The organism is Paenibacillus sp. FSL K6-1558 (assembly GCF_038002565.1).
In the GTDB taxonomy this organism is placed as follows: domain Bacteria; phylum Bacillota; class Bacilli; order Paenibacillales; family Paenibacillaceae; genus Paenibacillus; species Paenibacillus polysaccharolyticus.
Genome location: NZ_JBBOCV010000001.1, coordinates 5,997,834 through 6,055,504, shown reverse-complemented (window position 1 = coordinate 6,055,504; position 57,671 = coordinate 5,997,834). Strand labels below are relative to the sequence as shown.

The 57,671-nt window shown below is 45.7% G+C and carries 57 protein-coding genes and 1 other RNA gene (2 of these 58 cut by a window edge); 25 read left to right on the top strand and 33 right to left on the bottom strand.

Features of this window, described 5'->3' with window-relative positions:
* On the bottom strand, positions 1 to 180 hold the 5' portion of the coding sequence (locus MHI38_RS26350) for a ferredoxin (RefSeq protein WP_090924741.1). The gene continues 63 nt to the left of window position 1, outside the view; 180 of the gene's 243 nt are visible here — the first part of the coding sequence; its start codon is at positions 178 to 180; its stop codon lies off the left edge, out of view.
* Positions 181 to 300: 120 nt separating this feature from the next.
* The gene (locus MHI38_RS26345) at positions 301 to 1,578 is read right to left on the bottom strand and encodes a DNA polymerase IV (RefSeq protein ID WP_341181957.1); all 1,278 of its coding nucleotides are present in this window, start codon (positions 1,576 to 1,578) and stop codon (positions 301 to 303) included.
* Between the two features lie 476 nt (positions 1,579 to 2,054).
* Between MHI38_RS26345 and cimA the strand changes: the two genes are divergently transcribed.
* Complete coding sequence (cimA, locus tag MHI38_RS26340; protein WP_341181860.1) at positions 2,055 to 3,674, top strand: citramalate synthase; 1,620 nt, start codon at positions 2,055 to 2,057, stop codon at positions 3,672 to 3,674.
* 129 nt (positions 3,675 to 3,803) lie between these two features.
* On the opposite strand, the gene MHI38_RS26335 is transcribed toward cimA, so the two are convergent.
* On the bottom strand, positions 3,804 to 4,355 hold the full coding sequence (locus MHI38_RS26335; RefSeq protein WP_090924739.1) for a TlpA disulfide reductase family protein: 552 nt from the start codon (positions 4,353 to 4,355) through the stop codon (positions 3,804 to 3,806).
* A 167-nt stretch (positions 4,356 to 4,522) separates the two neighbouring features.
* Between MHI38_RS26335 and MHI38_RS26330 the strand changes: the two genes are divergently transcribed.
* Positions 4,523 to 5,029, top strand: a complete 507-nt coding sequence (locus MHI38_RS26330; protein WP_090924738.1) for a Mov34/MPN/PAD-1 family protein — start codon at positions 4,523 to 4,525, stop codon at positions 5,027 to 5,029.
* Here the strand turns inward: MHI38_RS26330 and MHI38_RS26325 are convergent.
* The 3 genes from MHI38_RS26325 to MHI38_RS26315 are packed head-to-tail and all read right to left on the bottom strand — an operon-like array spanning position 5,015 to position 8,273.
* Positions 5,015 to 5,752 carry an exonuclease domain-containing protein gene (locus MHI38_RS26325; RefSeq protein WP_308722074.1) on the bottom strand — a complete coding sequence of 246 codons (738 nt, stop codon included), beginning with the start codon at positions 5,750 to 5,752 and terminating at the stop codon, positions 5,015 to 5,017. The genes MHI38_RS26330 and MHI38_RS26325 overlap by 15 nt on opposite strands.
* Positions 5,749 to 6,834, bottom strand: a complete 1,086-nt coding sequence (locus MHI38_RS26320) for a DUF294 nucleotidyltransferase-like domain-containing protein (RefSeq protein ID WP_373323209.1) — start codon at positions 6,832 to 6,834, stop codon at positions 5,749 to 5,751. The genes MHI38_RS26325 and MHI38_RS26320 overlap by 4 nt, the downstream gene beginning before the upstream one ends.
* Before the next feature lie 41 nt (positions 6,835 to 6,875).
* Complete coding sequence (locus MHI38_RS26315) at positions 6,876 to 8,273, bottom strand: ammonium transporter (RefSeq protein ID WP_154886570.1); 1,398 nt, start codon at positions 8,271 to 8,273, stop codon at positions 6,876 to 6,878.
* Positions 8,274 to 8,623: 350 nt separating this feature from the next.
* Between MHI38_RS26315 and MHI38_RS26310 the strand changes: the two genes are divergently transcribed.
* Together MHI38_RS26310 and MHI38_RS26305 are read left to right on the top strand one after the other, a co-directional pair.
* Positions 8,624 to 9,052 carry a MerR family transcriptional regulator gene (locus MHI38_RS26310; RefSeq protein WP_090924759.1) on the top strand — a complete coding sequence of 143 codons (429 nt, stop codon included), beginning with the start codon at positions 8,624 to 8,626 and terminating at the stop codon, positions 9,050 to 9,052.
* Positions 9,053 to 9,078: 26 nt separating this feature from the next.
* Positions 9,079 to 9,759: a zinc metallopeptidase gene (locus tag MHI38_RS26305; protein WP_090924734.1), complete on the top strand. Its 681-nt coding sequence runs from the start codon at positions 9,079 to 9,081 to the stop codon at positions 9,757 to 9,759.
* A 53-nt stretch (positions 9,760 to 9,812) separates the two neighbouring features.
* On the opposite strand, the gene MHI38_RS26300 is transcribed toward MHI38_RS26305, so the two are convergent.
* Together MHI38_RS26300 and MHI38_RS26295 are read right to left on the bottom strand one after the other, a co-directional pair.
* Positions 9,813 to 10,724 (bottom strand): LysR family transcriptional regulator, encoded by a 912-nt coding sequence (locus tag MHI38_RS26300; RefSeq protein ID WP_090924733.1) that lies wholly within the window; start codon positions 10,722 to 10,724, stop codon positions 9,813 to 9,815.
* 72 nt (positions 10,725 to 10,796) lie between these two features.
* Positions 10,797 to 11,423 (bottom strand): rhomboid family intramembrane serine protease, encoded by a 627-nt coding sequence (locus tag MHI38_RS26295; protein ID WP_090924732.1) that lies wholly within the window; start codon positions 11,421 to 11,423, stop codon positions 10,797 to 10,799.
* Positions 11,424 to 11,570: 147 nt separating this feature from the next.
* Between MHI38_RS26295 and tpx the strand changes: the two genes are divergently transcribed.
* The gene (gene tpx / locus MHI38_RS26290; RefSeq protein ID WP_341181859.1) at positions 11,571 to 12,089 is read left to right on the top strand and encodes a thiol peroxidase; all 519 of its coding nucleotides are present in this window, start codon (positions 11,571 to 11,573) and stop codon (positions 12,087 to 12,089) included.
* A gap of 74 nt (positions 12,090 to 12,163) precedes the next feature.
* Here tpx and MHI38_RS26285 read toward each other — a convergent pair whose 3' ends face one another.
* From MHI38_RS26285 to MHI38_RS26270, 4 genes are all read right to left on the bottom strand, one after another.
* Positions 12,164 to 12,556, bottom strand: coding sequence for a DUF1499 domain-containing protein (locus tag MHI38_RS26285; protein ID WP_090924730.1), 393 nt, complete (start codon positions 12,554 to 12,556; stop codon positions 12,164 to 12,166).
* A gap of 214 nt (positions 12,557 to 12,770) precedes the next feature.
* Positions 12,771 to 12,961: non-coding RNA, 6S RNA (gene ssrS, locus MHI38_RS26280), on the bottom strand.
* A 51-nt stretch (positions 12,962 to 13,012) separates the two neighbouring features.
* Positions 13,013 to 13,831 (bottom strand): YesL family protein, encoded by an 819-nt coding sequence (locus MHI38_RS26275; RefSeq protein ID WP_154886574.1) that lies wholly within the window; start codon positions 13,829 to 13,831, stop codon positions 13,013 to 13,015.
* Positions 13,832 to 14,033: 202 nt separating this feature from the next.
* Entirely contained in the window at positions 14,034 to 15,614 is a 1,581-nt protein-coding gene (locus tag MHI38_RS26270; RefSeq protein WP_154886576.1) for a DEAD/DEAH box helicase, read from the bottom strand.
* A 304-nt stretch (positions 15,615 to 15,918) separates the two neighbouring features.
* Here MHI38_RS26270 and MHI38_RS26265 point away from each other — a divergent pair, with 304 nt between their 5' ends.
* From MHI38_RS26265 to MHI38_RS26250, 4 genes are all read left to right on the top strand, one after another.
* Entirely contained in the window at positions 15,919 to 16,740 is an 822-nt protein-coding gene (locus tag MHI38_RS26265; protein ID WP_090924727.1) for a YitT family protein, read from the top strand.
* A gap of 167 nt (positions 16,741 to 16,907) precedes the next feature.
* Positions 16,908 to 17,102: a hypothetical protein gene (locus tag MHI38_RS26260; protein ID WP_090924726.1), complete on the top strand. Its 195-nt coding sequence runs from the start codon at positions 16,908 to 16,910 to the stop codon at positions 17,100 to 17,102.
* Positions 17,103 to 17,264: 162 nt separating this feature from the next.
* On the top strand, positions 17,265 to 18,455 hold the full coding sequence (locus MHI38_RS26255) for a putative glycoside hydrolase (protein ID WP_221786524.1): 1,191 nt from the start codon (positions 17,265 to 17,267) through the stop codon (positions 18,453 to 18,455).
* A gap of 264 nt (positions 18,456 to 18,719) precedes the next feature.
* Positions 18,720 to 20,069: an MATE family efflux transporter gene (locus MHI38_RS26250; protein ID WP_154887419.1), complete on the top strand. Its 1,350-nt coding sequence runs from the start codon at positions 18,720 to 18,722 to the stop codon at positions 20,067 to 20,069.
* Positions 20,070 to 20,195: 126 nt separating this feature from the next.
* On the opposite strand, the gene pfkA is transcribed toward MHI38_RS26250, so the two are convergent.
* Together pfkA and MHI38_RS26240 are read right to left on the bottom strand one after the other, a co-directional pair.
* The gene (pfkA, locus tag MHI38_RS26245) at positions 20,196 to 21,167 is read right to left on the bottom strand and encodes a 6-phosphofructokinase (protein WP_123064288.1); all 972 of its coding nucleotides are present in this window, start codon (positions 21,165 to 21,167) and stop codon (positions 20,196 to 20,198) included.
* A gap of 53 nt (positions 21,168 to 21,220) precedes the next feature.
* The gene (locus MHI38_RS26240; RefSeq protein WP_186809557.1) at positions 21,221 to 22,300 is read right to left on the bottom strand and encodes a tetraprenyl-beta-curcumene synthase family protein; all 1,080 of its coding nucleotides are present in this window, start codon (positions 22,298 to 22,300) and stop codon (positions 21,221 to 21,223) included.
* Between the two features lie 180 nt (positions 22,301 to 22,480).
* On the opposite strand from MHI38_RS26240, the gene MHI38_RS26235 reads away from it, so the two are divergent.
* Both MHI38_RS26235 and MHI38_RS26230 read left to right on the top strand, forming a co-directional pair.
* Positions 22,481 to 23,821, top strand: a complete 1,341-nt coding sequence (locus MHI38_RS26235) for a multi antimicrobial extrusion protein MatE (RefSeq protein WP_154886581.1) — start codon at positions 22,481 to 22,483, stop codon at positions 23,819 to 23,821.
* A gap of 104 nt (positions 23,822 to 23,925) precedes the next feature.
* Entirely contained in the window at positions 23,926 to 25,098 is a 1,173-nt protein-coding gene (locus MHI38_RS26230; protein WP_154886583.1) for an MFS transporter, read from the top strand.
* Positions 25,099 to 25,207: 109 nt separating this feature from the next.
* Here the strand turns inward: MHI38_RS26230 and MHI38_RS26225 are convergent, their stop codons facing one another.
* Positions 25,208 to 25,405: a cold shock domain-containing protein gene (locus MHI38_RS26225; protein ID WP_056700251.1), complete on the bottom strand. Its 198-nt coding sequence runs from the start codon at positions 25,403 to 25,405 to the stop codon at positions 25,208 to 25,210.
* A 163-nt stretch (positions 25,406 to 25,568) separates the two neighbouring features.
* Between MHI38_RS26225 and MHI38_RS26220 the strand changes: the two genes are divergently transcribed.
* The 5 genes from MHI38_RS26220 (at position 25,569) to MHI38_RS26200 (ending at position 29,699) form a co-directional block, all read left to right on the top strand.
* Entirely contained in the window at positions 25,569 to 25,802 is a 234-nt protein-coding gene (locus MHI38_RS26220) for a hypothetical protein (protein WP_090924721.1), read from the top strand.
* Positions 25,803 to 25,805: 3 nt separating this feature from the next.
* Positions 25,806 to 25,991, top strand: coding sequence for a hypothetical protein (locus MHI38_RS26215; protein ID WP_090924720.1), 186 nt, complete (start codon positions 25,806 to 25,808; stop codon positions 25,989 to 25,991).
* Between the two features lie 248 nt (positions 25,992 to 26,239).
* Complete coding sequence (pepF, locus tag MHI38_RS26210; protein ID WP_308722265.1) at positions 26,240 to 28,030, top strand: oligoendopeptidase F; 1,791 nt, start codon at positions 26,240 to 26,242, stop codon at positions 28,028 to 28,030.
* Positions 28,031 to 28,164: 134 nt separating this feature from the next.
* A complete protein-coding gene (locus MHI38_RS26205) occupies positions 28,165 to 28,551 on the top strand; it encodes a LapA family protein (RefSeq protein ID WP_154886587.1) in 387 nt (128 codons plus the stop codon).
* 107 nt (positions 28,552 to 28,658) lie between these two features.
* Positions 28,659 to 29,699 (top strand): M42 family metallopeptidase, encoded by a 1,041-nt coding sequence (locus MHI38_RS26200; protein WP_090924718.1) that lies wholly within the window; start codon positions 28,659 to 28,661, stop codon positions 29,697 to 29,699.
* 186 nt (positions 29,700 to 29,885) lie between these two features.
* On the opposite strand, the gene MHI38_RS26195 is transcribed toward MHI38_RS26200, so the two are convergent.
* The 4 genes from MHI38_RS26195 to MHI38_RS26180 form a co-directional block, all read right to left on the bottom strand.
* Complete coding sequence (locus tag MHI38_RS26195; protein ID WP_308722077.1) at positions 29,886 to 30,830, bottom strand: hypothetical protein; 945 nt, start codon at positions 30,828 to 30,830, stop codon at positions 29,886 to 29,888.
* A gap of 195 nt (positions 30,831 to 31,025) precedes the next feature.
* A complete protein-coding gene (locus MHI38_RS26190) occupies positions 31,026 to 32,963 on the bottom strand; it encodes an ABC-F family ATP-binding cassette domain-containing protein (protein WP_253495675.1) in 1,938 nt (645 codons plus the stop codon).
* Between the two features lie 82 nt (positions 32,964 to 33,045).
* Entirely contained in the window at positions 33,046 to 33,624 is a 579-nt protein-coding gene (locus MHI38_RS26185) for a TetR/AcrR family transcriptional regulator (RefSeq protein ID WP_090924715.1), read from the bottom strand.
* Between the two features lie 14 nt (positions 33,625 to 33,638).
* Positions 33,639 to 34,448 carry a DUF92 domain-containing protein gene (locus tag MHI38_RS26180; RefSeq protein WP_154886593.1) on the bottom strand — a complete coding sequence of 270 codons (810 nt, stop codon included), beginning with the start codon at positions 34,446 to 34,448 and terminating at the stop codon, positions 33,639 to 33,641.
* A 241-nt stretch (positions 34,449 to 34,689) separates the two neighbouring features.
* Here MHI38_RS26180 and MHI38_RS26175 point away from each other — a divergent pair, with 241 nt between their 5' ends.
* A complete protein-coding gene (locus MHI38_RS26175; protein WP_154886595.1) occupies positions 34,690 to 35,094 on the top strand; it encodes a hypothetical protein in 405 nt (134 codons plus the stop codon).
* A gap of 149 nt (positions 35,095 to 35,243) precedes the next feature.
* Here MHI38_RS26175 and MHI38_RS26170 read toward each other — a convergent pair whose 3' ends face one another.
* From MHI38_RS26170 to hemE, 6 genes are all read right to left on the bottom strand, one after another.
* A complete protein-coding gene (locus tag MHI38_RS26170; RefSeq protein ID WP_154886597.1) occupies positions 35,244 to 35,876 on the bottom strand; it encodes a fumarylacetoacetate hydrolase family protein in 633 nt (210 codons plus the stop codon).
* Between the two features lie 75 nt (positions 35,877 to 35,951).
* Positions 35,952 to 36,704 carry a glycerophosphodiester phosphodiesterase gene (locus tag MHI38_RS26165; protein WP_154887422.1) on the bottom strand — a complete coding sequence of 251 codons (753 nt, stop codon included), beginning with the start codon at positions 36,702 to 36,704 and terminating at the stop codon, positions 35,952 to 35,954.
* Between the two features lie 27 nt (positions 36,705 to 36,731).
* Entirely contained in the window at positions 36,732 to 38,135 is a 1,404-nt protein-coding gene (locus MHI38_RS26160) for a CapA family protein (RefSeq protein ID WP_341181858.1), read from the bottom strand.
* A 140-nt stretch (positions 38,136 to 38,275) separates the two neighbouring features.
* Positions 38,276 to 39,703 (bottom strand): protoporphyrinogen oxidase, encoded by a 1,428-nt coding sequence (gene hemY / locus MHI38_RS26155; RefSeq protein WP_221786515.1) that lies wholly within the window; start codon positions 39,701 to 39,703, stop codon positions 38,276 to 38,278.
* Positions 39,703 to 40,653: a ferrochelatase gene (gene hemH, locus MHI38_RS26150; RefSeq protein ID WP_154886603.1), complete on the bottom strand. Its 951-nt coding sequence runs from the start codon at positions 40,651 to 40,653 to the stop codon at positions 39,703 to 39,705. Before hemH ends, hemY begins: the two co-directional genes overlap by 1 nt.
* A complete protein-coding gene (gene hemE / locus MHI38_RS26145) occupies positions 40,646 to 41,710 on the bottom strand; it encodes a uroporphyrinogen decarboxylase (RefSeq protein WP_090924707.1) in 1,065 nt (354 codons plus the stop codon). The genes hemH and hemE overlap by 8 nt, the downstream gene beginning before the upstream one ends.
* Positions 41,711 to 41,913: 203 nt before the next feature.
* Here hemE and MHI38_RS26140 point away from each other — a divergent pair, with 203 nt between their 5' ends.
* Positions 41,914 to 43,134 carry an MFS transporter gene (locus tag MHI38_RS26140; protein ID WP_154886605.1) on the top strand — a complete coding sequence of 407 codons (1,221 nt, stop codon included), beginning with the start codon at positions 41,914 to 41,916 and terminating at the stop codon, positions 43,132 to 43,134.
* 68 nt (positions 43,135 to 43,202) lie between these two features.
* On the opposite strand, the gene MHI38_RS26135 is transcribed toward MHI38_RS26140, so the two are convergent.
* Positions 43,203 to 44,405 (bottom strand): cytochrome P450, encoded by a 1,203-nt coding sequence (locus MHI38_RS26135; protein ID WP_154886607.1) that lies wholly within the window; start codon positions 44,403 to 44,405, stop codon positions 43,203 to 43,205.
* Positions 44,406 to 44,813: 408 nt separating this feature from the next.
* Between MHI38_RS26135 and MHI38_RS26130 the strand changes: the two genes are divergently transcribed.
* Both MHI38_RS26130 and MHI38_RS26125 read left to right on the top strand, forming a co-directional pair.
* Positions 44,814 to 46,025 carry an asparaginase domain-containing protein gene (locus tag MHI38_RS26130; RefSeq protein ID WP_154886609.1) on the top strand — a complete coding sequence of 404 codons (1,212 nt, stop codon included), beginning with the start codon at positions 44,814 to 44,816 and terminating at the stop codon, positions 46,023 to 46,025.
* Positions 46,026 to 46,157: 132 nt separating this feature from the next.
* The gene (locus MHI38_RS26125) at positions 46,158 to 46,730 is read left to right on the top strand and encodes an imm11 family protein (RefSeq protein ID WP_154886611.1); all 573 of its coding nucleotides are present in this window, start codon (positions 46,158 to 46,160) and stop codon (positions 46,728 to 46,730) included.
* A 40-nt stretch (positions 46,731 to 46,770) separates the two neighbouring features.
* Here the strand turns inward: MHI38_RS26125 and MHI38_RS26120 are convergent, their stop codons facing one another.
* Positions 46,771 to 47,403, bottom strand: a complete 633-nt coding sequence (locus MHI38_RS26120; RefSeq protein ID WP_154886613.1) for an O-methyltransferase — start codon at positions 47,401 to 47,403, stop codon at positions 46,771 to 46,773.
* A 292-nt stretch (positions 47,404 to 47,695) separates the two neighbouring features.
* Between MHI38_RS26120 and MHI38_RS26115 the strand changes: the two genes are divergently transcribed.
* The 4 genes from MHI38_RS26115 to MHI38_RS26100 all read left to right on the top strand — a co-directional run bounded on the left by MHI38_RS26115 (position 47,696) and on the right by MHI38_RS26100 (position 52,479).
* Entirely contained in the window at positions 47,696 to 48,847 is a 1,152-nt protein-coding gene (locus tag MHI38_RS26115; RefSeq protein WP_090920483.1) for a THUMP domain-containing class I SAM-dependent RNA methyltransferase, read from the top strand.
* A gap of 271 nt (positions 48,848 to 49,118) precedes the next feature.
* A complete protein-coding gene (locus MHI38_RS26110) occupies positions 49,119 to 51,170 on the top strand; it encodes a sulfatase-like hydrolase/transferase (RefSeq protein ID WP_154886615.1) in 2,052 nt (683 codons plus the stop codon).
* A 60-nt stretch (positions 51,171 to 51,230) separates the two neighbouring features.
* On the top strand, positions 51,231 to 51,656 hold the full coding sequence (locus tag MHI38_RS26105) for a cytidine deaminase (RefSeq protein WP_154886618.1): 426 nt from the start codon (positions 51,231 to 51,233) through the stop codon (positions 51,654 to 51,656).
* A gap of 88 nt (positions 51,657 to 51,744) precedes the next feature.
* Entirely contained in the window at positions 51,745 to 52,479 is a 735-nt protein-coding gene (locus MHI38_RS26100; RefSeq protein WP_154886620.1) for a DsbA family protein, read from the top strand.
* Between the two features lie 406 nt (positions 52,480 to 52,885).
* On the opposite strand, the gene MHI38_RS26095 is transcribed toward MHI38_RS26100, so the two are convergent.
* A complete protein-coding gene (locus MHI38_RS26095; RefSeq protein WP_154886623.1) occupies positions 52,886 to 53,716 on the bottom strand; it encodes an aldo/keto reductase in 831 nt (276 codons plus the stop codon).
* Between the two features lie 131 nt (positions 53,717 to 53,847).
* On the bottom strand, positions 53,848 to 54,129 hold the full coding sequence (locus tag MHI38_RS26090; protein ID WP_154886625.1) for a hypothetical protein: 282 nt from the start codon (positions 54,127 to 54,129) through the stop codon (positions 53,848 to 53,850).
* Positions 54,130 to 54,284: 155 nt separating this feature from the next.
* On the opposite strand from MHI38_RS26090, the gene MHI38_RS26085 reads away from it, so the two are divergent.
* Positions 54,285 to 54,731, top strand: coding sequence for a hypothetical protein (locus tag MHI38_RS26085; RefSeq protein ID WP_154886627.1), 447 nt, complete (start codon positions 54,285 to 54,287; stop codon positions 54,729 to 54,731).
* Between the two features lie 58 nt (positions 54,732 to 54,789).
* Here the strand turns inward: MHI38_RS26085 and MHI38_RS26080 are convergent, their stop codons facing one another.
* From MHI38_RS26080 to racE, 4 genes are all read right to left on the bottom strand, one after another.
* Complete coding sequence (locus tag MHI38_RS26080) at positions 54,790 to 55,011, bottom strand: DUF1450 domain-containing protein (RefSeq protein WP_090920463.1); 222 nt, start codon at positions 55,009 to 55,011, stop codon at positions 54,790 to 54,792.
* Positions 55,012 to 55,032: 21 nt separating this feature from the next.
* Positions 55,033 to 55,335 (bottom strand): heme biosynthesis protein HemY, encoded by a 303-nt coding sequence (locus MHI38_RS26075; protein ID WP_090920458.1) that lies wholly within the window; start codon positions 55,333 to 55,335, stop codon positions 55,033 to 55,035.
* A gap of 313 nt (positions 55,336 to 55,648) precedes the next feature.
* Entirely contained in the window at positions 55,649 to 56,881 is a 1,233-nt protein-coding gene (locus MHI38_RS26070) for a M14 family metallopeptidase (protein ID WP_445667220.1), read from the bottom strand.
* Between the two features lie 285 nt (positions 56,882 to 57,166).
* Positions 57,167 to 57,671, bottom strand: partial view of a glutamate racemase gene (racE, locus tag MHI38_RS26065; RefSeq protein WP_090920530.1) — the 3' portion only. The gene runs 305 nt beyond the window's last position; only the last 505 of its 810 coding nucleotides appear in the window; its start codon lies off the right edge, out of view — the gene reads right to left on this strand; it ends in the stop codon at positions 57,167 to 57,169.

Genomic DNA, 57,671 nt, shown 5'->3' with positions numbered 1-57,671 from the left:
TGCATCCTGCATATCATCGAACAAATCATCAGGGATGGCCTTGATTCCTTTGTTAGCATCGCCATCAAAGATCACTTCTGCCAAACCTTCATCATCATAATCATAGATATCTGGAGCTGTTGCTCCGCAAGCGCCACATGCAATACATGTGTCTTTTTCAACCCAAGTATATTTACTCATTGTACAATCTCTCCTCCTAGAGTTCACCACGAACCGTGTTTTTATCTAAAAACATATTAAACCAAAGTTTGAATAATTACAAATCAAATTGCAACAACCACAACTTTATATTATCCCTGTTTAGTCGAAACTTTGCAAGTTATCTTTTTGCAGTGACGTTCCCCTTACTTTGTGATTACGAAGCAATACGGAAGGGTCATCCCCCAGCATCCCTGCAGTCACTACCGCATTCTCACCGAATTTATCCCGGAGCTGATCCATAATTCGAATTAAACTTTCCTTTTTCGGCTTTTGTTCATATTCAAACAAATCCATCTGTACAGCCGACTCTTCTCGCGGAATCAATGTCTGCAACGTGATGCCAAGCATTCGTACAGGTTTTCCATTTCCCCAGTGTTTTGCAAAAAGCTTACAGGCCTCACGATAGATGACTGCCGCGTCCTCTGTAGGTATATCCATCATGCGGGACCTCGTGATCGTTTTCATATCAGGTGTACGAATCGTGATCTGTATGCCTTGACTGAGCATTTCGTGTTTGCGTAATCTTCGGGCTACCTGATCACTGATGTTGAGAAACACGCGGTGGATATCCCCCATTTCAGAGACATCGGCTGGCAGTGTTGTTGTATGCCCAATCGATTTATTCGCTTCCCGCTCCGCAACGACAGGCGAGTGATGAATGCCATTAGCCGAATTTTTGAGCCAAGTTCCATTTACACCAAACAGGTCTATCAGCATTTTTTCGTCCGACTTAGCCAGTTGGCCGATCGTATCAATGCCCAGCTTTTTAAGCTTCTCGGCCGTCTTTTTCCCGATACCAAACATCTCGTTACATGGTCTATGCCATAAAATGCGCGGCACGTCCCTCATTCGCAAAATCGATATGCCGTTCGGTTTTTTCAGATCCGAAGCCATTTTGGCAAGCAGCTTGTTCGGCGCAATCCCAATGGAACAGGGCAGGCCAAGTTCCTCCATGATTCTCTGCTGAATCTGTTCAGCGATTTCAATAGGTGTACCGAATTGTTTCGAACCCGTAATATCCAGATAACACTCATCAATTGAGGTTGCTTCCAGCAAAGGCGTATAACTATACGCAATCTGCATAAACGCTCTGGAGTATTGACGATACAGGTGGAAATCCGGTCGAATGACAATCAGATCAGGACATTTTTTCATCGCCTGTTGCACAACCATGCCGGTTGAAATCCCTCTGCTTCGGGCTGTATAAGAACAAGTGACAATAACACCCTTACGCAACTCGCTGCTACCCGCAACAGCAGTCGCTTTTCCTCTATATAACTCCGGCTCTTCTGCTTCATGTACTGAGCAATAAAAGGCGTTCATGTCGACATGCAGAATCACTCTGCCAGCCGCTGGATAATACTCGCTTACACTCATTGGAGGATTGTTGTCTGAAGACTTCACGCCCCCCACCCTTTCTCTCCTCCCGGCCGGGAGTACGCTTTATTTTCATCCAGGTCTATTTTTGTTTCTTGAATACGGCCCTCACAACCAGACCAATCACAATCAGAAGTACTACTGTAACAACTACATTCTCCCATAGTATGGTCACTATTACTCCCTACCTTTCGTTGTTAAAATTATAACATAGGTCGCCTTTTGATACCCCGGACCCTTTTTCACAATTAAATCAAAATTGTTTACGTCAACCTGCGAATTCTATGTAGCATTTGGCTATAATGATGCTATAATAATTAATTATACAAATTCACGAGTTTGGGACAAATCCATCTAACCAGTTTAACACAGTGTAGCGTTGCTACATCGAAGGATTTATCCATTAACGTTCTTGCCTTTTTTCAACCATACCATCAAAACTTATAAAAAAGCGCTTTACCTTAAGGAGGATCTTCATGTCAAAGGCCATTTCCATCTTCGATACAACATTACGCGACGGCACACAAGGAGAGGGTGTCAGCTTATCAGCAGATGACAAACTCAAAATTGCCAAAAAGCTGGATGACCTGGGTGCTCACTATATTGAAGGCGGAATTCCCGGTAGCAATACCAAAGACATTGAGTTTTTCAAAAGAGTCAAGGAATTGAAGCTGAACGCCAAAGTTGTTGCATTTGGAAGCACTCGCCGCAAAGGTAGCATCGCCAGCGAAGACACCAATCTGAAACGTATGATTCAATCCGGGGCACAGGCCGCAACCCTGGTCGGAAAATCATGGGACTTCCATGTGCATACCGCCTTGCAGACTACGCTTGAAGAAAATCTGTCGATGATCTATGATTCCATCGCGTATTTGAAACAAAATGGCATGGAAGTGATCTTTGATGCCGAGCATTTCTTTGATGGATTTAAAAACAACCCGGATTATGCACAAGCTGTCATGACCAAAGCCCACGAAGCCGGGGCGGACTGGCTCGTCATGTGTGATACTAATGGAGGAACGATGCCTCACGAAGTTCACGAGATCGTATCCACCCTGCACCGGATGTTGCCGCAAGCACATCTTGGTATCCATACCCATAATGATTGTGAGCTTGCGGTTGCAAACACGCTTAGTGCTGTACAAGCAGGGGCTCGACAGGTTCAAGGCACAATGAACGGTTATGGAGAGCGCTGCGGTAACGCTAACCTCGCTTCCATTATCCCGAACTTGCAGCTCAAACTGGGTTACGAATGTGTCTCTGAGGATTCCATGAAACAACTCACGAATGTTGCTCGTTATATCAGCGAGATTGCGAATGTGAATATGCCAATCAACCAGCCTTATGTGGGTAATGCCGCATTTGCTCATAAAGGTGGGATCCATGTGTCTGCCATCTTGCGGGATTCCCGAACCTATGAGCATATCGTGCCTGAACTTGTTGGCAACAAGCAACGTGTGCTTGTCTCCGAACTGGCTGGACAGAGCAACATTGTGTCCAAAGCACAAGAAATGGGATTGGAATTTGATCCAAGCAGCCCGAACTCCCGTCAAATCATCGAAAAAATCAAAGACCTGGAGCATCAAGGTTATCAATTCGAAGGCGCTGATGCATCACTGGAATTGTTGATTCGTGAAGCGAACGGAGATATGAAAGAACTTTTCACCTTTGAATCGTTCAAAATGCTTGTGGAGAAAACGGCAGGCAAATCCGTGGTATCCGAAGCTTTTGTCAAACTGAATGTTGCCGGAACAAGTGTGTATACCGCAGCAGAAGGAAACGGCCCGGTCAACGCACTGGATAATGCACTTCGGAAAGCTCTTGTGCAGTACTTCCCTTCTCTTGCTCATATGCACCTGTCGGACTACAAAGTTCGTGTACTGGATGAAAAGGATGCGACCGCCGCCAAAGTTCGTGTATTGATCGAATCCAAGAACACTGAGAATACTTGGAACACGGTCGGCGTATCCGAGAACGTCATCGAAGCCAGCTGGGAAGCGCTCGTACACAGCTTCCGGTATGCTCTACTCCAGGAAAATATCTCGGATGAGCCGGAATCCTTTTCGATGCCAACCCCAGGTCTAATCAATCACTAGAAGTCTAAATCAAACACTACACATGATCCTGCTTCTTATTTCCCGGAAAATAAACAAAGCTTCTGTCACCATTAACGATGGTGACAGAAGCTTTTTCAATGCAAAACGATAAGCAAAAAATCTTTTCTTTTAGTTTGCGATCAGCTTTTTAATTTTTTTCTCCAACTCTTTTTCTGGGAGGATGCCAAGAACGATCTCCTGGATTACGCCCCGGGAGTCAATAAGAACGTTCGTTGGAAATGCAACGCCATTATACTGAGCATAGACGGTTCCCTTTTCATCAAGCGGGATCGGGAATGTTAACTTGTACTCGTCCACAAACGCTTTGGCATCCTTCAATTTATCGTATGAAGTAACATTTACACCGTAAAGATCCAGCTTATCTTGGTATTTTTCAGCCAGATGGTTCAGTTCAGGTGCTTCTTGTTTACAAGGGTCACACCATGACGCCCAGAAACTGACAAAGGTTGCTTTCTCTTTCGCCCCGCCTACGCTATACGTCTTGCCATCGAGTCCAGTCAGCGAAAATGGCGGTGCCAGTAACCCTGCCTTCGGCCCCGTCTCCGTTGGCATAGGCTGTTCCTGTTTAAAAACTGCGGCAATACCACTATCCGTATTCTGAGCAAGAGCTATACCAATAAGTAGGACAGCTCCGAGCAGTATGTATATGTTACGTTTCATTACTCGCCACCCTCTTGTTCATTCAATGTGTATCCAATGGAATTACATCAATCCTTTCTCATATTGTACCCTTTTCCCTTAAAATTTTACAATCGGCACCGAATAAAATAAAATAAAAAAGGACTCCTGCATGAAGCAGGAGCCAAAAGAGAGAGGGGTGAATACAAATGGCAGCACTTCACGGGCAGCAAAATACCTTAACCCTTCCTCGCTCGGTGGAACGAGAAATGTCCAGGCACATGCATCTTTCGCTGCCGCAAGAAGCCTGCGGGGTTGTGCTGGGTGAATCCGCAGCGGGCGGCATACGAATCAGTCGGTTTCAGCCCATTCGTAACGTAGCGCCTGACCCGCTGCATCACTTCTCGCTGGATCAATCGGAATGGATTCAATGTTTTTTCTCTGATGTTACGATCGTTGGCATTTTCCACACCCATCCGTGTTCATTGCCGATTCCTTCGCAAGAGGACCTGCAAGCCCTCCCGAACTTCGCGGGAATGATGCACACATATCTGATTGGTGCACCCGATCTTTCGGTTTCAGCTTCAGAGAACTCCAGATCATCTATGCTCCTGAACGCTTATCAAATTATATCGAATGAAGCACAGCCACGTGGTGAGGCTTCGTTTCAACTATACCCCTACAGCTTAATACCATTAACGTTACGCATGACTTAATTTGGTGTAAAGGTCACCCAAGGTCTCTATATTTTTGCGTTGCATATCCTCAAGATAACAAGACCATAACTGCGCCGTCATTTTAGCATCTTCAAGCGCATGGTGCCGTCCATAGATTGGAATGCCTCTAGATTCAAGCAGTTCATCAAGCCCATATCCGGGTCTCGAAGGTTCAAGCCAGCGGGCGAGCATCATCGTATCAATTAAACGATGAGTCAACCTAACTTTGGAGGTTCGCCACAACGCTGCATTGAGAAAAGCCCGGTCATGCGCACTCGCGTGAGCTACCAGTACGTTCCCACCCACAAAGGACATGAAATCATGCAATCCTTGAAGCAGTGTAGGCGCCTTCTCTGTCATCTGTTGCGTAATCCCGGTGAGTTCGGTAATATGCTTCGGCACTGCTGTTTTTGACTGGACCAGCGTATAGAACTGTTCCTCTTCCAACACAACGCCACCTCGAAGACGCACTGCACCAAAGGACAAAATTTCATCTCCATGCTGGGGGGAAAAACCTGTTGTTTCCAGATCAAATACAACAGCATCCAGTTCGCCCAGAGGCGTATGCAACACTTCAGGTCTACGTTGCTCCCTCATCATGGAACGGATAAATGCCATATGTTGCGCCGTAGGGGCTCCCATAATGGAAGCGATGGCGGAAGGAACCCCTCCCTGACGCAGCGAATTCCAAAACCCTGTACTGCCCCTTGCCGGCTCTCTCATGGACGTCTCCTTTCTGCAAAACGCAACTGTCTTTGCAAAGCACGATGCACTCGCTTGACCAATCCCAGTGTCTCCCTCAGTTCATAATGAATTTGCTTCTGCTTCATCTGTTTCTCATCCAGAAAACCACTGCTCTGCTGTAAATCCTCACGTATAACAACCGGCGTGTTTCGACGTAGCTTCAAAGCAGACGTAAATGCACGCTGGCATGTGTCCGTTAACTGAAAAGGAATGGCCTCAAGCGAAGTCAGCCTCTCCATACGTTTTAATGTTGATGATTCCTGAATCCCATGCTGCAAAGCCAAAAATCTAGCACTGTTGACCAGCGGGATATAAACGCCATATTTGACATCAAAGCCGCCCGCATGTTCACCAAATCGCTCTGTAACGACACGACCCATTATATTTAATGTCGCCTTATGTTTTACCGTATTACGTAATACCGCATCAGAGAGCTGTGGAACCCGGCGAAACTGTTCATAAAAGCTCGTAAGCCAAGCCTCTGCCAAATTAGGTTCCCCTGCAATAAAACGCATATCAGAAGCGATGATCAGGTTACGCACCGGTTCCCAGTTTAAGTCGGAACTCCATTCGAATAATTGCTTTTGCCAATCCGCCAGCGTTTTCCGCCAAAGAGATTCCGAGCACATCACCTTGCCCTCGCATTTGGCATAACCCAGCTCTTCCAATAAATCCGCAATACGGTTTCCCAGTTCCTTGAAATATTCTTCTTTTGTTGCATGCGGAGCATCACTGATAATCATGCCATTATCCTGATCACTCCATAATGTCGCTTCTTCCCTGCCGGAGCTTCCAAATACGATAAAGGCATAGGGGACGGGAGGCTGGCCGAAGCCCTCCTCTACCATCCCCTGAATGCATAACTCTACTGCTTTCCGTGCAATGCGGTCATGCAGTTCATTTACCATCTCGTACCATTCGACCAGCGACAAGGAAGCGGACATTGATTTCTGGAGTTCTCTCTGCAAAATAACACGTGCCTGGCGCAGTTCATGTGCAGAAGTTGCACCATCGATCCCTCGATAAGACCAGGAAAGGTTTGTTATTGAGATAGGTTCCATCATATCCAGCCTCCTTGAAGCAATTTCAATCTTGATTTACCTCAGGAGCTGAATGTACCACCTGATTTGGATTCTGCATGTTTCATTTGCTCAGGATATCCATATGTCCCGTGTTCACTAAGATCAAGCCCCATTGTCTCTTCTTCTTCCGTGACACGAATACCCATTACAGCTTTCATACCGCCGAGAATAATGAAGGACATCACGAGTACGAAGGCAAATGCGCCAGCAAGACCTAACAATTGAACACCCAGTTGGTGGAATCCACCGCCATAGAATAGACCCGCTTGACCTACGCCTACTTTCTCAGCAAGCTCAGGTGTTGCGAACAAACCGGTGGAGATGGCACCCCACATACCAGCGATACCGTGTACAGAGAACGCATAGATCGGATCATCAATACCTTTGCGATCGAAATATTGAGCAGTGAAGAATGTAATGATACCAGCGATTGCACCAATGACTAGTGCAGCCCAAGGTTCTACGAACGCACAAGCACCAGTAATCGCTACGAGTGCAGCAAGCACCCCGTTCAACATGCTAGGAATATCTGATTTTCCGAGAACTGCCCAGGAGATCAACAGTGCGGCAACACCACCCGCAGCAGCAGCCACGTTTGTAGTGAGCGCCACGTAACCGAAGAATCCTTCACCCATCGCTGACAACGTACTACCTGGGTTGAAACCGAACCAACCGATCCAGAGGATGATGACCCCGAGTACGGAATACACTTGGTTGTGACCTGGAATGATGTTAGGTTTGCCGTCTTTGTTATATTTACCGATACGAGGTTTCAGCAAGATGGTAGCTACCAACGCTGCTGTCGCACCCGTTAAGTGAACTACTGTTGAACCCGCGAAGTCTTGCATACCCAGCTCTGCGAGCCAGCCACCGCCCCATACCCAGTGAGCAACAACAGGATACATAATAATGGTATACAGTGTACCAAACACGATATATACGCTCATCTTTGCACGTTCTGCCATACCACCGCAGGCAATAGCCAGGGAGACAGCAGCAAATGCAAGGTGGAATACAAATTTAATCGTTAGTGGAACATCGGAGAAAGCGAGTGATTCAAAGGAAGCTGCCATGTTGTCTCCACTCATGAAGAAACCGGTTGTTCCGAAGAATCCGTTACCGTTACCGAAGCCTAGGCCAAAGCCAAGCCCCCAGAATGCAATAACTGAAATACCCAATGTCAGGATCGTCTTACCCGCAATGTGTCCTGCATTTTTCATTCGTGTCGAACCCGCTTCAAGGAGTGCAAACCCCCCCTGCATAAAGAACACTAGCACTACTGCCAGAAACGTAAATGCCGAGTTCAGACCGCTTTGAAGCTCAATAGTACTTGGACCCTCCGCAGCAGCGAATGCACTTACCGGAAAAGCCAGTAAAGTAAGCATTGCTAACATTGAAACCAACCATTTCTTTCTCATTTGCCCCACTCCCTCTTGTGTTATGTTTCTTTACATATCATGAAACTCTTAATGTCATTATAAGCAGAAGTAAGGAAAGTTGACAAGAGTATTTTTATCATTTCCAAAAATATTTTATGGGAATAAAGTCTTACGTCTTTTTCTTGCACTTAAGTACATATTCATACACTTTGAGTACATAGATATAGGAATAAAGCAAGCTATCTTCAAAGCATAACGTTTGACTGTACGGTTCATGATCATGTATCATACTTATTAGAAAGAAAAATTGAGCGTGTACATTGAGGCGCTTGTGGAAACTACATTTCCCTACATTTGAACTTGCAAGCGAGGTGAATATCATTGGGGATATGAAACTTTTTCGAATTGGCGAACTCGCCAAAACGGCTGGTGTAAGCGAACGGACAATTGACTATTACACAAAGCTCGGGTTAATCGCTCCTGAAGAACGAACCCAAAAAAATTATCGTCTTTATAGTCATGAAACCTTAACCAGACTTGAACGTATTGTACAGATGAAACAAGAGAAGTATAGTCTCGAAGAGATTAAACAATCTCTTGAGAAGTGGCGTCTGGTCAGTACTGAAGAACAAGTAGCCAGCAAACTGACAACACTTGAACTTCATGTTCAGCAACTTGAGCGAGAGGTCAATGAACTCAAACCATTGCTTGGAGAGATGAAACCTGTACAAGCACGTAAGATGATGGCAGGACTACTCACCAAAAGCGCGGGTACAATGGAGGCATTAAAAATCTTGCTTGAAAACACCATGATGTAGCTTATTATGAAAGCGGAGGAATGGATATGAGTTTTAATAACGGTATGTTCGTATTGATTATCATCGCCTTTTTGCTCTCGTTATGGGCGCAATTTCGCGTTAAGGGCACCTTTAGACGTTGGTCCGAAGTACCAAACCAGAACGGAATGACCGGTTACGATGCAGCCCGTCATATGCTCGATGCTAACGGCCTGCACGATGTGCCGATTGAACCGGTTCGCGGCTCACTCTCTGACCACTATGATCCGATCAATCGGGTTGTACGTTTGTCAGAACCTGTGTACTACGAAAAGTCCATCTCGGCATTATCCGTTGCATGTCACGAAGTCGGTCATGCCATTCAACACAAGGAAAGTTACCCTATGCTCGCATTGCGTCACCGGATTTTTCCGATTGTGAACTTTGCTTCTGGACTCGCACCATTCCTGTTGATTGCAGGTTTCCTCTTTAATGCGATGAACCTGGTTGGAATCGGTATTATCTTCTTCTCTGTCACTGTTGCGTTTCAGTTGATTACATTACCGGTCGAATTCAATGCCAGCAATCGAGCACGTGAAATAATGGTATCTGAAGGATATATCCGTAATGAAGAAGAAAAAGGCGTAGCCAAAGTATTGAATGCCGCAGCTTTAACTTACGTTGCCGCTGCATTGATCTCTTTACTTGAACTGATTCGTTACATCGGAATCTTTAATAGCCGGGACTAATTGCTGCAGATACTCAATGAACAAGTTAGATAAATAAAAACAATACCCCACCGTTATTCGGATGGGGTATTGTTTTGTTGTAAACCAAAATAATGAAGCAAAAATGAGCGGAAAGACTGAGCAACGAGTGGCAACTTATCATCTGCACGGTGAATCAACCCAATCGTTCGGGTTACTTTCGGCTGAGAGATCGCCACATGCGCAGGTTGCAAGGGATTCGTCTGGAATAACGCCATTTCCGGCAACAGACTGACACCCATGCCCGCCGCTACCAAACCACGAATCGTATCCGTCTCCTCGCCTTCAAAGGCAATTTTCGGTGTAAATCCAGCTTCCAGGCAGGCATGCCATACAATAGGCCGCAGGGAGTAACCTTTGCTGAACAACACAAACTTCTCATCTTTCAGCTGTTCGAGTGCAATGGTCTCTTCTCCCGCAAGCGGATGATTCGGCGGCAAGATCGCATGCAATTCCTCAGTAAGCACAATATCACCAGCAACCTGATCATGTTTTTCTGGAAATGGTGAAATAAATGCAAGATCCACTTCTGCCGACAATACATCCCGAATCAATGTCGGGTACATCCCTTGCTTAAATCTGAATTTTACATTCGGATACTTCTGACGAAAAGCCGCCACTACAGAAGGTATGAGATGAATTCCTAGACTGTGCGGAAAGCCGATCCGAATTTCCCCGTGCTCCGGGTCAAGAAATTCATGTACTTCACCTACAGCTTTGTCGAGATCCTTCAAAATACCTTCAACCCGTTTGCAAAAAAGCTGTCCTACCGCAGTTAACTGCAAATTCCGTCCTTTTTGCATAAAAAGATCCACACCAAGCTCCTCTTCAAGCTGATGAATCTGTCTGCTGACCGCAGACTGTGCCACGTGCAATTCTTCCGCCGCCTGTGTAACATGTTCCTTTTGAGCAACTTTCAGAAAATAATGCAACTGTCTTAATTCCACTTGCCTGATCGCTCCAATCTGTTATACCCTACTATATCGTTCACCGCACATTCCATCTCGAGAACGTTCTACCTATTTCCTAAAAATCCGTGGTTTCCATAAACGAATAATCAAACCATAAATAAAGAATCCACCGAGCAAACCACCTAAATGCGCCATCCAATTGATATTAGACACTGCAAAGGAGAAAATAATCCCGAACAACAACAGTGTATACATCGTTTTGCGCGAGGTTTCATCCATAATGTTACGCTGGAACAATGCCACGTAGAGAAATGCCCCGTAGACAGCATAGATTGCACCAGACGCGCCTACCGAAATCGTAATTTTGTCGATCGAATTATACCAGGCAACAGCAAGAATATTACCTACTACTCCTCCCCCAAGATACAAGACACCGTATCTCAACGATCCAAGCAAGCGTTCCATCGGCGGAGCAAATACAATTAACGCAAAACTGTTAAACAAGAGGTGACCGAACCCTGCATGCAAAAACATGGAAGTCACATAACGCCACCAATCCTGGGCAAACAATTCATAATTCGTCAGCGCCCCAAACTTGAGCAATACCATATTGTTGGTGGAACCACCATTAAACGTTAACACGATAAACATAACAACATTCGCAATTAAAAGAATCGACGTCAAAGGGAAATACTTCAAGTAATCTTTCCAATTTTCATAACGGATAAATATCATGATTTTTACTTTCACTCCACCCTGTTAAAATCAGACCTTCTCTTGAATCCATTACAATGATACACGTCCAGATTGGACAATGTCTTTCATAAAAGATTATAATGGATTTTGGCACGGATCACCAATTTATAAGGAGGAACATTATTTATGACACAAGAACGTAAAGGCGCAGCCACATTTAAAGGCAACCCTATCACATTGATCGGACCTGAATTGAAAGTGGGCGATCAAGCACCTGACTTCACCGTGAGCAAAAACTTGATTGAAGATGCATCTCTGAAAGACTTCGCAGGCAAGATTAAATTAATCAGCGTTGTTCCTTCTCTGGATACTGGCGTATGTGATGCTCAGACTCGCCGCTTCAATGTTGAGGCAGCTGAACTCGGCGAGAACGTTGTTGTTCTGACCGTCAGCGTAGACCTTCCATTCGCACAGGAGCGTTGGTGCGGTGCGGCCGGTGTTGACCGCGTGGTTACCCTTTCCGACTACAAAACACACTCTTTCGGCCAAAACTATGGCGTTCTGATCAAAGAATTCCAACTGGATATGCGCTCTATTTTTGTCTTGGATGCCGAAGACAAAATTACATATGTGGAGTACTTGCCTGAAATGACAGACTCCCCTAACTTCGAGCAAGCCATTGCTGCAGTAAAAGCTTTGCTGTAAAACAACTTTCGTAATTGCAGAATAAAAGCGAGGAAGGTATCCTTCTCTCGCTTTTTATTATTTCATCATTTATTTCACTCATTCGCCTTATACTTGCTGAGCTTTTTATCAAGTACGGAGAACAAGTGCATAATCGTACGATAGTTGGAACCGAGATCTCCCAATGAACCGCGGGAAGCAGAGTACATATCCACTGCACTTCGTACAGGACTCACCGAAATAATGGAAACCGTAATATCCATTGTACGCCCAAACGTCGTGCGTTTTTCCAGTATAATCTCGCCTACAGAGTGCACCTCATGCAGTACTTTATAACCCGGAATTTTTTTTAGTGTCGAAGATACTTCTTCCCAGGCTTTTTCTTTGGATAAATTGTAATAGCGTGTTTTTAATTTGGGATCCTTGGCTCGATCGCTGGTCCCCTCCATACTTCGGATGATACCGACGAGCGTTCTCTTTAAGGTCAAGACCCTTCCTCCTTTGAGTGTAACCGTTCCATTATGTATTCTAGTGTAACATTGTTCAAGTAGTAACAAAAGGGTAAGCATCATATTTAACAAAAATACTAGGATCAACAATAATCCGAATTAAATCATTCATCAGATCCACCCAAAAATCAACATAAAAACACCCTGGCTTCCTCGTAAAAAGGAAAAGTCAGGGTGCTGTACATGGTGAAATTAGAAACCCGCCTATGCCGTCCGGCTACATTGTCTTATGAACCTGCTTGGCAGGTGGGTGACTGCAAAAATGCATTTGAAGTCCCCATGTCGTATAGACAGGGCTTTTCAGCAACACTTTGTATTAATCTCCCGAAGACATCATCATTGGTTCAAAACAACGAATAACCGAAACGTACATCGCAGGATGTACACCTATTATATCCCTAACTGTGTAAAAAGTAAATGCCATACAGACATGTTTTATTTTTGCTGTGTAAACTCTTTATTTTCAGCAGGTTCAGAACTCTGTGCTTCATCCTGTTCTCCTGATTTTTCAGCCAAAGCAGCTGCCTCTTCTTCCTCTTTTTGCAATTGAATCTTTTGCATCTGCTCCTGCATTTTGTTGTAGGTTGCATAGAAGTTAAAGAACGCAAACCAAGCCACGATGCTCATGATGAAAAAGATAAACAGCACCGGATAACGCAATCCGAAATAGAACAACAACCCGCTTCCCAGTAATGTGGAGAACACACGGAAAGGTCGAATCAGCGTTAACAGGACTGCATTTTTAATAATAAGGCCGATCGACATATGGTAATGTACAACCATAGAAAAGAAGTTAAACAGTGATACAAACAATAGCAGCAACAACACGAGCATAATTATGCCAACCAGTTGCATATTACGGAACTGGGTCATATAAACCGTATAGTCCAGATACATGATTGCGAACAGCAGTGTGTAAAAAATGCCACCAATTAAACTTTGTTTGTAGTTTTCCTTGTAACCTGTAAAGAATGTACGGAAGATCGGCACATCCGTATCTCCCATATTCCATTTACGAACAACCGTGAACAAAGCCGAGGTCGCCGGAAACAGTGTAAGCGGTGCCACAATGGCTATAGCCCAGTTCATTTGTAATGATTCGTTCGCGAGATTCTGTTGCATGACGAGCAGCTTCATAATCATGAAAAACAAAAAAGGTGAAGAACAGATCGCCCACAAGAGATTGCTTGCGGCCAGTCTTGTGATCCATTCTGTCAGCCGGTAAAGCCCGCCCATAGCTCCTTTAAATTCCAAACATTTCTCCTCCTCCGCACCTTGCGTCTAACCTGAATTCTAATATTAATATACCTTATTATATATAGGAAAAGCCAGCACTTCCCGAAAGTAGATCACTTTAGGCAAGACTGATCGTTCTAATAAATGGAAAGTTTATGAACTTTTACAAAGTAAAAAAAGATGGAGCAGCTTCCTGCCCCATCCTCATTAAATGTTACACTTATTCGAAAGAGTTATCTCTAGCCGGACGACGTCCTTCGTTATTGCTTGGACGCGGTTTGCGATCACGGTTGTAGCCGCCTTCTCTGCTTCCACTTCCACCACTGCTGTTGCGGTCACGGTTGTAACCGCCACGTCCACCACCACTGCTGTTGCGATCACGGTTGTAACCACCACCGCCACCACTGCTACGGTTACCGCTGTAACCTGATGGTTTGCGTCCGCCAGAACGAACATCTGGTCTACGACGTTTAGCACGGATTGGATCTTCAGGAGTCAGATCAACCTGAGCATCTTTTTTGTCGCCTGTCAGGAGTTTCAAAGCTGCGGACAACAATTGTACAGAATCATATTGCTCCAGCATTTGAATGGCAATACCTTTGTATTCGTTCAACTCACCGGATTGTACAATCTCCAGGAGACGTTCAGCCGTTACGCGTTGTTTTCCTTCAACCGCTTCTGCCATCGTAGGCAACGGTTTACGCGGAATACGGTGACGTGTTACACGCTCGATGAAGTGCAAGTGATCAATCTCACGCGGAGTTACGAAAGACCATGCCGCACCTTCTTTACCCGCACGACCTGTACGGCCAATACGGTGAACATAACTTTCCGGATCTTGCGGAAGGTCAAAGTTCACAACGTGTGTTACGCCAGATACGTCGAGACCACGCGCCGCCACGTCTGTTGCAACGAGTACATCAATGCTGCCATCACGGAACTTACGCATTACCGTATCACGTTGGTTTTGAGACAGGTCACCATGCAAACCATCAGCGGAATATCCACGTTTTTGCAAAGCTTCAGCCAATTCGTCAACACGACGCTTGGTACGTCCGAACACGATTGCCAGTTCTGGGGATTCCATATCCAGCAAACGGCTAAGAGCTTCGAATTTTTGGCGCTCAGGTACTTCAATATAAGCCTGATCAATCAACGGAGCGCTGACTTGTTTAGGAATAACAGAAACGTGTTCTGGATTAGTCAAGAATTGTTGAGCCAATTTTTGAATGTTAGGAGGCATTGTTGCAGAGAACAGCATCGTTTGACGGTCGTCTGGAACTTGTTTCAGGATCGATTGAATATCCTCCATGAAACCCATGTCGAGCATTTCATCTGCTTCGTCCAATACAACAGTTTGTACATCATCAAGTTTGATTGTTTTGCGGTTGATGTGGTCAAGGAGACGTCCTGGTGTACCGATGATAATCTGTGGTTTTCTTTTCAATGCACGAATCTGGCGTACGATATCTTGTCCGCCGTAGATTGGCAGGGAGCGTAGACCTTTGAAGCGAGTAAGTTTTTCGATCTCTTCAGCGACTTGGATCGCAAGTTCACGTGTAGGTGCCATAATGAGGGCGCGGATTTTATCATCCGTTTTGGAGATTTTGCTGATCAACGGAATACCGAATGCAGCGGTTTTACCTGTACCTGTTTGAGCTTGACCGATCAAATCTCTACCTTCAAGTGCAAAAGGAATCGATTTGGATTGAATCGGTGTTGCTTCTTCAAACCCGAGCTCAGTGATGGCTTGCAGCACCAGTGGTTCAAGATTGAAATCTGTGAAATTTAAATTTGTCAAAATTATTCATACTCCTTTTATATGGTGGACATGGTGGACAATCCACTTTGTTGTCTGTATTCTTAAGTAGCGTTAATATTTATAGGGTATCCCAACGGGACGAATTATTTTCATGAACGAACATAATTCCATGAATGGGTCCCCAAGATAAGACTAAAACTACAATCATGTGTTTGAAACATTTCAAATTTTAGCTTTCGATTTGGGAAAAGTTTCCTACTCAAGAATATCCACAAATCATTATATCATAAAACTATTCAAGATTACCAGCAATCTGGTTTTAAATAAAAATGAGGTGATTAAATTGCCCAAAATAATTTGGCACTCTTTGGTGATCATTTTGGGTGCTGCAGCTATTGCTTGCGGCTTTAACTGGTTTTTGGTGCCCCACCAGCTTCTGAGCGGTGGAGTATCCGGTATTTCCATGCTTTTAGGTTATTTTACCAATTTGAATCTTAGTATAATGTATTTTGTTCTTAACATCCCTCTGCTCATTGCAGGTTGGTTTATTCTTGGACGACGTTTCATTATATTGAGCATTGTGTCGGTAGCAGCCACTTCCTGGTTTATTGGACTGCTGCCTGTTTCTGCTGTAGCGACCGATCCAATTCTAAGCTGTGTGTTTGGCGGCGTGCTGGTTGGAATAGGTACCGGTGTTTCCTTTAGAGTGGGCGGCTCTACTGGAGGCTTGGATATTGTCGGTTCCATTTTCACCAGAAATCGTGATTTCCCGATCGGCACCGTCATGGCGGGTATGAATGGAGCGATCATTTTACTAGCTGGTTATCTGAATAATAACTGGAATACCGCTCTGGCCTCCATGGTTTCAATCTATGTTACAGGTAAAGTGCTGGATCTCATCCATATCAGTCACGTCAAGGTTACGCTCTACATCATCACCAATGAAACCGAAGCGATGCTGAAAAAACTTCTGACTCGTCCACGCGGCGTCACAAAAATTAAAACCCAAGGGGCATACACTGACATTGAAAAGGATATGTTAATGACTGTGACTACCCGTTACGAACTGGTTGAGATCAAACGCATTATCAAAGAGACCGATCCAAAAGCATTTGTTAACATCGTGGAAACCGTAGGCGTGATGGGCTCATTCCGCCGCAGTTAGTTATCTGCCCGTTAACAATTCGCAAGTTTGTGGTATAATAATGGTGCACCGCTCTTAAATATGTTGTAAGCAGGTTCTAACCTTTACTTTTCACAAAGCCATATGCTTTCCCGATTCGCGCCGAATGACTTACCATTTTGGAATTCGAGTAGGAAAGGGTGATTATTGTGGATACGGAAACGGTAAAACTGTTTGAAATTGTCAACAAATGGTGCCCGGAAATGCTCCCTTTCTTAAAACCGAATGAACTCGACTCTTTGATTGTTCTCCGGGATGGGCTGGGCATCCTGGAACAGGGAGATGCAATGGAAATCATTCAGTACAGTATTTGTGAGCATCAGAATGATGTGTATATTCAATAATATTTTTCAGATCGATTACGCCGCTTCTTGACGAGGTATTCCTCAGTCAGGGAGCGGTTTTCATTTTTTCCACATGTTTCATAAAAGGATTAATATGGTTAAAAGCACGGAGGCTTTGTTGTATAATCAAGTATGGAATGTACATAAAGGGAGTGAAAAAGTATGAACATACTGTGGGCTTTGTTCGCAATGGCCTTGGGAGGTTTCGGAGGAACGTCGGTAGCTCCGGATCTGGGTCATAGCAATAATAGTCAATTACCCTCGTTAAGCAACAGTTTTAACACAGCCATTATTCAATCACAAAAAGAACAAGTCGTCATTGATGCTGACAATCCCCCTGCCAAGGTCGATCCGCAACCTGATGCTCCTGTTGTTAAAGGCATATATGTCACAGCGTACAGTGCTGGTGGCGCAAGAATGGCACAACTGCTCGAACTAACCGATCAGACAGAACTAAATGCTATGGTTATTGATATCAAGGATGATCTCGGGTATATCACATACCCGTCCAAAAACAAGGCCGTGAAAACTATGGGCGAAGCAAAATCTTTTATTCGAGATATCAATGCCTTGATGAAACGATTAGAGAAACACAAGGTGTATCCTATCGCACGAGTTGTTGTATTCAAGGACACCATTCTAGCGAAGAAGAACCCCGAACTATCCTTTCGTAATAAGGACGGCTCTGTATGGGCCAACGGTAAAGGAGACAGTTTCGTGAATCCTTACAGCAAAGAGGTATGGGATTATAATATTGAAATTGCCAAAGAAGCGGCGAAGCTCGGTTTCAAAGAAATTCAGTTTGACTACGTTCGCTTTCCCGAGGGATTTGAAACACGCGCAGATACACTAAAGTACACACAGACCGATCAATCACGTGTTGACGTTGTCGCCGAATTTGTGCAATACGCACGTAAAGAGCTTGCACCTCTTGGTGTCCGAGTTTCGGTAGATATTTTTGGATATGCAGCCTCTGTGCCGGCAGCTGAAGGTATTGGTCAGGATTTTGTGAAAATATCAGAAAACGTGGATGTCATCTCACCTATGGTCTATCCAAGTCATTATTCCACCGGCTGGTATGGTGTGAAAGACCCTGACAAAGACCCCTACACAACGATTAAAGGTTCTATGAAGGATACACATAAGAAGCTCGACCCTACCAAAGAACTCAAACCAATCATTCGGCCATGGATTCAAGACTTCACCGCAAGTTGGCTGGGTAGCGGACATTATATCAAATACGGTAAGAAACAGGTCGAAGATCAGATTAAAGCGATGAAAGAAATGAATGTGGATGAATATTTGCTATGGAATGCATCCAATCGCTATACTCCTGGCGTACAGTACAAATAACTTAATTAGCACTTATAAAATTTTACTCGTTTAACCGCAGATTTGATTATGAACTCCATAATCTCGAGCCTCGTCCCGTTTATCGCGGGAGCGAGGTTTTTTATATTTTAACATCCTGAATATTTGTTAAGGCACTCTGTTCCTGCTTCAAGCCCCTTTCTCCTGTTGCACTATCCAAATTCGTAAAAATCCTCTACAATTAATAGCTGTCTGATATGACATCAGCATGATAACTATATAGATCGTGAGGCACCTTAAGTGAATATGAACACATCGAGCTTTCCACAAAAGATCAAACAGTTCCTGATTATATTTTTGCCCATCTTCACCACTCAAATTGCGCTTTCGGCCATGTCGTTCTTTGATACGAATATGTCCGGCAAATTTTCTCCAGCTGATCTCGCAGGAGTCGCTATAGGTACAAGCCTATGGATGCCCGTGCAGACCGGACTTAGCGGGATTTTAATGGGAATAACCCCTGTTGTCTCTCACCTGCTCGGCTCCAGGCAACATGATCAGATTGGACGGAGCGTCATTCAGGCGCTCTACCTGGGCATTGCTGTAGGTCTTATTGTGCTAGGAGCAGGCGCTTTATTGTTGAGTCCCATTTTAAACGCGATGCCCCTCGAGCCGCATGTTGCAAATGTAGCGTTTTATTTTCTGTGTGCGCTAGCTTTTGGCATTATGCCCCTATTCGGATATACAGTACTTCGCAGTTTTATGGATGCACTTGGACAGACACGTGTTACCATGCTCATCACACTCGTCTCGCTCCCCGTTAATATTTTGCTCAACTATCTGCTCATTTTTGGGCGGTGGGGTTTCCCTCAATTAGGCGGTGTTGGTGCAGGTGTGGCCACAGCATGTACATATTGGCTTATTTTTTTGATTAGCCTGTTTTTCGCCCATCGTATCGAGCCATTCGCCAAGTATTCTATTTTCCGTCAATGGTCACGGATCTCGTTTAGCAAATGGAAGGAACTTCTGGTCATTGGGGTCCCGATTGGATTTGCAACCTTTTTTGAAACGTCTATCTTCGCTGCGGTCACCTTGCTGATGAGCCGATTCGATACGGTCACGATAGCCGCCCATCAGGCAGCACTGAACTTCGCTTCTACACTCTATATGTTACCTGTGAGCATCTGTATGGCACTCACCATTCTGGTTGGCTTTGAAAATGGTGCAGGCCGGCTGAAAGACGCCAGACAGTATAGTCTGCTAGGAATCGGGGGAGCTATTGGCCTTTCCTTGATTACAGCGATTATTTTGCTGGTTTTCGGAGAGCCCATTGCGAGAATTTATTCCAACGAACAGGAAGTAATTACACTAACGCAGCATTTTCTAATCTACGCAATTTTCTTCCAAATTTCCGATGCCATTGCTACGCCGACACAAGGAGCACTACGGGGGTACAAAGATGTCAATCCGGCGTTAATCATTACCTTTGTCGCTTATTGGATTATCGGTCTGCCCGTTGGTTATTTTACGGCAACTTACACTTCACTTGGGGCATTTGGATACTGGATTGGTCTTATTGCAGGACTCGCAGTGGGGGCAACTGCGCTGTTGTGGAGACTGTTCCGGGTTCAGAAGAAAGCTTCCCTTCGCGCGTAAGCAAACTGCGTTCTCCTCGCATGCTTTTCTTCTTTCTTCACACAGAAGAAAGAGAATACACCGAATACAAAAAGAAGAGCACAGCTCCGAATCATACGGAGTGTGCTCTTTTTTTGTTGAAAGGAATTATTGAGACAAGCGTTGTGCAAGCTCATACGTTTCCATATCAAATGCTTTTTTCGTATTTACGACTTTATCGATGTCCGTAAGAACCAGCTCACCTTTGACAAGTCCACAGCCTTTATCCGTCTCGCCCGCAATCAGACTACGAACAGCGAAGTCACCAAGACGGCTAGCGAGGTTACGGTCAAATGGCGTTGGTGTACCACCGCGCTGGATGTGTCCAAGAACGGTAACACGCGGCTCATATGTCGGGCAGCGTTCCATCAGTTCTTTGGCCACGTCTTCGCCTTTACCTACACCTTCAGCTACGATGATAATACTGTGGCGTTTGCCGTGTGCAAAGTTTGCTTTCATACGTTCAGCCACTTCGTCCATGTCAAAGGGTACTTCCGGCACCAGAATGGTTTCTGCTCCCGAAGCAAGTCCGGCATGGAGCGCAATATCTCCGCAGTGACGGCCCATAACCTCAACGATGGAAGAACGTTCATGCGAAGACATCGTGTCACGCAATTTGTTCACCGCATCAACCACAACACTTACGGATGTATCAAATCCGATCGTGTAATCCGTAAATGATATGTCATTATCAATCGTACCTGGCAAACCCATCGTGTTAATGCCAAGCTTGCTCAATTTGTTTGCACCATGATATGAACCGTCTCCGCCAATAACAATAAGACCATCAATACCGCGTGCGCGCAAAATATCTGCTCCTTTTTGCTGGCCTTCCGCGGTATAGAACTCTTTACAACGTGCAGATTGCAGAACGGTTCCCCCGCGCTGAATAATATCCCCAACACTGCGCAGATCCATCGGGAAAATATCATTGTTCAAAAGCCCTTGGTATCCGCGCTGAATACCGAACACTTCCAATCCGTGAAATAGTCCGCTGCGAACAACCGCACGAACAGCCGCGTTCATCCCCTGTGAATCGCCACCGCTCGTTAGCACTGCGATTTTCTTTACTGCTGTCATGATGTTTCTTCCTCCTCTAGTTTCACTTCAGGCTCCGCAACAATACACCTGACTTACATATGCTTCCGTATCCACCGACTGAAAATGAAGAAAAACACACGTGTCATTGGACTGTTCTTCATCAAGCGTTTGGACACGACGCGAACTTCATGCTGTTCGCTGACTTTGGGATCAGACAGGTAAATGGCTATCAGTCCTTCAATAATCATCCGGTGAAAAGAAGTTCCCGGAATCTTCTGCACATCACTGCGAGCCATCTCCACAATAAAAGCAATTCGATCCAGCATCATCTCTACATTCTCATAATAATTGCAGAAGTTGAGATCCCCACCGACACGATCCTCATCCTGATCGATCAAATAATCGAGCATGATGTGTAATGCGCATACGTGCGGGAAATAGGCAGTGTGGATCGATACCGCCTGCTCTTCGGTCAGCTGATCGTCACTTGCAGCGAGAAACAGCATAAATACACCCAGAGTAGAGCCCGTAGCAGCGGCAAATTCGTTCCAGCGAAACTGAGGTGTGCGGTGGCGATGCTCCGACCACCATTCGAGCAAAGCCGTTTCTCTCAGTTCCGGTTTGATATGCTTATATACCTGCAGGTCCGTGTATAGGCCTGCCAGATCCTGTATTTGGGGCTTGGCTGACGCATATCCTGGTAGCTGACGAGTGAGCTCCTGACATGTCGTCACCAGATTCCGTAGGTATCCACCGTCATCCTGATCCTCACGGAGCGCATAATAATTGACAGGTGTTGCCTCGGGATCTACCGCATCAAGCATAGATTGATGGAGCAAGCGAAAATCAGCCGGGTCCATCGAGGTGCTGCGGTCACACAGATTGTCCAAATAATCACTTATGGTTTGATACGAAACGATTAGCGGAATAAGAATATGTCTATTGGACATGTCCGCTAATGCATAGACAGTTCCACCTTCACAGTGAAATTGCTTATCCCTTAGACTGGCAAGTGCTTGAGTACGTAATTCCTCATTTGGAATGGTCTCTGCCTGAGCACGCCATCCATCCAATGCCTTACGCGTTTCCGGAATGGTGTATTTGTACACCCCTCTCATCAATGCCAGCGGTCCTCGCGGGTACTGATGACGTTTTCGATTTGATTGGCTCAAAATAAATGTGCCTCCACTTTGGTTGAATACGTATTAGAGCGATTTTAACCATTCCTATTATAATATGATCCCCTTAATTGTACAAATGATCTACCGCATAAACCGCGTAAAAAATCGCATCCCCGTTCAAAGCTTTATGATATACTATCCATATTTCTATCCATCAAAGGAGTCGTTGACATGTCGTCAGGTGAACCACTTTCGTGGAGACGGTTATTTTCTTTTTTTGTGCCACTTGGCATCTCCGCCTCTCTAGTTACGATATCACACGTAATCATTAACAGCACACTTGCACGCTCTGCTCATCCAGAGACTGTTATTGCAAGTTATGCCATTGCGGGAAGTTTGCTGACACTCACGGAGCGTCCCTCCACTTTGCTGCGTCAAACCTGTTCCGCCCTGGTGCGTGACCGCCTCTCCTTTCAGGCTCTTACGTTTGTGACCAAAATATTTCTGGCTTGCGTGCTACTCATCGGATTTCTTATTGTGTACTCACCCATTGGTACCGGTGTGTTCAAATATTTATTCGGCGTCAGCCCGGATCTACTAAGCAAAGTGATCGACGTATACGAGATCCTGATGTACGTCAGTATTTTTTCTGTCATCCGTAATATCTATCAAGGCATAATCATCACAAATAACCGAACCAAATGGCTCACGATCGGCATGGTATTCAGGTTAGCGGGTATGTATGGGTTATCCCTGTACTTCATCTACACAGACTCTATTAACAGCGGTCGTGTAGGCGCTATCATCTTTGCTGCGGGAATGATGATTGAAGCTCTGGTTAGCTACTTGGAAGGCAGAAACATTATGAGAAAAATGCCTGCCAAGCTGGAGGATCATCCCGTTGAGAGCAAGGGGGATGTGTATCGTTTTTACAAACCACTGCTTTTATCCAGTTTTGTAGCCCTGTTTATAGGTCCTGTCATTAACATTGTGCTCGGTAAAACAACCGGAATCGCGCTGGCTATCTCCTCTTTTGCTGTAGCGAGCAGTCTGATGCAGCTCATGTTAAGCTTTTTTACCTACATTCATCAGATCGTGCTCAACTTCTATCTGATCGATGCCAAACTCGTTAAGAAATTTGCGCTCGTTACCGGTTTTATACCGTTCGCGATGACTGTCTCCATTGCGTATACGCCTTTAGGTCCATGGGTACTCGAAAATATCATGAGCGTTCAGGGCCAGCTACTGGAGCAAAGTCTCTGGACACTTCGCGCCTTTGTGTTATTTCCGCTGATCTCTCCTTTTCTGGACTTCAGCAATGGTCTTATTCTGCTTCGCGGTCAGACCAAAACGATGTTTCGTTCACAGAGCGCCAATGCCATTTGCACAATTATAGTATTGCTTATTCTGGTAAGCATTTTCCCCGCTTGGAACGGTATGATCGGGGCAGCCGCCCAATCACTTGGTTTGCTTGCTGAGCTTGTTATTGTCTGGCTGGTCATCCGGCGCACGCAAAAAGAACCAACGATGTCCATACCGCCATCTCGCGGCTCTTCATCCTTGAAAGGCTAGTCCATTTTGGAACACATTCATATCATATGATCTATGAAACAAATTATCAGAAGTCTAAATCATGAAATAATCTGAATTTAGATTTAAGAACGGAGTCTCTCATCATGAAATCAAGTCATACGGCCCGGCCAGATCAGAACTGGCTCCGGGCACTGATGTTCACCATCTTTGGTTCTACCGCACTCGTAGTATCCTATTTCCAGCTTTACTTTAGCCACCTTGGCTTTAGCCCCGCCGAGATTGGTTACTTGTACGGTATTGGCCCGCTCATCTCGGTATTCTCTAATATGTTTTGGAGCATGGCTAGCGACAAATACAAGACCGTACGGAAAGTTATGATCCTACTGCTCGGCGGCCAGCTAATCACTGGAATTCTGCTTGCCAATGCATCAAGCTTTGGCGAAGTGTTTGTCCTTGTAACTCTATTTTACTTTTTCTATTATCCGGTCTACCCACTGTCGGATACGATGGCAATTACAACGGCGAATAAATATGGTCGAAATTTCACGTCCATTCGAGTGTTCGGTTCCATCGGATATGCTTTTTTTGCCCTCAGCATCGGTTATGTCCTCGGCTCTTTTGGTTCCGAATGGACGATGTGGATCTGCATTAGCCTTGCAGCTGTGACCTTACTGATCAGCTTCCAGTTACGGGACCAGCCTGCTGGTAGCAGTAGCAAAATGGATTTATCCGGATTGTGGGCTATCCTGAAACGCCGAGATGTTCTTGCTTTTTTCGGCTGTGTATTTCTGCTGGCTATGGGTCATCGGATGAACGAAGCCTTTCTGACGATCACACTCAAAGATTTGGGTGCCAGTGAAGGATTAATCGGCTGGTCCCTGCTCATCTCCTCTGTGAGTGAGATTCCTATATTTTTGCTACTAAGCAAATACGGGAACAAATATAAGGAACTCCCACTTCTCACCTTAGCGGCCTTGATGTATACCATTCGATTATTATTCATGTCTGTCTCGCATACACCAGCAGCCGTTGTTTTTATTCAAACGATGCATAGCGTTACATTCGGTATCTTTTATGTCACTGCGGTTCGTTATATAACCCGACTCGTTCCCGATCATTTTCGAGCAACGGGCATGGCTTTATTTACGATTGTGTGGTCTAGCGCTTCTGGACTTTTAAGTGGAACCTTGGGTGGCTTGTTATTAGAGCTTACAGGACGTCAGACGTTCTATCTTACCGCAATGTCCTTTGCACTAGCTTCATTGATTGGTTTCGGCTTTCAATTGTTACGCACAACAACGCATCGTTCCACATGAGCGCTGAAAACCAAAAAAAGCACAGTCTCCAAATGGGGACTGTGCTTGTGTTTGTGATGTTCAGCTATAATCGATCATTTATAAGAAGTCCGTGAATGACGGAAAAATCTTACAATTTAGTTACGTTAGCTGCTTGAGGACCACGGTTTCCATCAGTGATTTCGAATTCTACCGCTTGACCTTCTTCCAATGTTTTAAAGCCGTCGCCTTGGATTGCGGAGAAATGTACGAATACGTCCTCGCCGCCTTCAACTGAAATAAAGCCATAGCCTTTTTCTGCGTTAAACCATTTAACTGTACCTTTCAAATGAACAACCTCCTAAAAATATCGCCATCTATGGCGAATATCCTTATTATACTGTATGGGCTTCCATTTTGCAATTTATCTTTTCCATAATTGATGAAAAAATTTGCTTTGCATCGTAGTGTACGGTATCATTTTACCAAAACCGTTAGTTTGGAGACTACCTATGATAAAAAAACATGAAATATACAAAACAGACAAGTGGAATATGATGACTGTAGAAGTACAAGGCAAGTATCTCGTTCTACGGGAAATATCAGAAGAATGGGGCGAAGAATGCCACACATTCCTTAGCCGTCCTGCATTAATGCATTGGGCCGAGCGTCGTTTCCCGAAAGAGGATTTCGAAAATCGTGAAGAGGAATGGCGTGCGCTAATGGCTGCCTTCAAGGGAGTTTAATCGATGCAGCTTGATTCAGGCAATGTCGTTATCTTCATTATCCTTGCCTTCGCGCTCGGGTTCGCACTGATCCTGGGACGTAATTCCGTCCCGGATCGTCTAAGAAGAGGAATGGCGCTAATCGCTACATTGCTCGTATGTTTTGCCTTTTTCCTCATCGTGTATTACCTCGTTAACATGGGAGCCTGATACAGAATTCTGAACGTGTTTACACGGGATTCAAGGCGCTCAAATATTTCGGCTGTGCCCAGGTCATACTATACGAAGTTATTAGGGACGAGTGATTCGTATGGTAAGGAGGAAGGCCGTTGAAATATCAGAAATCGTTATCTGTTCTTCTGGCTCTTAGTCTTATTCCTTCGTCTCCTGCTGCACTTGCACAGGAGACGAAGGCGGCTATGCCCGTATTTTCAGCACATAATCAAAGGAGGATTCCCATGAGTAAACTATTGAAACGTTCCGAGGTGCCAGCCGAGCATACATGGAAACTGGAAGATTTATTTGCCGATCAGAAGGCTTGGGATCAGGAGTATGAAGAAGTATCTTCTATGATGAAAAAAGCCTCCGAATTTCAAGGCAAATTAAATCAGCCTGACGTCCTTAAAGCCAGCTTCGAATTCGAAGACGAAATCGGGCTCAAGCTTGAACGGCTTTTCGTATATGCTCGCATGCACCAAGATGAAGACACAGCTAATCCTACATATCAAAGCCTGTCCCAAAAAGCTCAGAAACTCGGAGTACGGGTAGGCGAAGCACTTTCCTTTGTCACACCTGAGATTCTTTCTTTACCGGATTCAGAGCTTGACGCTCTTATTAAGAATGAGAGTCTCTCCGCATATACGTTTACCTTGGAAGAGATGAAACGGGAAAAGGCACATGTATTAAGCCAGGCGGAAGAAGCACTGCTCGCACAGGTCGGCAATCTGTCCCAAGCACCGCAGACCATCTTCAGCATGCTGAACAATGCGGATCTCAAGTTTCCACGGATTAAAGATGAGAATGGCAAAGAAGTCGAATTGACTCACGGCAGCTATATTCAGTTTCTTGAAAACCCAAACCGTGAAGTTCGGGAGCGTGCTTTCAAAGCGGTATATGAAACCTACGCAAAACAGAAAAATACGATCGCCGCAGCACTGAATGCCAACGTAACCAAAAATATGTTTTATGCCAACGTGCGGAAGTACCCTTCTGTCATGGAAATGAACCTATATGGTGACAACATCCCAACGGATGTGTATAACAACCTGGTAGACACGATTCATGAAAGTCTTCCGCTCTTGCACCGTTATATGGATCTCCGTAAAAAACTGCTGAGTGTGGATCAACTGCATATGTATGATCTGTTCGCCCCGCTTGTAGATGAGTACAAAATGGACATCACCTATGAAGAAGCTAAAAAGACGGTCAAGGAAGGTCTGGCGCCGCTCGGTAAGGAGTATGCAGAAGCTCTTCAAGCTGGTTATGATAACCGCTGGATTGATGTATACGAAAATGAGAACAAACGCTCAGGTGCGTATGCTTGGGGTGCCTATGGCACTCACCCGTATGTACTGCTCAACCATAAGGACAATCTGAACAGCATGTTCACGTTGGCACATGAAATGGGTCATGCGCTTCATTCCCATTATTCGGATACAACCCTTTCGTATCGTGATGCACAGTATACGATTTTCCTTGCAGAAGTAGCTTCAACGACAAACGAGGCACTGCTCATGGACTACATGTTGAATAAATCAACAGATCCGAAGGAAAAACTGTATTTACTTACGTATTATGCAGATCAGTTCCGGACTACGGTATTCCGTCAAACCATGTTCGCAGAGTTCGAGAAAATTATTCATGAACGCGCTGAACAAGGCGAAGCTCTTACACCACAGTTACTGTCAGAAATTTATTACGATCTCAATGTACAGTACCATGGCAAAAATATGGTCGTTGACAAAGATATCGAGATGGAATGGGCACGTATCCCCCACTTCTATAACAGCTTCTATGTATATAAATACGCTACAGGTTTCTCGGCAGCGACCAGCTTTTCGAAGCAAATTCTGGAAGAGGGCCAGCCTGCAGTCGATCGTTATCTCGGATTCCTGAAGAGCGGTGGAAGTGATTACTCCATCAATATTTTGAAAAAAGCGGGTGTGGATATGTCAACACCGCAGCCTATCCGCGAAGCGATGAGTGTATTCAAGGAATTAATCGAGCAAATGGAACAGTTAACCAAATAAGGTTGCGATCCCCTGTAATCTATATCCCTTGCCCCGGGCGGGCAAGGGATTTTATAATCAAGCGAGATGCAGTACTCTTGAAAAAGGGTAATGCATTCTAGTTCGCATTTGGTTCACAACAAGGAGGCAACATCATGAAAATGCAATGGGCACTTATCGCAGGTCTTGTTTTTGCGCTGCTGACAGGAATTTTTGCAGTCATCAATGTAGATTCTGTTCAGGTTAACCTGCTGTTCAATACGGTTCGGGTTCCATTGATTTTGCTGATTTTAGGCTGTACTTTAATTGGGGGTATCATTGTAGGTTCTTACGGAATTTACCGTCAATATCGACTGCAACGGGAGAATAAACGCCTGCATCTGCGTGTAGCTGAATTGGAAGCTTCTGCAGCCAGCGCTACTACACCCGTTTCTTACGATAACATGGATTCCACCCGCTCAACCGAACCTGAACACGATCACCAGCTGCACAACGATTCAATCCAGACTCAGCAAAAAGGCAACAATACAGGTACGTTGTAGAAATCAATCAGAAACAGCCTGCTGGTAGATCGGAATGGACATGCATTCCCCCAGACAGGCTGTATTCTATTTGACCTGTACCTGCAAGACAAAGGAGGAAAATATTGATGAGTTTTACTATTGATGAATCTTACGTTCTGTCTTTTTTGAAAAAATTACTGGATACACCCAGTCCAAGCGGATACACCCACCACATTATAGAGATGATTCGCAAGGAAGCGAGTTCCCTGAACATCTCCTGTGAACTGAACAACAAAGGTGGAGCTATGCTCACACTGCCCGGTGAAGATCCTTCCAGAACCATTGCTTTAAGTGCGCATGTAGACACGCTCGGTGCCATGGTGCGGTCCATCACCTCTTACGGCACGTTAAAACTGACCTCTGTTGGCGGGTTTACGATGCATAGCATCGAGAACGAGTATTGCTCCATTCACACTAGAGACGGCAAGGTATATACGGGAACGATTCTTTCTCTGCATCCATCCGTGCACGTATACCCTGATGCTCGTACGTTTGAACGCTCGGAAAATCATATGGAAGTCCGGATTGATGAAGTGGTATCGTCCAAGGAGGATGTATTAAAGCTTGGTATTGGTGTAGGTGACTTTATCTCTTTTGATGCCCGGGCTGTCATTACACCAAGCGGTTACATCAAATCTCGCCATCTCGACGATAAAGCCAGTGTAGCGGCCCTGTTTGGTATTCTTGAATCCGCTCATCGTGAAGGCTGGAAGCCTGTACATAACGTTTCTCTGCTCATCTCAAACTATGAAGAAGTTGGACACGGAGCGGCATATATTCCGGCAGAGATCAGCGAAATGATTGCTGTGGATATGGGTGCCATGGGTGATGATCTTAGCTGTAAAGAAACGGATGTATCCATCTGTGCAAAAGACTCTTCCGGTCCTTATGACTACGATATGACAAGTCGTCTAATTGAACTAGCCAAACAGGATGGCATGGACTACGTAGTAGACATTTATCCTCAATACGGCTCTGATGGCAGTGCTGCCTTGCGCGGAGGAAACAATATTCGTGCTGCCCTGATTGGCCCAGGCGTTCACGCTTCTCATTCTATGGAGCGCACACACAAAAGCGCGGTAATCAATACAGCCAAGCTACTTGCTGCATACATCACTACGAAGTAAGGAATGACGGTAGATTAGGTTACTTCTTAATTCACAATTACTTTGTTTATTGCTTTGATTCAGTTCATTCAGTTAATTTGAGCTTTTCTCAATATTAAAAAGGACACATTCTTTCACCGCATGAACGGCGTGGAAGTTGTGTCCTTTATTATTTAAACCAAGTAGGCACAATAGTACATCTCATGATCAGGCCTGTTCCACGTACTCTCGATACCGGCGTTCCTGAACCTGAAGCCGGGCTTCGTGATCCTTAATCTCTCCATGTAAAACCTGTATTGTCTGTCGTACCATGCTAAGTCCATGTTTCACCTGTTTCTCGGCACTACGAATTTTATCTTGAATCATCCAATCCACAAAGAAGTTATCAAAGAAATAGTCCGCAAAGGACAGCAGACCGCCCAAATTTAAATCGGCGTTTACCGCCATCTCTACATCTTCTAATTCCTTCTGAAAACGACGCAGACGCTTACCCGCATCCATAATAGCCACTTGTGCATCATTCATACGACTGCGCTTGATATGTGTGGAGATTGCACCTCCACCCATCATGTCATATATCCCCCAATTTCCTGCTGATTCTAAAGCTTTCTCTGCACGTTCAAGCGCATATACCAAGTAATCCCCTTCTCTGAGAGCTTCGTTAAGCTCCTGAAGTTCGCTCGCCAGATGTTCCTGATCTTCGGCCAATTGTTGCAGTTCTTCATCCTGCTTAAGCAGGCTTTGTTCTTTTTTCCCCCATAAAACTAGGTAGTCACTCTCCCATAACTTATACTGCGATTGTCTTTGAAGCTCTTGCTCAACTTGAATCCGTTGCTCTTGTACATCCTGTAACATTCGGCAAGCTGTATCATAAGCTGACTTGCTCTCCAGCAGCTCAAGCTCTTCTTTCTCCAAACGTTCCGTCTTCTTGCCGATCAGATCATAGAAAAATGAGGCCAAGCTCATGCCGTTCAGCCGATCCACGTCCTTCTGTTCTTTCTGAAGAGCTACGGTGCAATGTTCCACTTTCGCTTCCCACTGCTTCTCCTCCTCTTGGAGCTTATGGAGTCTTTTCGTCCATTTTTTGTATATTCTTCCTTTTTCCTTAAGCATGGCGAGTTGTTCATTGATTTCATTATTGATCAATTTCACGCTCTCTCCCTTCTATGGAATTCATTACTAATAAAACGTAACAAACAAGGGTAACGTTTCATCTTTTATGTTCAATGTTTGGATTCATCTATGTTATTTAAAGCAAAAATGCCTCCTCCAAAGCGGCACTAAGCCGCCTGATGAAGAAAGGCATTGGTATGGTATAGTATGGTTTGTTTGCTTACGTCAACCAAATTAAGATTTGTTTTGCTCAATCTGCTCTGCTAGCTCGTTAAGTACAGTCCAGCGCTCCATCAATTCGTCCAAGTGACGCTCTGCCTCAGCCTGTTCTGCCATTAACTCTTGCAGACGCGCTGAATCGCTAAAGGCAGCTTCCATCTCCTTGTTAATCCGGGCGAGGTTTGCTTCAGCCTTTTCGATATTTTCGTCAATTTGATCGTATTCGCGCTGTTCCTTGAAGCTAAATTTCAATTTAGGTTTTGCCTGCGTTGTAACTGGAGTCGAAGCTTCAACGCTTTTCTCAGTGACCTGTTTCTTGGCTGCACTCGCACCGCTCTCTTGATTCCCGGCGGCATTTTTGAGCATCCATTCCGCATATTCACTATAATCACCTACGTGCACACGTACAGCGCCGTTCCCCTCAAACGCCAGCACTTTGTCCACTGTACGATCAAGGAAGTAACGATCATGGGATACAACAAACACAACCCCCGGAAAATCATCCAGATAATCTTCAAGCACAGCAAGTGTCTGAATATCCAAATCATTAGTCGGCTCATCCAGTAGCAGTACATTCGGAGCAGCCATTAAAATGCGAAGCAGATACAAACGACGTTTCTCTCCGCCCGACAACCTGGCAATCGGTGTCCATTGGGAGGTTGGGTTGAATAAAAAGCGTTCAAGCATCTGTGAAGCGGTGATCAATGAACCATCTGCTGTTTTTATATTTTCAGCCACTTCCTTGATGTATTCGATCACGCGCAACGTTTCATCCATCTCCTGATGTTCTTGAGTAAAATAACCCAGATTCACGGTTGGCCCCAGAACAACTTCTCCAGCGTCCGGTTGCAATCGACCTGAAATCATCTGTAGTAAAGTAGACTTACCGCTACCATTCGGACCTACAATGCCTACGCGGTCGCCAGGAACAGCAATATAGCTGAGATCGTTGATCAGCTTGCGGTTATCAACAGATTTGGAGAGATGTTCAATCTCCAGTATCTTTTTCCCCAGACGCGTAGAACCCACAGACACTTCCAGAGAGCCCGAGCGTTGGACACCCTGCTGATCTTTCAGTTGTTCGAAGCGATCAATTCTCGCTTTTTGTTTTGTAGTCCGTGCTTTAGCTCCGCGGCGAATCCACGCAAGTTCGGTTCGTAACAGATTCTTGCGCTTTTGTTCTGAGGCCGACTCCCGTTCTTCCCGTTCAGCCTTCAGCTCCAGAAACCGCGTATAATTCGCCTCATATCGGAACAAACGCCCGTGATCAAGCTCCAGCATAACATTGGCCACACGATCCAGGAAGTAGCGATCATGCGTGATCATAAGTAATGCGCCACGGCGTTTCTGCAAATACTGCTCCAGCCATACGACAGAATCATTATCGATATGGTTCGTAGGCTCATCGAGAATGAGCAATTCACAAGGATGGATTAACGCGGAAGCAAGCGCAACCCTTTTTCGTTGTCCACCTGACAATGTCCCCATAAGTGCATCGAACTGCTGTATACCCAGCTTGGATAAAATGCTCTTCGCTTCACTCTCCATCTGCCAAAGCTGAAGTTGCTCCATTTGTTGGTTCAGGCGCATCAGACGTTCATTCAAAGCCGTATCTGATGGATTCAATTCGAGTAATTCCATCGTTTCCGTGTACTCACGCACGGTTCTCATCTCGGCACTGTCACCTTCAAACACTTGTTGCAATACGGTGTTGTTCGAATTAAAATCCGGATTCTGCGCCAGAAACTGCACGCGTACGTCATTACCGATGGAAATCTGTCCCTCATCCGCAGGCTCCATACCTGCAATCACGCGCAAAAACGTCGATTTACCAGTGCCGTTTACACCAACAACACCGATTTTATCCTGATCCGCCATACCGAATGAAGCATCCTTAAACAGGATTTTCTCGCCATAACTTTTTGCAATCTGCTCTACCGTCATTATATTCATTGCACGTTACCCACACTTCTCTATAATTTGAATGCTCTACCCTCTATCAGCTATCCTCAACTACACGATCTTGCATACCAGCTTATACTCGCAGAAAGGAACGGCATCCGTCCAAAAACAGCGCCGCTGCAAAAGCAATTCGTTTGTTCAGATCTTGTTCATTAAACTCTGGATTCAGCATAATATCCATCTTCAGCCGATCCAGAATGCCGATATACGCTTCAGCCAGTAACACAGGCTCAGGTACACCCGCGCTTTCCAGAACCCTGCATACCATGCTCATATACTCGTTCATAAAAGCTTTCATAAACTTCATCAAATCCGGATCATTATTCGGTGCCATAAAAAATAACTTCGTATGATTGCGCCGTTCATAATAATACGTCAGATGTGTCTTGGCGATCGCGCCAAGCTTGTCACCCGTGTTCTCGTGCGCTTGTAATGCATATTCCAGGCGGCTGATAAAACTGTTACAATCCCGCTTGGATACAGCAACAAACAGTTGTTCCTTGCTTTTAAAATATAAATAAATCGTGCCTTTGGCAATGCCAGCTTCATCGGCAATATCGGACATTTTAGTCTCATAGAATCCTTTTGATCCAAATATGCCGTAGGCCGCATCCAAAATCGCCTCCGATTTGTCTCCCTGCACCGTATTCAATCTGTATCCCCTCCCTACAACGCCAAAAGGCTACCTAATCCTATAGCTATACATGCACCAATCACAGAACTGAGCACATTGACCAGATCATTACTCATCCAGGTCCAGCCCCGAGCCTGTATTGTTGGCTGACCACAATGTTCATGAACTTCAACCTCTCGGCCACATACTGTGCAAAGATACATCTTTTGCACGGTTGCACCGAGATAGGAATCAGCGAACGCTCCCGCTAGCCCACCGATCAGTCCAACCAGAATCCAGCCAAACCAGGCTGTTTGCTCCAATCCGCTAATCGACGCAAAAGCAAATGCCCCTGTACCAATTACAATACCGCCGAGCGCAGCCGCTGAACTCCCTAACATAGAAACGCCTCCCGAGGCTCCGGGGGTTAACACCTTCCATGTGAGTATAGAGCGAGGGGGCTTGCGACTGAGACTTCCGATTTCGGTTGCCCATGTATCCGAGGTGACCGTTGCCATAACTCCGATAAAAGCATACAACCACGCTGGATGCGGCATGATCCAGTTGGCCAGACATAACAGCATACCTATACCGCCATTGGCCATCACTTGCCCGGCATCCCGATTACCTGTCTTGGCATAAGATTTCTCCATCTCCTGCTTGCGATCTTTGCGAAACCTGGAAAGCAGTGTTGACGTGATAAAAAATAACAGCAGTGTGCCAAACCAGAACAGATTGCCTGCCCCGTAATATATCGTACCCATCAGAATTGCAGCAAGGCATCCAGACAGGGTTAGCGATTTCTTTGCATAAGCGGCCCCCGCTACCAGAGAAGCGCACACAGCGCCAATAATCCAATCCATAAGCTCTCCTGCATGTGACATCAATACCGTGCACATGACGTTTATATATTTTTGAAAGTTAATTATACCACGGTTTTACGCCAAAGCAGAAACTGAACATGCGGCTAGACAAAACCTTATTTATTTTTAAGTTTTACTTCAGGTTTCCGAGTTACAATTGATCTAGCTCAAACAACAAGATTAACTGAACTACTTCGATTCAGTTCATACACAACAACACAAAACAAGGAGCATAATAACGATGAATATGAAGAGAGTTTTTATTCTAGGCACAATGATTGTTACAATGTCTTTCGCTGGTTCTGCATGGAGTAAATCTACCATCTCCCCCATTCCCGAACCCAAATGGTCTATTGTCGATCTGGAGAACAGCAATGAGAATGAAGATGATGATTTGCTTAGTGCACTGAACCAGACTTCAGAAGAGGAGCTGGCGGAGAAACTGTATCAGGGACATTCACTACGAACAATTGCAGAGGGTAGCGGAGGCGATTTTGCTAAGGCCATTGCCATTCAGATTAAACAGCTTCAGTCACAGCTGGATGAGCGCCTTGCTAGCGGAAGTATCAGTTCTGAGCAGCACGCTCTTCAGTCCCTGGAAATTTCAGAATTGCTCACAGAGAGTGCTAACAAAACATATATCTAGTTCCCGTTTCATTTCAATCTATAAAAACTTCAAGGCAGCGCAACGCAAAAAAAGGAGCGCATAATCACGCTCCTCCTGTTAACACGAATCTATTTTGATTCTGTTTGCGCTCGGTGGCATAAACCTTATGGATTATAGCGTTGATTCAATTACTCCGCTGCCTTGATCGTACATGCTCCTAATGATTCATCCGCCCACGCCAGCTCAAGCACATCTCCAGGCTGCGCAGCACCTACTCCCTCAGGTGTACCTGTAAAAATAATATCTCCCGGCCCCAGGCCATAATGATGACCTACATAATCTACAATATCTTGTAAACTGAAGATCATGTTGACGATATTGCCGCGCTGAACCTGAACGCCGTTCTTCGTCAAGGAGAAATCTTTTTCGAGAAGTGCTACTGCTCCAGGAAATGTCTGAAAGGGTGTGATGGGTGCGGAGTTTTTAAACCCTTTGGCGGCCGTCCACGGGTGTCCTTTTTTCTTAATCACGGTCTGCACATCACGCAACGTAAAATCAATACCAAATGCATAGGCATCGACCAGTTCATCGACACGCACTCCCGGCTTGTAATCCTGACCAATGCGAATGACCAATTCAGCCTCATAATGAACTTCGCCTTTAGAAGCTGGCAATTCTAAACTTTCTCCATTCAATGGCACAACCGCATGAGAAGGCTTCATAAAAATCATCGGTTCATCTGGAACGGCATTACCCAGTTCCTCCGCATGAAGCTTATAATTTCGTCCTACACAATACACATTGCGAATATTCGTCAACATAGAGTTGCAACCACCTTTACTGGATTAATTACTTCGTTCATTGCTTCGTGTATTAGTTCGATTACAGCCTTACAATTAAGGTCTGAAAAAGCGGCTACTCGTCTCCTGAAATGCATCTTCCCAAACATCAGGACGATTCGTACATATCATCACATCCGGGTCGATGGTAGCCAGCTTTTTCATACTTGCCTTGTCATCCACTGTCCACGCCATCACTCGAATGCCGGCAGCATTCATCTCATTCATTAACGCTTTGTCTACATTGTTGTACCCGATGGAGAGGAACGTGCAATGCATTTGTTTCAATGCTACAAGCAGATCGCCGGGTTTGGCATCAATGATGAGACCCGTTTCTAATTCAGGCGCGAGCTTTTTTACTTCAACCAGTGCGGCTGGCTCAAACGATGTGATGACAACATCATGCTGCATATGTCTTTTTCTAATTTCGTGAATCACCGCTGCAGGCAAGCCTGGATACATGTCTCCTTGTGTTTTCAATTCAATGTTTAATCGGACTTTGCCACAGGAACGATCCAAGAGTTCACTCAAGGAAGGTATACGCTCTCCCTTGTAGTTCTTACCTTTCCATGATCCTGCATCCAGTTGTTTCAAGACAGACCAATCGGTATCCTTTACTCGACCTTTACCATTCGTCGTACGCTCCAATGTGAAATCATGGATCACCACAGGCACGCCGTCCCGGGATAGTTGCACATCCAGTTCCATCCACTGGACTTCCGGTCTTTCCATCGCCATATTAAATGCGGCCATCGTGTTCTCCGGTGCAATGGAAGAAAATCCACGATGGGCTACACACAGATTGTTCATCATCATCTCTCCTCAGCAAAACGCTACTTAGTTGGGCACTACAGTTCCATCTGCGTTGACTCGAACGCCTGATGACATCTTAGCCATCTGCTCCAGCAGAAGTCGGTTCACCTCATCAAGCATTGGAACAGCCTGCCCAAGAGCAGCCTCATATGGAATCACCTTCATACTACACACCGCTTCGCGACTGCAACGCGCCTGAAAGACAGCTGTTTTCCACGTTTCTTCATTCGTCGATTTCGTAAAAATAAAATTCCCCGTACTATATGCAATCCATTTGCCTTTATAGTACTCAAGCCCCTGTAAAACATGAGGATGTCCGCCAATAATCAGATCGGCTCCCGCATCCACAAATTCGTGCGCAAGCCTCGTTTGATCGGCATTCGGGGTACTTACACGCTCTTCCCCCCAATGCGCAACGACGATAACCAGATCAGCCTTCTTACGGGCCGACTGAATCGCTGCGATCGCTCTTGTGGAGTCATACGCTTCCGCTACGCCTGCCCGATTCCCGTCTGCCTTCCAGCTAGCCACAGGAACAACCCGACTGAACCCAAGCAAGGCAATTTTCATGCCTTTGCGCTCAAAATAGGCAGGTTCATAAGCCTCGGTACCATTCATACCCGCGCCAGCATGTGCGATACCGTAATCATTAAGATACGTTAACGTATCGACCAGCCCTTCCACACCTTGATCCAGAATGTGATTGTTTGCCAGATTAACGGCGTCAAACCCCGCTGCAGACATCGCCTGCAACGCTTTAGGGGAGGATTTGTAAACATAGGTTTTATCCGCAGCGCCCGTACCACCATGGGTCACCGGGGTCTCCAAATTACCAATCGTTAGATCGTCATTCTGAAACATAGAGCCAAGCTTGGCAAAGGGGTAATCATATCCGTTCTTTTCCAGCAATTCTGCAACTTTTCCGGAAAATTGAATATCGCCGACAAAATGAATGGTGACATCCTTAGATGAATCAGATGTTGAGGTTCCCTTATTGCTATCTGCCTTATCCGAGGCTCCTTTTCCAGTAGTGGCAGGTTTTGTTCCCGTTGTCGGCTTATCACCGCCTGCCCCTGAAGTTTCATTGATACCAGATCCCGAGTTATCTACAGCATCATCTGGCTCTGCATTTGGCTTCCCCTCTACCGAAGCTGCATCTTTATCCGGTACTTCAACTGAATCAGCATCAGACTCGGGCTGGTTCAATGCATCCCCACCCTTATCGTCCGCTCCTGAAGGTGGCTCCTGTTGCACGACCTCTGAATTAGCAGGCTGGGATGGTTGTTGTTCACGTGTGTTTAAGAGGTAATATAAGGCGATAAGACCAATGGCTACAATTAATATTACATTTACAATCCTGATTTTTGTATTACGGGTACGTCTTACTTTTTTCTTTTCTGAGCTTCGCTGTGATCTTGGGGGATACATAAGCAACTCCTCTTCTTAACAATAAATCCATATGCATACCATTATATCAAGCATATTCTGGATGTACATCCTATAAAAAAAAGGCCGTCCCTTCTGTAGATGTTGCTACATTGGAGACGGCGGATCTATAATTCATACTTTTAGTTCGTTGAAGTCAGCTGTGCCGAGGCCTGTATGGACATTTCTTTCGCTTGTCTGATACAGTCCGGTAACCCCACACCCTCATAACCAGCCCCTGCAATATAAACACCCGGAATTTTTTCTCCAAGCTCTTTACGAAGGTTAGTGAGATGCTGAAGATGGCCGACAGGATACTGTGGCATCGATTTACGCAATCTAGTAATCTCGGAGAAGATCGGAGTTGCTTCAATACCCATCGTTTCTCTCAGATCTTTCATGACTAGCTCCGTAAGTGCCTCATCGGGAAGCTCCACATTCTGTTCGTCTCCAGAGCGGCCAACATAACAACGAAGCAAGACTTTGTCGTCCGGGCTGGTATGAAGCCACTTGGTAGATGTCCACGTGCAGGCCGTAATATTACGTCCTTCTTTTCGTGGCACCAGGAACCCTGAACCGTCGAAGACATGTTCCACTTCTTTTTTCTCAAAAGCCAGAACGACGTTAGCAACAGATACATAATTGATTGCATCCAGCGCCGATGTGTCCACATGCGGTTTTAGAAGCCCAGAAGCCACATAGGTCGGCACGGTGATTACAACGTCATCGGCTTCCAGAAATTGTCCGTTATCGAGTTCAACCCGATATCTGGCGTTCTGTGCATCCACACGCTCCAAGGATTGGGCGGCTGTATTCAAACGCTGATCCACATCATGAAGCTCATGGACAAGCGCATGCACAAGACTTTGCAACCCCTGACGGAAGTTCAGAAACGCACTCCGTTTGGTGCCTGTATGTGTCTCGGTCGGCTTGCGTCCTGTCATCATGCCTCGGATTAAGCTGCCATAATCCCGCTCCACCTCTCCGAACTGCGGGAAGGTTGCTTGTAGGCTGAGCTTTCGCATATCTCCTGCATATATGCCCGCCAGAAGCGGCTCAGTCAGGTTTTCCAGCACTTCCGGGCCAAGCCTGCGCTCAATCATATAACCGAGAGATTCATCCTCTGTTGTACGTTTAGGCGGAATTATAAAATCCATCAGTGCTCGCAACTTGCCTGCCGGAGAGACCAGCCCACTTCTCAGAAAAGGTTTCAGTTCTGTCGGGATGCCTAACACCAGACCGGCTGGCATGGGATGAAGCTTACCACGCTGCATAATATATGTTTTCTTCGACTCCGGGTTTTGGCTGACGAGTTCATGATCCATCTCCAGTTCCTTTGCCAGATCAATCATCGCTGTTTTGCGAGCCAGGAAAGAGTCAGGACCTTTCTCGATTACAAATCCGTCCCGATGCAACGTTTCGATCATGCCGCCCATAGACGAACTCTTCTCAAGCAAGGTAATCGCAGGTTCAAAACCAGCTTCCCTGTAATGCTTGCGGATATAAAATGCCGCGCTGAGGCCCGTCAGGCCCCCGCCGACAATAACAATACGTCTTTTCTTGTCTTCCATTAGTTATCAGACCTTTGCTGCCATCGGCTAATAATAGAGTCGCTCAATGTCTCCATATACAACGGGTCACTATTAAGCGAATCGATGCGCATCAATCGCATGTCCATTTCTTTAGCAATCGCTTTGGCTTCAATGTCGAGATCATACAACACTTCCAGATGATCTGAAACAAAGCCAATTGGAGCCACAAGTACATCTTCCACTTGTTCGCGCGAAAGCTCCTGGAGTGTGTCCAGGATGTCTGGGCCGAGCCAAGGCTCAGCAGTTCGTCCAGCGCTTTGCCAAGTGAACTGCCAGTTCGCAATCCCCACTCGAGAAGCGATGGCCTCGGAAGTTTCCAGCAATTGATTCGGATAAGGATCTCCCATGTCAACAATGCGGGCAGGCAGACTGTGAGCACTGAATAGCACTTTCACATCTCCACGCTTCGCACCCGCTTCCTCAAATGCATCAAGCTTGGCACTTACTCGCGCGGAAAGAGCCTGAATGAGCTTCGGATGCAAATGATAACTTTCGATGAAGGACATCTGGATACCAAGTTCTTCGGCTTTTTCTCGTGCACGTTTGATGTAACTGCCCACACTCATCGTGGAGAAATGAGGTGCAAGCACAATGCCAATGGCCTTATGAATTCCATCTTTCGCCATCTGTTCCACCCCATCCTCAATAAAAGGATAAGCGTGTTTCAATCCTTGATAACAGCGGAATTCAACCTCGCCGCGACGCTCATCCTTTTGCAACGTCTCCTGAAGGTTTTTCACCTGGTTATCCGTGTTCTCACGTAGCGGGAAAACACCGCCAACAATTGCTTCATAGCGATCTGTCAGCTCTTTCAGTTGTTCCGGCTCAGGCGGACGCCCTCTGCGGATATGCGTGTAATACGCCTCAACACTTTCCATATTTTCAGGTGTGCCATATGACATCACCAGTACGCCTACAGTATTAGTCATTACTTACCGTCACTCCCGTCTTCAAAGCTTCTGTTGAATATTCATGAATATATGCTGTCAGTTCTTTTAATTTATCAAGAGAAGCTTCAGGGAACAAACCATGTCCCAGATTGAAAATATAACCCGGGTCCTTGATCCCTTCATCTATGATGACTTTCGCCTGTTCTTTAATTAACTCCATTGGCGCAGTCAGAATGTACGGATCCAGATTACCCTGCACCGCAAATTTACCGCCCAAGCGCCTACGTCCTTCGGATATGGAAACTCTCCAGTCCAGTCCGATGACATTCGCCTGCAAATCCTGCAAGGTTGGTAGCAACTCACCTGAGGCCACTCCAGGGAAATAGATTTTCGGTACATTCAAATCGGATAATTCGGTAAAGATACGAGTAATCGTTGGCAGCACATACGTTTTGAAATCTTTGGGAGAGAGTGCCCCTACCCAGCTGTCAAACAACTGAAATGCCTTACCGCCATTCGCGATATGAGCACGAATATATGTAATGACCATATCGCCAAGCTTCTGCATCAGTTTGTGCCACACTTCCGGCTCACTGTACATCATCGTTTTGGTTCGAATATATCCTTTGGAAGGTTGACCTTCGATCAGATAACTTGCAATCGTAAACGGAGCCCCTGCAAATGTAATTAGCGGAACGTCAAGTTCCTTGTCCAGAATGCGAATGGTTTCCAGAATGTGAGACAAGTCCCCTTCCACGTCAATGGGACGCAGACGATCTACATCGGCAGCCGAACGAATGGGGTTATCAATCACCGGACCTATATTTTTCACAATGTCAAAATCAATGCCAAGTGAAGCAACCGGATTCATAATATCGGAATACAAAATAGCCGCATCCACACCCAGTTTACGTACAGGCATGAGTGTAACTTCAGCCGCCAGCTCAGGTTGCTGACATATTTCAAGCAAGGAGTACTTTTCTTTAATTTTGCGATATTCAGGATCGTAACGTCCAGCCTGACGCATATACCATACCGGCACACGGTCAACCTGCTGTTTGAAACTTGCCCGAATCAGTCGATCATTATAGCTCATGTAAGAAGCCTCCAATAGTTTTTGGACTCATAACTACCATTATGCCCTTTTTAAACAGCCGTAACAACCATATGGGGATGTGTTCCAAGTGACAATACTATGACATTCGTTACACCCCTCATGGATATGCCATTTGTGATATACTAAAAGAATCGCTTTTTTTGAGAGTTACAGAAAAATCTTTGAAAGGAAGTGAAAGCACTTTGAAAACGTGGAAAGTCAACCTCATTGTGCTTTGGTTTGGACAATTTCTGGTCAATGCAGGCATGACCATGATTACGCCTTTTCTATCGCTGTTCCTTGCCAGAGATCTGGGCGTTGTAGGTGAGCACGAAATTGGAATATGGGCCGGATTTATTTTTGCAGCCAATTTCCTCACCTCTTTTTTGTTTCAGCCGCTCTGGGGCAAGTTGTCGGATAAATACGGACGTAAAATTATGTTGCTTCGCTCCGGTTTCGGTATGGCTGTTGTTATCGCATTGATGGGTCTCGCGCAAAACCCTTGGCAACTTCTCTTATTACGGTTGCTGAACGGAACCATCTCCGGCTTCAACCCTGCAGCTGTTGCTCTGATCTCAGGCACAACGCCGAAGGATCGTATGGGATTTGCGATGGGGATCAGCCAGTCCGGTCAGGTGGCAGGTACGATTTTGGGTCCACTTATTGGCGGATTGCTTGCAGATGCGGTGGGGTTCCGTCCTATTTTCTACATTACAGGCGGGCTCATCTTTGCAGCTTCCATGCTTGCAATGTTCCTCGTAAGAGAGACGTTCGACCGTGAAAAAGCTGCAAAATTGCCAGATCAATCGGTATTATCCGGATTGAAGGAGCTTAGCAAATCACCTCAGCTGCCGGCACTGTTCGCTGTGACGTTCCTGTTGCAATTTGCGATGATCAGTCCGATGTCGCTCTTGCCTATATATGTACAAAAACTGCATGGAACCGCAGTCGACGTGGCCTTCTGGGCAGGTATGGTTGGAGCAGTTACAGGGATATCCAATATGGCAATGTCTCCGGTACTCGGAAAACTCAGTGACCGGATCGGATCACACCGCGTCCTCACTTTTTCACTGATCGGAACCGGACTCATGCTTATTCCGCAAGCTTTTGTGCAAACGGTGTGGCAACTCATCCTTGTTCGCTTTATGATGGGGATATTTATGGGCGGCTTGCTTCCAAGCGTAAATGCGCTAATTAGGGGGTATTCGCCAGATAGCATGATCAGCCGGGCATTCAGCTTTAACACAAGCACACTTGCTCTCGGTAATATGCTGGGCGCAGTCATTGGCGGATTCCTCGCTGGTTTCATCGGTATCGAGGGCCTGTTTATCGTATCCGGCGGCCTACTATTACTCAATATGGTATGGGTTCGATTCAAATTGTACAAAACACCTGTCCGCATTAAAGAATCGAAGACAACTTAAATTTTAAAACGGAAATAAACAGCAAAAGCCGCTTCAGTGCCATGTCTGGCCTGAAAGCGGCTTTTCTATTACACTCGTCGTTCGTTGAATTGAATCGGATATTCCTTCACACCAAATACAAAAGCGCTTTGAATCGGCTCCAAGGTCGTTTCAGGAACTAGCTGTATCTGCTCCATACGCTGGAGAAGCGTGTGAAGAACAACTCTCGCTTCCAAACGTGCCAGCGGCGCACCCAAGCAGAAATGAATTCCGAACCCGAATCCCATATGTCGGTTCGGCTTACGATCGGATACGAATTGATCTGCCTGTTCAAACTGGGCACCGTCACGATTGGCAGCCCCCACCCAGGATATAACCTGTTGACCTGCCTTGATCGCCTTGCCTCCTAGTTCTATATCTTCCCTCGCAACACGTCCAATGGCTACAATCGGCGGATAATAACGTAATGTCTCTTCTACGGCACTGGCCACCTTGTCCGGATGCTCAAGCAACTCCTCCTGTAGTTCGGGTTGTTCAGAGAGAATGCGCACTGCATTTGCAATCAAATTGGTCGTTGTCTCATTCCCTGCAGCCAGCAGGAGAATGCAAAAATTGACCACTTCTTCCTCCGTTAACTTCTCACCCTCAATCTCCGCATCTAGTAGCAAAGAGATAAGATCGTCCTGAGGCTTTAAACGACGCTGGTCCATAATGTCTGTGAAATAGGCATATAACTCCTGGATATTCTTCAGCTTTTCCTTCTCCAACTCTTGAAAAGCTTCTTCACTATCATCACGTGCACCCTTCACTAGCACATCAGACCACTCTTTGAATTCACGTCGATCTGTAGCCGGAACACCAATCAGTTCTGCAATAACGATGACGGGTAGTGGCGTTGCAAGATCATCAATCAGGTTCATCCTTCCACCCGACAAGTGTGGAGCCAGCAACTCATCCGCAATGTCCTGAATCCGTGGTGCAAGAGCTTCTATCGCCTTGGGCGTAAACGCCTGATTGACCAAATCGCGAAGTTGCTTGTGCTTCGGTGGATCTGTCGTTAACATGCTGGTACCGGCACGGTTACGTTCAGAAGAGAACAGCTTCGGATTTTTTAACACATACTGCACATCTTCGTACCGAAACACATCCCAGCATTCACGATGCTCATCATATCGGACTGGAGTGTTCTCACGAAGTTCTGCATACACCTGGAAGGGAGATAATTGTCGCTCCTTGTTGTGCAATTCCCGAATAGGAATGTAGTTGGCATATTTTCGGGGTGCTTGTTTCATCGTGTTTCCTCCAATCAATAATATATATTTATTTACATATAAGGTTCACATCCATTATAACCACAACTGGATAGCGATTCCAACTATTTCAGCATAAATAAGCCTCTCGTCCCAACGTATGCTACCAACTACCCTTGTAGTGTCGAAAGATAGTTATGTTAATTAAAATAACATTAAAATAATGTTATCCCTTCAATTTTCTCATTACCTCCCTTTCAACTAAAATTTAAATTCAGCCATTTTTTCTATTAAACATCTATTTATCTAGCAAAAACAATGATTGTAAGCGTTATTCCTGTACAATACAACATTTGTTATATTACCTAACATTAAATAATATTATCTCAATCTACTTACATAAAAAAAGAGAATACCTCACACAAAAACCACTTGAAGGAGTGTTTCAGCATGAAAAAACCATCTAACCTTCGCCCTTGGGCCGTATGGAGTACCGCCGCATTTACCGCATTAACTCTATCCCTGTCCCCGATCGGAACTTATGCCGCTCAGGCAGCTACAGTAGAGGTAAAAGGCACGGTCGGCACGGTTCAGAGCTCCCCAGCAACGCCTACACGTAATACCACCATCCCCGCAGTATCTGAAGCTTCCAAACAATCCACACTTCCTAATGTGCTTGTGATCGGTACAGGCGGAACGATTGCAGGACAATCGGAAGACGCAACCAGCTTCCAGAACTATAAGGCTGGTACACTTCTTATTGCTGATATGGTCAAAGATTTGCCGGACAAACAGAAAATTGCGGATGTGAGCACACTCCAATTCGGCAATTCCGGTTCAGGCTCCTATACGATGTCTGACTTGTACGACTTGTCTCAAACGGTAGATAAGGCGTTAGCTCAGTATGACAGCGTCGTGGTAACAACAGGTACAGATACGATGGAGGAAATTGCTTACTTCCTTGATATGACCGTACAAAGCGACAAACCCGTTATTATCACGGGATCGATGCGACCATGGACAGTAATCGGCTCTGATGCCCAAGCGAATCTGTACAATGCCATTAAACTGGCTGGCAGCGGTCGCACGAAATCTTTCGGTACCGTCCTGATGCTGAATGATACCATCCAGCTTGCACGCGGGGTAACCAAGACCAATGACTACCGTACAGATACCTTTGAAACACCAATGCTCGGAGCTGTGGGTTATATTGATGAAGAGAATATCCGGATCTACCGGGCTCCTGCTCGCGCGATGAAACCGGAAGGCACAGCGAAACCTGCATTTGATCTTAGCAAAATTACCAAAGCCGATCTTGCCAAAGTTGAGATCGCCATCTCGTATCAAGAAGCGGGCGGTGGAGCGATTGAAGGATTTGTGAAGAGTGGAGTGAAAGGCATTGTCACCTCAGGTACAGGGGCAGGTGGAATCTCCAGGGCAATGGGGCAGGCCCGTACGAAGGCTATTGAGGAAGGCGTTATTTTCGTCACAACAACCCGAACTGGTTCAGGCAGCGTGTATGGAGGTGGCAAAGGTATTATCGCCGGGGATAACCTCAGTCCACAGCAAGCACGGATTTTTTTAATGCTCGGACTGTCTTTCAGCGATGATTTTGATACGATTAAAAAATGGTTTGAAACATACGGCACCCCTGAAGTATAAGTCAGTGAAAAATAATTGCCAGATGTAATTGAAAAGGCCAAAGCAGAGGTTCATCCTGCTTTGGCCTTTTTTCCCGTCCTACTAGCCTTTATAATGAATAATAGCTTACATTCGGAAAGGAACATAACACGTATGAATTACTATTTTCTCGAATCTCAGTATCCCCGCACCGGATTCATCAGTGGCGGCACAACCTTCACTCCCGAAATGGATACCAATTATTCGGCTATAGATTATCCGTTGCCTGATGATACAAAGGCCGAGGTCGAACTTTTTTCATCGGTACGTAGCTTGAAGGTAGACTATTTCGAAACCGTTACAGGTACCCGTGTTGTATCGAACGCTTTCAAAACGCTGTTGGAAGAAACCGGAACGAACGTGCAGTTTATTCCCGCCGTTGTCCGTTATCATAATGACCGCCCAGTTGAAAAGACATACTGGATCGCACATCTCCTGAAACAAGTGGATTGCTTCGATTATGAAAGGTCGGAATACGGACGAAAAGCGGTCATTGCCGCTTCGGTGCACCAGCCACCACGTAAACTTGTCAAAGTGATTTCAAAACTTGTTCTTGATCCGGGCAAAATCGGCGGGCACCATTTCTTCATGCTGGCACATGTACAACTACTGAAACCGATCATCTCAAGTGAATTGTACGACACATGCAAAAAGCATAAATTAAAACTACATGTCACTACGGTATAGTTTGACATTTAACTTAGCTTTCAACGGAGTTTCGAATGACCTATTTCACCCAAGCCAGTGCCAAACCGTCATAGTCCGGAAGCATGGTTGTAACCAGACGTGGGTCATTTGCCATCTGCTCGTTGAAACGACGCACAGCAAGCACGGCCGGGCCTTGCTTGTCCGGATTAAGCGTGCGACCGCGCAGGAAACAGTTGTCACCTACAATGACTGCACCCGGACGCGCAAGGCGAATTGCATAATCCAGATAAACCGGATAGTTTTCCTTATCTGCGTCAATAAAGAAGAAATCAAAGGTACGTCCTTCCTGTGCCAGTTGCTCCAGGCTATCTGCCGCAGGCCCGATCCGGTACTCGACTTGACTGCCGAACCCACTTTCCTCCAAATGTCCGCGAGCCATATCCGCGTATTCTTCTTTCAGCTCAAGGGAAGTCAGACTCCCCCCTTCGCTCAGCCCACGAGCAAGGCAGATGCCGCTGTAACCGCCGAGCACACCGATTTCGAGCACAGCTTCAGCTTTAGAGGTTTTGGCCAGAAAGGTGAGCAAGCGTCCATACGCCGCAGCCACCGAAACCTCCGGCATGCCATTTGCCCGAATGGCCTCTTTTACTTTTAACAAGAGCTCATCCTCTTGAAATAATTGATTTACATATTCGTCCGGGGTCAGATTCACCACGAAGTTCCTCCTTGCACATTTGGACTACTTTCCATATCAATGCCCCCAGGTAGCTTTCTTTATAAATACCCTGGATAGCTTTTCATATGGATGCCAATGTTTTATAATGAATGTTTGTTATCCAACACAGACTATTGAACGTTGCATTACCTGCATTGAAGTTTTTGCGGTTAAGCCGCATTACTCATTGTAAGTTTTTTCACGGGAAGCGGCAAGGCCGCACCGTTACTATATTGGCCGCGAGAGGCTTAAGCCAGCTGCGGCTCGAAATGGAGTTGAATGAATTCATATGGCTCGATTGCAATTAATTGCAACCTCCGCGATGGGACTTGAGGCTGTTGTAGCCCGCGAACTGAAACAGTTGGGGTATGAGGATGCCAAGGTCGATAATGGCCGCGTATTTTTCACAGGAGATTACATTGATATTTGTCGCTGTAACCTGTGGCTGAGAAGTTCGGACCGCGTGCTGGTCAACATGGGGGAATTCCCCGCAACTACATTTGACGAATTGTTTGAGGGTACCAAAGCATTGCCCTGGGAAGAATGGATTCCGGCAGATGGTGAATTCCCGGTTGAAGGACGATCACAGAAATCACAACTAAGTAGCGTGCCAGCTTCACAAGGTATTGTCAAAAAGGCAATTGTTGAAAAATTGAAGCTGACGCATCACACCGAATGGTTCCCTGAAGATGGAGCCCGTTATGTGGTCGAAGTCATTCTCTTGAATGACCGCGCTCTGATTACACTGGACACAACAGGCCCAGGACTCCATAAACGCGGATACCGCAAACTAGTTACAGAAGCGCCACTGAAAGAAACACTGGCAGCTGCTCTGATTCAGCTTAGTCGCTGGAATGTTTCCCGCCCGTTCTACGATCCATGCTGCGGTTCTGGCACCATGCTGATTGAAGCAGCCATGATTGGATGGAATATCGCACCGGGACTTCGCCGTACTTTTAACTCCGAGAACTGGGACGTAATTCCTGCTGAACTGTGGGAACAGGCACGTGAGGAGGCATTTGATGCCGTGCGTGATGATGTGCCTCTGCAGATTTCAGGAAGCGACATCGACCCTGAAGCGATTGAGGTTGCGCAAGCGGCGATCAAAAGTGCGGGCTTTGCCAAAGATATCGAAGTCAGCGTGCTGCCAGCACACCGAGCCAGACCTCAAGGAGAATATGGAGTTATTATTACCAACCCACCATATGGCGAACGTCTGAGTGAAGAAAAAGAAGTACAGAAGCTACTTCGTTCCCTCGGTCGCTCTTATCTGGATATGCCAACGTGGTCGTTTTTTGCCATAACCTCCACCAAAGCATTTGAAGAGTATTTCGGACACAAAGCGGACAAGCGTCGCAAATTGTTCAACGGACGGATTGAAACTCAGTACTATCAATATTTGGGGCCATTGCCGCCACGCAACAAAACACCGCAAGCTTAAAGACACTTATGGTTAAGAAACGCTCTGACCTTTACGGTTGGAGCGTTTTTCTTTTGTTTGATCACTAACCAGCCAACAAAAGCAGGACTTCATACCTTATCAGAAGGGCTTGTATGACATGCGAGTATGAAGATGAGCATAGTTGAAATGCGAAGCGGTCACGCTATAATATATGAAGCCCTGTTTTTACATTCCGTTAACAAAATAAACGACATATTTAATCCATAGCTTCTCGAATCATGAACAACTACATAAACAAGGGGGAAACATTATGGTTTTCACTCAGCCTATGCGAAGTTCCAGAACGCCCATGCTTCTGCGTCACCCATTGACGCTATATGTTATTTTCACGATACTGATCCTGCTTAAGCTGATGTTCCTGCATCACAATCTGAACGCGTATAACATTACCATGGGACTGCTTGACAAAGTGATTGCGGTTGGATCATTGTTGCTTCTGTCCTTCTGGGTCTGGTGGCTACCACGTAGAGGCATGATTGTTGCACTTGCTGTCCTTCACTTGTTTCTTACTGCACTCATCTATGCGGATATGGTCTATTATCGCTACTTCCAGGATTTCCTTACCATTCCTGTCCTCTTACAGGCACGACAGGTAGACGCACTTGGTGATAGCATTGCCACTTTAATCTATGCCCGCGATATATGGTTTTTTGCCGATTTGTTCATTGTTATTCCGTGTGCAGCCTTAATGCTGTTCAGCAGACGTTATCGCTCAGGTCAACCGTCAGGGATGCACACAAGCAGTTCTAACGGTAGTTATAGCGGTTACTCCTTCACTTCTTCCATATCTCATAAAAAGCGTCTCCGTCGCCGTCTATTGGCAGGTGTCACAGCGCTCATTCTGGGATTGGGTCTTGGCGCCGGCCCTATATATTATTACAGCAAAACCTGGGCTAAGGGGCTGTTTGATAACAATTGGTGGAATGTATCCATGTACAACGTAACCGGATTGCTCGCTTTTCACGGCTATGATACGTACTCTTATGTCAAAAATAACATGGGTTCCGGCCCCGAAGCCGATCCGGCCGATATCCAGCAAGTTAAAGCTTATTTTGATGATCGACAAAAGTCGAATGCAGGACAGCTCAACCAGCCTTTATACGGAAAATATAAAGATAGCAACGTCATTATCGTGCAAGGTGAAGCTTTTATGAATTTTATGATTGGACAAAGCATTGGCGGGCAGGAAATCACACCCCACTTCAATGAACTGATGAAAGAAAGCCAGTATTACAGCCACTTTTATCACCAGACTGGACAGGGAAGAACGTCAGATGCCGACTTCGGCGCCAACATCTCTCTGCACCCTCTTCCTGTAGGTTCAGCGTTTGTGCGATACGCAGATCATATGTACGATTCGTTACCTTCCATTTTGAAGGAGCATGGCTATAGCACCAACGTATTCCACGCCTACGAGAGCGGGTTCTGGAACCGATATACGATGTATCAGAATATGAAATACGACAAGTTCTACAGCAAAAATGATTTCATAGAAGATGACCCGCTTGGCTGGTCTTTGTCGGATGTATCTTTTTTCCGGCAGTCCGTGGAGAAAATGAGTAATGAGGTGAAGGAACCCTTTTATTCATTCCTCATCACACTTAGCAGCCATCATCCCTACGCCTCTCTGCCTAAAGAGAAACAGCAGCTGGATGTGGGTGAATTCCAGGGCACCATGTTCGGAAATTATCTGCAGTCTGTTCACTATGTGGATGCCGCACTCGGTGGTATGGTGGAGGATCTGAAGAATCGTGGACTATGGGACAAGACTATCTTCATGTTCTACGGTGACCATGACAGCTCGATTAACGACAAAGCTCAATATGAGAAGTTTCTAGGCCGTGGGCTGAACGATCTTGATATGGCACAGATCATGAACGAAGTTCCACTGCTGGTACATTTACCTGACGGAGCTGAAGCCGGTACCTTTGATAAACCTTCAGGGCAGCTGGATATTACACCATCGGTGCTACATTTGCTCGGGATATCGGATGAATCCTATTATCATATGGGAAACAATGTGTACAACGACACGGAACGCACGGTAGTGCTACGTAACGGTTCATTCACAGACGGTAAAGTTTTCTATATTCCCTCGGACGATTACCTTTATGCCAACGGAGCCTGTTACGATCAATCCACTCACGAAAAGACGGATATTAACGCCTGCAAGGTTGGTTTTGAAACAGCCTCAAAACGCCTGCACGTGTCTGATACGCTCATCACCTACGATCTGATACGTCAATTCCGTGAGGAGAAGGAACGACCAGCAGACGCAACCGAGAACTCTTCGAAAAAATAATCAGGTATAGAAGAACAAAATAAATGTCAGACACACTTTGTTAAAAAGGAGTATCATCTTATGTCGACTAACCTCCATTCACACGATATCGAACAAAAACTTTATGATGCTGCTACCGAGTTTGTTAAAGAGCGGTACCCTCAAGGTTGGGGCGGGGCAGGTGCTGTATACACCGACGCCGGCTCTCTGCTCATCAGCGTGGCTCCAGAGGTCATCAACGATGCGGTGCATCTTTGCATGGAAACAGGAGCTTATCTGGAAGCTCATAAATTAAATGAGCGGGTAACCCACTCTCTATGCGTAGCGCGCGATGACGAAAATACCGGATTCAAAGTACTTACACCTTGCGGAATCTGCCAGGAACGCCTTTTTTATTGGGGAGGGGACGTCAAAGCAGCTGTATACGATCCGTCCGGACAGCTTATTTTTAAAACATTAAATGAGCTTCAACCAAACCATTGGACAAAAGCTTACTCGAACGATTAATTTCGAATAACTTGCGAAAAATTGAAAGTTACTTTATAATTGTAACTATAATAGTTTCAATTAAGAACATAATGGAGGTTTTAAACCAATGAATATTGAAGTATGGTCTGATTTCATGTGCCCTTTCTGTTATATCGGCAAACGCCGTCTGGAAAACGTACTGGAAAAATTCCCTCATCGGGATGAAGTGAAGTTGCAATTTAAAAGCTTTGAGCTTGATCCTAACGCAGAATTGAACAGCGGAAAAACGAATGTAGATTATCTGACTTCCAAGTACAATATCAGTGAGGAACAAGCTCGCGGGATGAACGCACAGATGAATGCCAATGCTCGCACAGCAGGGCTCGAATATAATATTGATGCCATGATCCCAACCAACTCCTTTGCTGCTCATCGTCTGACTCACTGGGCAGATACTCAAGGTAAAGCCCTTGATCTGAGTGAGCGTTTGTTCCACGCCATCTTTATTGAAGGCAAACACGTTGGTGATCCTCAAGTGCTCGCTGATCTCGCCCAAGAGGTTGGTTTGGATCGCGAAGCTGCGGTTGCCGTTCTGTCTAGCGACCAATATACCGAGAACGTACGCGCTGACCAGGCAGAAGGCGCACAGCTCGGCATCCGAGGAGTTCCATTCTTCGTTCTCGATCGTAAATTTGCCGTTTCCGGAGCACAGCCCGACGATGTCTTCCTGGATGCTCTCCAAAAAGCATGGGATGAACGTTCCCCGTTCACCATTGTTGAATCGAACGACGCCGCATCAGATCGTAACGGTGTATGCACAGAAGAAGGTTGCGAGGTTCCTCAGAACAAACCTTCCAACTAACATAAAAAGCAGCAGATCATGGCAATGCTCATGACCTTGCTGCTTTTTTTATGTTTACTGCAAGCGTCTCCCTCTACACACTAACAAACAACCTAATCAGAACAAAACGGAGAAGCGAAGCCCTCCGTTTTGTCACTGCCCTTGCCCTCCGAAGCTCTTTTTCCAAGTGACTCTCTTATCCAACGTTGCTGCGGAGGGGACGAAATCGATTCTGTAGAAGCGGAGGTTCGCCTTTGTTTTCGAATTTCAAACCTTTAAAAATTTCAATCAAAGAAATTCGAAAACAACAGCGATCAAAAGAACGATTCGTCACCGGAGCTTCCACCACCGTCTACATCATGAATGATTCGTCACCGGAGCTTCCACCAACGTTCATACTTATTTAACTGGAAAATGAGCTTCGCCCTCAATCCCAGAATAGCTGATCCGGATGTGGTCCTGTGCGTTTGTCCGCATCGAGCGCATCAATCTGTCTCAACTCATCTGGTGTCAGTTCAAAATCAAAGATATCCGCGTTCTCGCGAATCCGCTCAGGTGTCACCGATTTGGGAATCGTCACAATCTGATTCTGGATATCCCAGCGTAGAATAATCTGAGCCGGTGTTTTTCCATACTTTTGAGCCAATCCCTTCAAGGTAGATTCCTGATTTAACTTCCCTTTCATGATGGGACTCCATGCCTCAAGTTGAATGCCTTGGGCCCCGCAGAAGTCCTGCAGTTCCTGCTGAATCAGTCCCGGATGTAGTTCCACCTGATTCACCGCAGGCACCGTACCACCTTCATCTATAAGATCGCGCAGATGATGCACCTGAAAATTACTTACACCGATCGCACGCACACTTCCTTCGCTATACAGACGTTCAAAAGCTCTCCACGTCTCTTTATATTGATCCCGGCCTGGCCAGTGAATGAGATATAGGTCAATGACATTTAAACCAAGTTTCTTCTGGCTGGCTTCAAACGCTCTGAGCGTCGAATCATAACCTTGATCATCATTCCAGAGCTTCGTCGTTACGAATAGTTCGTTACGGGCTACACCACTACTCGCAATGGCTTGTCCCACTTCCTCCTCATTGCCATAAACAGACGCGGTATCAATGCTACGATACCCTACTTCCAGAGCGGTCTCTACCGCCTGTTGTACTTCTTTTCCCTTTGCCTTATAAGTCCCGATTCCAAGCCATGGCATTGTCACTCCGTTGTTCAGAATTGTGCAATCTGTAATATGTTTAGTCATCCTGTACCTCCCGTATTGATTTTTGCCTGCTCTCGGTCTATTAACCTTCTGACAGAATTTTAAGCGCTGGAAAAAAACCAAAAAACCTGCAGACCATCACGGCCTGCAGGTTACGGTGTAACAGGAACAGTTTATTTCTCCCCTTGCCTGTGCTGATTCTGGAGCGAGTGTAACCTCTTCTTCTCCTCAATGAACATTTCCTGCGCTAACTCGAAACCCTGTCCACCCAGAGACAACTCTGCTTGCTTCATCGCCTGCTCGGTATGAGCCAGCCGCTGCTCTGCCTGCACAATGGTCTGTGCATTCGGATGGGACATGGCCTGGGAAACAGCATAATGAAGCTTGTTCACCGCATTTTGCGCCTGAGATACCGTTGTACCCGCTTGCAAACTGGAATCATAACGCTTGGGCATGAGTTATTCCTCCTCGGAACATATTCCTGTCACCTTGTTAGCATGGATTGTATAGAGAAGACTTATTCTTTTTTTGAAAATTTGTTCAAACTTTTCACTTCCAAGATACGTTAAAAGATCAGAAGCATTTAAGATCAAAAAAGGAGGAATACCGTTTGAACACAAAGGGAATCCGTTTAGGCCTCCTAACCGTTTCATTGCTATCCGTTCTGTTACTCCTATTTTTTATTGTTTGGACGCAGCGCTTCACAAACTCCACGTATGAGATCAAAGGATACGTCTCTTCATCGTTGCATAAGGATATCCCCGTGCCTGCCAATGCTAAACTCATTGAATCCGCGGCATATTCCGATCACCCTACACAATCTCAAAGCGAAACGTATGAACTCAAACACATCGGTGGTGAACAAGGACTATACCCACCTGAAGATTATTTTCAAAAGTTACATGAGGTCGGTTGGACGGAACTGAAGGACGAGCAGATGGGCAATGTGCATATTCTTAATAAAGAAGACGTTCGCATCGCCATTGAAATTCAGGAGGACACCTTCCAAATATTTTTGCTCCATTCGGATCGGGATCGTCATCAAAACTTGGGCTAAAACAAAATGCAACGCAAAAGGAGAGGCTTCTGCCCCTCCTTTTCAGGTAGCTATTCGGTTATTTGATGAACTTGGAAACCTTCGTAAGTACTTCTTCTTCCGTTGGAGCACTGATGTATCGGCCGTTGATGAAAACAAAAGCACGCTTCGCACATGGGCCGCAATAAGATTTACAACCGATCTTGATTTCTGTGCCTGGAGCCATCTTCTCCAGCTTAGGCACAATGGATTTCAATCGGATGTGATTACATTTTTCGCATACGCGGATATCGTTAGCCATGAGTTCCCCTTCTTCGCTCCCTTAGTGGTCGCCGTGGTTGCCTTTGGATGGATTCGTGATCACAAATCCTTCTTGTGGCAAATAGAGGTAATCAATTTTCACACCATCGAGCATAGGTTGTCCATTTTCCAAAATAACGTCGATGCCCTTATCTGTAGATACTACGGTGTCATTATCTCCTGGCGTATCCAGGTCAAGACCGTAATGCGCATGGTCTCCGTGTGCATGTGTAATCACAACACGCAATAGTTTACCTTCGTTCTCCGGCTTGTCCAGTTCAAGCTTCAACACTTTCGCTGCGTTACGAGTGATTTTGCAGTTCATTCAATTCATCTCCTATATTATCATTGCTGGTTTCAACAATTTCAGCATTCATTTTAAACTCCAGCATCTATTGTAAAGAAAGTTACAGCTAATCGCAATAACATTGATGCGAAAATGACATGAAGTCATATTTTCGACACGACCTCGAGATGTTGTTTTGTCCACCAGCACTGGATATTTGCATTCAGCTCGGCTGATAAACCAACTCATCAGAATCAGGGTTATTAAGCTTGGATTTACAAAGATAAATAACGAGCGCCGCTTCAGCGCCCGTTCCGGTTATATGTCTGAACGATCTTTCGTTTCATGCCCGCTAACCCGAGGCATCTGCCTCACGCTCTCCGTGGGATAACAATTCTGCCAGTAGCATGCCCACTTCCACACAAATGTCATCAAATTGTTCCACAGGTAGCGGATTCACTCCAAGACCCACCTCTACGGTGAATCCCGGCTTGCCAAACGCTTGAATAAACCAATCTTTATAACCAGCATCACTACCACCAAGTTTTACCGCTTTATACCCGGACGCTTTAGCTAGCTTACGCGACAATGGCGCACTCTCTCTCGGCTCCAGATCCCGATAATTCCAATAGATTTCTTGACCTTGGCTATGCAGGGATACCACTGCAGCAAATGCATGTTCCTGCGTCCACTGTGCAAGCGCCTGAACCTCAGGTTCTGTTAGCGGAGCCGTGCCCGCATAATCCCTAGGACCAGGCGAAAAAACACTTCTGCGCGCAACCTCCTCGTCCCAGTGAGCCGGAAACTGATCATTAAGATCAACACCTCTGATGTTCGCTTTCCAATGTGTAAAGTGTGGTCGTCCTCCATTCCACGCAAGTAATTCAGAAGCATACTTATGATGATTCACTACACCTTCCTGAACTAGCTCTACTCCGTCCGGGTTCACCATGGGCACCGCCCATAAGGTCGTCTCTTGCATCCAGCGCTGCGGATCATAGGAGTGCCACAGCGAGTCCAAGGAATACGCCTCAGCGTATTCTTCGATAAACCTCATAAGAACTGGCGTGGTTAACCATTCATTGGCATGAACCGATGCATTCACATGGATATGGCGAGGGCCTTGCCCGATTCGCACATAAGGTAATGTTTTTCCCATTACACTTGTACCGATCTCTCCCGATTTCACGCAGGAATAGCGTGCTTCCAATCGCTGTATATCTCTGATCAATTCACGATATCCATATTCACCCTCAATGTTCACGATGGTTTTCCCACCAGCCTGAGGAATATTTATACAGCATCCACCCCAATCCTTCACCTTGGAGATTTCGGGATTACTCTCACGAAGCTGTTCTTCCGATAATGCAAAACGTTCTGCCGTTTCCTGCACCGTTTCTCCCGGTGGTACCGCATATCTGCGTCCGGTTCCAGGCATCACACGTAACATCTGACCGGCAAGTAGATAAGGCTGCGCTGTAGCTTCGGGGTTCAGCGCACACAACAATGCATTAGTCATGCGATATGCCGAAGCAATTCGCGGTAACGTGTCACCTGTTTTCACGATAATCCATTGCAGTTCCATGTTGTTCTCCCTTCCACAGGTCTGATTCTCCCAATTGATTCTCCTTTATTCGTACCTGTATTATCGTATGCAAGCCCGGTTGTCCGTCATGTGACATCGTTCGCAGACTTCTATGTTATGTTAGATATTCTAGCCACCAGAGCAGAGTTGGAGCGTGCCTAAGAAATATATAAAAGCCCGAACCTTAACAGGTCCGGGCACCGAAGCAAAATTACATAGATGAATGCAGGCTTAATCCTATTTTTATCCCATATAATGATGATTACTAATACATTCCGACAGCGATTACGACAACTGTGTGACCTGCCAGACGACAGGTGTCTTGGAAATTTGCTCTCCCAGCCATTGTTTCGTAATATTCTGGAACATACGCGGATCACCAGTACAGAAAAACTGATGCACAGGCGTTTCATCTCCGCTTGCCAGCTTGCGTTTATCATATAAAATGGTACTGATTTCTCTCGCTGTTTCATCGGCTGAGCTGATGAGCTTTACATCCTGGCCCATGACATCCTGAATCGTGTCCATCAGAAACGGATAATGCGTGCAACCAAGAATCAGACAGTCAATAGGCTCTCTTTTAATTTCTCCGAGCGCTTGATCCACCGTATACGTTGTGTGTTCGGAACGAAATTCGCCTTTCTCCACCAACGGCACCAGTGCAGGACAAGCCTGGCTGACCACATCGACATAAGGAGACAGCTGCTTGAGTGCCGACGTATACGCCCCACTTCCGATCGTACCCACAGTCCCGATCACACCGATGCGGCCTGTACGTGTTGCCATAATG

What these genes read in the sequence shown, in the direction of transcription:
- MHI38_RS26105 (WP_154886618.1), top strand. Translation starts at nt 51,231, where the DNA reads ATGTCGACTAACCTCCATTCACACGATATCGAACAAAAACTTTATGAT.
- pfkA (WP_123064288.1), bottom strand. Translation starts at nt 21,167, where the DNA reads ATGACAGCAGTAAAGAAAATCGCAGTGCTAACGAGCGGTGGCGATTCA.
- MHI38_RS26335 (WP_090924739.1), bottom strand. Translation starts at nt 4,355, where the DNA reads ATGAAACGTAACATATACATACTGCTCGGAGCTGTCCTACTTATTGGT.
- MHI38_RS26130 (WP_154886609.1), top strand. Translation starts at nt 44,814, where the DNA reads ATGAAAAAACCATCTAACCTTCGCCCTTGGGCCGTATGGAGTACCGCC.
- hemE (WP_090924707.1), bottom strand. Translation starts at nt 41,710, where the DNA reads ATGAGCTATAATGATCGACTGATTCGGGCAAGTTTCAAACAGCAGGTT.
- MHI38_RS26165 (WP_154887422.1), bottom strand. Translation starts at nt 36,704, where the DNA reads ATGAACAATCTGTGTGTAGCCCATCGTGGATTTTCTTCCATTGCACCG.
- MHI38_RS26115 (WP_090920483.1), top strand. Translation starts at nt 47,696, where the DNA reads ATGGCTCGATTGCAATTAATTGCAACCTCCGCGATGGGACTTGAGGCT.
- MHI38_RS26205 (WP_154886587.1), top strand. Translation starts at nt 28,165, where the DNA reads ATGAAAATGCAATGGGCACTTATCGCAGGTCTTGTTTTTGCGCTGCTG.
- MHI38_RS26125 (WP_154886611.1), top strand. Translation starts at nt 46,158, where the DNA reads ATGAATTACTATTTTCTCGAATCTCAGTATCCCCGCACCGGATTCATC.
- hemH (WP_154886603.1), bottom strand. Translation starts at nt 40,653, where the DNA reads ATGACTAATACTGTAGGCGTACTGGTGATGTCATATGGCACACCTGAA.
- MHI38_RS26330 (WP_090924738.1), top strand. Translation starts at nt 4,523, where the DNA reads ATGGCAGCACTTCACGGGCAGCAAAATACCTTAACCCTTCCTCGCTCG.
- pepF (WP_308722265.1), top strand. Translation starts at nt 26,240, where the DNA reads ATGAGTAAACTATTGAAACGTTCCGAGGTGCCAGCCGAGCATACATGG.
- MHI38_RS26160 (WP_341181858.1), bottom strand. Translation starts at nt 38,135, where the DNA reads ATGTATCCCCCAAGATCACAGCGAAGCTCAGAAAAGAAAAAAGTAAGA.
- MHI38_RS26215 (WP_090924720.1), top strand. Translation starts at nt 25,806, where the DNA reads ATGCAGCTTGATTCAGGCAATGTCGTTATCTTCATTATCCTTGCCTTC.
- MHI38_RS26315 (WP_154886570.1), bottom strand. Translation starts at nt 8,273, where the DNA reads ATGAGAAAGAAATGGTTGGTTTCAATGTTAGCAATGCTTACTTTACTG.
- MHI38_RS26110 (WP_154886615.1), top strand. Translation starts at nt 49,119, where the DNA reads ATGGTTTTCACTCAGCCTATGCGAAGTTCCAGAACGCCCATGCTTCTG.
- MHI38_RS26135 (WP_154886607.1), bottom strand. Translation starts at nt 44,405, where the DNA reads ATGAAACAAGCACCCCGAAAATATGCCAACTACATTCCTATTCGGGAA.
- MHI38_RS26090 (WP_154886625.1), bottom strand. Translation starts at nt 54,129, where the DNA reads ATGCCCAAGCGTTATGATTCCAGTTTGCAAGCGGGTACAACGGTATCT.
- MHI38_RS26095 (WP_154886623.1), bottom strand. Translation starts at nt 53,716, where the DNA reads ATGACTAAACATATTACAGATTGCACAATTCTGAACAACGGAGTGACA.
- MHI38_RS26220 (WP_090924721.1), top strand. Translation starts at nt 25,569, where the DNA reads ATGATAAAAAAACATGAAATATACAAAACAGACAAGTGGAATATGATG.
- MHI38_RS26305 (WP_090924734.1), top strand. Translation starts at nt 9,079, where the DNA reads ATGAGTTTTAATAACGGTATGTTCGTATTGATTATCATCGCCTTTTTG.
- MHI38_RS26320 (WP_373323209.1), bottom strand. Translation starts at nt 6,834, where the DNA reads ATGGAACCTATCTCAATAACAAACCTTTCCTGGTCTTATCGAGGGATC.
- MHI38_RS26295 (WP_090924732.1), bottom strand. Translation starts at nt 11,423, where the DNA reads ATGATATTTATCCGTTATGAAAATTGGAAAGATTACTTGAAGTATTTC.
- MHI38_RS26080 (WP_090920463.1), bottom strand. Translation starts at nt 55,011, where the DNA reads ATGGCTAACGATATCCGCGTATGCGAAAAATGTAATCACATCCGATTG.
- MHI38_RS26170 (WP_154886597.1), bottom strand. Translation starts at nt 35,876, where the DNA reads ATGTTGACGAATATTCGCAATGTGTATTGTGTAGGACGAAATTATAAG.
- MHI38_RS26230 (WP_154886583.1), top strand. Translation starts at nt 23,926, where the DNA reads ATGAAATCAAGTCATACGGCCCGGCCAGATCAGAACTGGCTCCGGGCA.
- MHI38_RS26310 (WP_090924759.1), top strand. Translation starts at nt 8,624, where the DNA reads ATGAAACTTTTTCGAATTGGCGAACTCGCCAAAACGGCTGGTGTAAGC.
- hemY (WP_221786515.1), bottom strand. Translation starts at nt 39,703, where the DNA reads ATGGAAGACAAGAAAAGACGTATTGTTATTGTCGGCGGGGGCCTGACG.
- MHI38_RS26075 (WP_090920458.1), bottom strand. Translation starts at nt 55,335, where the DNA reads ATGAACTGCAAAATCACTCGTAACGCAGCGAAAGTGTTGAAGCTTGAA.
- MHI38_RS26100 (WP_154886620.1), top strand. Translation starts at nt 51,745, where the DNA reads ATGAATATTGAAGTATGGTCTGATTTCATGTGCCCTTTCTGTTATATC.
- MHI38_RS26200 (WP_090924718.1), top strand. Translation starts at nt 28,659, where the DNA reads ATGAGTTTTACTATTGATGAATCTTACGTTCTGTCTTTTTTGAAAAAA.
- MHI38_RS26235 (WP_154886581.1), top strand. Translation starts at nt 22,481, where the DNA reads ATGTCGTCAGGTGAACCACTTTCGTGGAGACGGTTATTTTCTTTTTTT.
- MHI38_RS26175 (WP_154886595.1), top strand. Translation starts at nt 34,690, where the DNA reads ATGAATATGAAGAGAGTTTTTATTCTAGGCACAATGATTGTTACAATG.
- MHI38_RS26250 (WP_154887419.1), top strand. Translation starts at nt 18,720, where the DNA reads ATGAACACATCGAGCTTTCCACAAAAGATCAAACAGTTCCTGATTATA.
- MHI38_RS26325 (WP_308722074.1), bottom strand. Translation starts at nt 5,752, where the DNA reads ATGAGAGAGCCGGCAAGGGGCAGTACAGGGTTTTGGAATTCGCTGCGT.
- MHI38_RS26345 (WP_341181957.1), bottom strand. Translation starts at nt 1,578, where the DNA reads ATGAGTGTAAGCGAGTATTATCCAGCGGCTGGCAGAGTGATTCTGCAT.
- MHI38_RS26180 (WP_154886593.1), bottom strand. Translation starts at nt 34,448, where the DNA reads ATGGATTGGATTATTGGCGCTGTGTGCGCTTCTCTGGTAGCGGGGGCC.
- cimA (WP_341181860.1), top strand. Translation starts at nt 2,055, where the DNA reads ATGTCAAAGGCCATTTCCATCTTCGATACAACATTACGCGACGGCACA.
- MHI38_RS26255 (WP_221786524.1), top strand. Translation starts at nt 17,265, where the DNA reads ATGAACATACTGTGGGCTTTGTTCGCAATGGCCTTGGGAGGTTTCGGA.
- tpx (WP_341181859.1), top strand. Translation starts at nt 11,571, where the DNA reads ATGACACAAGAACGTAAAGGCGCAGCCACATTTAAAGGCAACCCTATC.
- MHI38_RS26070 (WP_445667220.1), bottom strand. Translation starts at nt 56,881, where the DNA reads ATGGAACTGCAATGGATTATCGTGAAAACAGGTGACACGTTACCGCGA.
- MHI38_RS26190 (WP_253495675.1), bottom strand. Translation starts at nt 32,963, where the DNA reads ATGAATATAATGACGGTAGAGCAGATTGCAAAAAGTTATGGCGAGAAA.